Annotated in this window: 57 protein-coding genes and 1 tRNA gene (1 of these 58 cut by a window edge); 40 read left to right on the top strand and 18 right to left on the bottom strand. The window is 71.6% G+C overall.

The genetic code is table 11. The features are described 5' to 3' along the window. The 9 genes from thrC to ACGWYJ_RS26420 form a co-directional block, all read left to right on the top strand. Nucleotides 1-678 carry the 3' portion of a threonine synthase gene (thrC, locus tag ACGWYJ_RS26460; protein WP_395109026.1) on the top strand. Its footprint begins 390 nt before the window's first position, so 678 of the gene's 1068 nt are visible here — the last part of the coding sequence; the start codon falls outside the window, past its left edge; the stop codon is at nt 676-678. Beyond that, nucleotides 675-1625 (top strand): homoserine kinase, encoded by a 951-nt coding sequence (gene thrB / locus ACGWYJ_RS26455; protein ID WP_395109025.1) that lies wholly within the window; start codon nt 675-677, stop codon nt 1623-1625. Before thrC ends, thrB begins: the two co-directional genes overlap by 4 nt. A gap of 455 nt (nt 1626-2080) precedes the next feature. Further along, nucleotides 2081-4006: a transcription termination factor Rho gene (gene rho / locus ACGWYJ_RS26450; protein ID WP_395109024.1), complete on the top strand. Its 1926-nt coding sequence runs from the start codon at nt 2081-2083 to the stop codon at nt 4004-4006. A gap of 610 nt (nt 4007-4616) precedes the next feature. After that, a complete protein-coding gene (locus ACGWYJ_RS26445) occupies nt 4617-5948 on the top strand; it encodes a sensor histidine kinase (RefSeq protein ID WP_395109023.1) in 1332 nt (443 codons plus the stop codon). Between the two features lie 60 nt (nt 5949-6008). After that, nucleotides 6009-6662: a response regulator gene (locus tag ACGWYJ_RS26440; protein ID WP_395109022.1), complete on the top strand. Its 654-nt coding sequence runs from the start codon at nt 6009-6011 to the stop codon at nt 6660-6662. A gap of 164 nt (nt 6663-6826) precedes the next feature. Then, nucleotides 6827-7051 carry a 50S ribosomal protein L31 gene (rpmE, locus tag ACGWYJ_RS26435; protein WP_285695434.1) on the top strand — a complete coding sequence of 75 codons (225 nt, stop codon included), beginning with the start codon at nt 6827-6829 and terminating at the stop codon, nt 7049-7051. A 131-nt stretch (nt 7052-7182) separates the two neighbouring features. Next, entirely contained in the window at nt 7183-8280 is a 1098-nt protein-coding gene (prfA, locus tag ACGWYJ_RS26430; RefSeq protein WP_395109021.1) for a peptide chain release factor 1, read from the top strand. Next, entirely contained in the window at nt 8277-9137 is an 861-nt protein-coding gene (gene prmC, locus ACGWYJ_RS26425) for a peptide chain release factor N(5)-glutamine methyltransferase (RefSeq protein WP_395109020.1), read from the top strand. The genes prfA and prmC overlap by 4 nt, the downstream gene beginning before the upstream one ends. A 96-nt stretch (nt 9138-9233) precedes the next feature. Further along, nucleotides 9234-10061: an L-threonylcarbamoyladenylate synthase gene (locus tag ACGWYJ_RS26420; protein WP_395109019.1), complete on the top strand. Its 828-nt coding sequence runs from the start codon at nt 9234-9236 to the stop codon at nt 10059-10061. Between the two features lie 36 nt (nt 10062-10097). Here ACGWYJ_RS26420 and ACGWYJ_RS26415 read toward each other — a convergent pair whose 3' ends face one another. Beyond that, complete coding sequence (locus ACGWYJ_RS26415) at nt 10098-12068, bottom strand: histidine kinase (protein ID WP_395109018.1); 1971 nt, start codon at nt 12066-12068, stop codon at nt 10098-10100. 129 nt (nt 12069-12197) lie between these two features. On the opposite strand from ACGWYJ_RS26415, the gene ACGWYJ_RS26410 reads away from it, so the two are divergent. The 13 genes from ACGWYJ_RS26410 (at nt 12198) to ACGWYJ_RS26350 (ending at nt 23303) form a co-directional block, all read left to right on the top strand. Beyond that, nucleotides 12198-13235: a DUF2207 domain-containing protein gene (locus tag ACGWYJ_RS26410; RefSeq protein ID WP_395109017.1), complete on the top strand. Its 1038-nt coding sequence runs from the start codon at nt 12198-12200 to the stop codon at nt 13233-13235. A gap of 176 nt (nt 13236-13411) precedes the next feature. After that, nucleotides 13412-14575: an MraY family glycosyltransferase gene (locus ACGWYJ_RS26405; RefSeq protein WP_395109016.1), complete on the top strand. Its 1164-nt coding sequence runs from the start codon at nt 13412-13414 to the stop codon at nt 14573-14575. A gap of 211 nt (nt 14576-14786) precedes the next feature. Next, on the top strand, nt 14787-15203 hold the full coding sequence (locus tag ACGWYJ_RS26400) for a hypothetical protein (protein WP_395109015.1): 417 nt from the start codon (nt 14787-14789) through the stop codon (nt 15201-15203). A gap of 78 nt (nt 15204-15281) precedes the next feature. Then, nucleotides 15282-15515, top strand: coding sequence for an AtpZ/AtpI family protein (locus tag ACGWYJ_RS26395; protein ID WP_395109014.1), 234 nt, complete (start codon nt 15282-15284; stop codon nt 15513-15515). Nucleotides 15516-15640: 125 nt separating this feature from the next. Continuing rightward, on the top strand, nt 15641-16438 hold the full coding sequence (gene atpB, locus ACGWYJ_RS26390) for a F0F1 ATP synthase subunit A (RefSeq protein ID WP_395109013.1): 798 nt from the start codon (nt 15641-15643) through the stop codon (nt 16436-16438). A 72-nt stretch (nt 16439-16510) separates the two neighbouring features. Beyond that, nucleotides 16511-16735 carry an ATP synthase F0 subunit C gene (gene atpE / locus ACGWYJ_RS26385; RefSeq protein ID WP_285695447.1) on the top strand — a complete coding sequence of 75 codons (225 nt, stop codon included), beginning with the start codon at nt 16511-16513 and terminating at the stop codon, nt 16733-16735. Nucleotides 16736-16772: 37 nt separating this feature from the next. Further along, nucleotides 16773-17351 carry a F0F1 ATP synthase subunit B gene (locus ACGWYJ_RS26380; RefSeq protein WP_285695448.1) on the top strand — a complete coding sequence of 193 codons (579 nt, stop codon included), beginning with the start codon at nt 16773-16775 and terminating at the stop codon, nt 17349-17351. Further along, nucleotides 17348-18181, top strand: coding sequence for a F0F1 ATP synthase subunit delta (locus ACGWYJ_RS26375; protein WP_395109012.1), 834 nt, complete (start codon nt 17348-17350; stop codon nt 18179-18181). Before ACGWYJ_RS26380 ends, ACGWYJ_RS26375 begins: the two co-directional genes overlap by 4 nt. A 63-nt stretch (nt 18182-18244) precedes the next feature. Next, nucleotides 18245-19891 carry a F0F1 ATP synthase subunit alpha gene (gene atpA / locus ACGWYJ_RS26370; protein WP_395109011.1) on the top strand — a complete coding sequence of 549 codons (1647 nt, stop codon included), beginning with the start codon at nt 18245-18247 and terminating at the stop codon, nt 19889-19891. 5 nt (nt 19892-19896) lie between these two features. Beyond that, nucleotides 19897-20790 carry a F0F1 ATP synthase subunit gamma gene (locus ACGWYJ_RS26365; RefSeq protein ID WP_395109010.1) on the top strand — a complete coding sequence of 298 codons (894 nt, stop codon included), beginning with the start codon at nt 19897-19899 and terminating at the stop codon, nt 20788-20790. Between the two features lie 2 nt (nt 20791-20792). Continuing rightward, nucleotides 20793-22223 (top strand): F0F1 ATP synthase subunit beta, encoded by a 1431-nt coding sequence (atpD, locus tag ACGWYJ_RS26360; RefSeq protein ID WP_395109009.1) that lies wholly within the window; start codon nt 20793-20795, stop codon nt 22221-22223. Between the two features lie 2 nt (nt 22224-22225). Continuing rightward, nucleotides 22226-22609 carry a F0F1 ATP synthase subunit epsilon gene (locus tag ACGWYJ_RS26355; RefSeq protein WP_395109008.1) on the top strand — a complete coding sequence of 128 codons (384 nt, stop codon included), beginning with the start codon at nt 22226-22228 and terminating at the stop codon, nt 22607-22609. A gap of 250 nt (nt 22610-22859) precedes the next feature. Then, on the top strand, nt 22860-23303 hold the full coding sequence (locus tag ACGWYJ_RS26350) for a DUF2550 domain-containing protein (protein WP_395109007.1): 444 nt from the start codon (nt 22860-22862) through the stop codon (nt 23301-23303). A gap of 6 nt (nt 23304-23309) precedes the next feature. Here the strand turns inward: ACGWYJ_RS26350 and ACGWYJ_RS26345 are convergent, their stop codons facing one another. From ACGWYJ_RS26345 to ACGWYJ_RS26330, 4 genes are all read right to left on the bottom strand, one after another. Then, nucleotides 23310-24158 (bottom strand): DUF4097 family beta strand repeat-containing protein, encoded by an 849-nt coding sequence (locus ACGWYJ_RS26345; protein ID WP_395109006.1) that lies wholly within the window; start codon nt 24156-24158, stop codon nt 23310-23312. A 180-nt stretch (nt 24159-24338) separates the two neighbouring features. Beyond that, entirely contained in the window at nt 24339-24965 is a 627-nt protein-coding gene (locus tag ACGWYJ_RS26340) for a cob(I)yrinic acid a,c-diamide adenosyltransferase (protein WP_395109005.1), read from the bottom strand. A gap of 54 nt (nt 24966-25019) precedes the next feature. Continuing rightward, on the bottom strand, nt 25020-26519 hold the full coding sequence (locus ACGWYJ_RS26335; RefSeq protein ID WP_395109004.1) for an aldehyde dehydrogenase family protein: 1500 nt from the start codon (nt 26517-26519) through the stop codon (nt 25020-25022). Nucleotides 26520-26614: 95 nt separating this feature from the next. Continuing rightward, entirely contained in the window at nt 26615-27988 is a 1374-nt protein-coding gene (locus ACGWYJ_RS26330; protein WP_395109003.1) for a carotenoid oxygenase family protein, read from the bottom strand. A 103-nt stretch (nt 27989-28091) separates the two neighbouring features. Here ACGWYJ_RS26330 and ACGWYJ_RS26325 point away from each other — a divergent pair, with 103 nt between their 5' ends. Then, entirely contained in the window at nt 28092-28628 is a 537-nt protein-coding gene (locus tag ACGWYJ_RS26325; protein WP_395109002.1) for a PadR family transcriptional regulator, read from the top strand. A 7-nt stretch (nt 28629-28635) separates the two neighbouring features. Here ACGWYJ_RS26325 and ACGWYJ_RS26320 read toward each other — a convergent pair whose 3' ends face one another. The 4 genes from ACGWYJ_RS26320 to nucS are packed head-to-tail and all read right to left on the bottom strand — an operon-like array spanning nt 28636 to nt 31251. Continuing rightward, complete coding sequence (locus ACGWYJ_RS26320; RefSeq protein WP_395109001.1) at nt 28636-29451, bottom strand: site-2 protease family protein; 816 nt, start codon at nt 29449-29451, stop codon at nt 28636-28638. Nucleotides 29452-29506: 55 nt separating this feature from the next. Beyond that, a complete protein-coding gene (locus tag ACGWYJ_RS26315; RefSeq protein WP_395109000.1) occupies nt 29507-30091 on the bottom strand; it encodes a TetR/AcrR family transcriptional regulator in 585 nt (194 codons plus the stop codon). 42 nt (nt 30092-30133) lie between these two features. Continuing rightward, a complete protein-coding gene (locus tag ACGWYJ_RS26310) occupies nt 30134-30544 on the bottom strand; it encodes a DUF3224 domain-containing protein (protein WP_395108999.1) in 411 nt (136 codons plus the stop codon). Between the two features lie 26 nt (nt 30545-30570). After that, nucleotides 30571-31251 carry an endonuclease NucS gene (gene nucS, locus ACGWYJ_RS26305; protein WP_285695467.1) on the bottom strand — a complete coding sequence of 227 codons (681 nt, stop codon included), beginning with the start codon at nt 31249-31251 and terminating at the stop codon, nt 30571-30573. Between the two features lie 209 nt (nt 31252-31460). On the opposite strand from nucS, the gene ACGWYJ_RS26300 reads away from it, so the two are divergent. Continuing rightward, nucleotides 31461-31661 carry a hypothetical protein gene (locus ACGWYJ_RS26300; RefSeq protein ID WP_395108998.1) on the top strand — a complete coding sequence of 67 codons (201 nt, stop codon included), beginning with the start codon at nt 31461-31463 and terminating at the stop codon, nt 31659-31661. A gap of 171 nt (nt 31662-31832) precedes the next feature. Beyond that, nucleotides 31833-32219, top strand: a complete 387-nt coding sequence (locus tag ACGWYJ_RS26295) for an SCO5389 family protein (RefSeq protein ID WP_285695469.1) — start codon at nt 31833-31835, stop codon at nt 32217-32219. A 44-nt stretch (nt 32220-32263) separates the two neighbouring features. Here ACGWYJ_RS26295 and ACGWYJ_RS26290 read toward each other — a convergent pair whose 3' ends face one another. After that, nucleotides 32264-33346, bottom strand: coding sequence for an LLM class flavin-dependent oxidoreductase (locus ACGWYJ_RS26290; protein WP_395108997.1), 1083 nt, complete (start codon nt 33344-33346; stop codon nt 32264-32266). A gap of 8 nt (nt 33347-33354) precedes the next feature. Between ACGWYJ_RS26290 and ACGWYJ_RS26285 the strand changes: the two genes are divergently transcribed. The 4 genes from ACGWYJ_RS26285 to ACGWYJ_RS26270 all read left to right on the top strand — a co-directional run bounded on the left by ACGWYJ_RS26285 (nt 33355) and on the right by ACGWYJ_RS26270 (nt 37002). After that, nucleotides 33355-34929: a 3-hydroxybutyryl-CoA dehydrogenase gene (locus ACGWYJ_RS26285; RefSeq protein ID WP_395108996.1), complete on the top strand. Its 1575-nt coding sequence runs from the start codon at nt 33355-33357 to the stop codon at nt 34927-34929. A 47-nt stretch (nt 34930-34976) separates the two neighbouring features. After that, a complete protein-coding gene (locus tag ACGWYJ_RS26280; protein WP_395108995.1) occupies nt 34977-35303 on the top strand; it encodes an ATP/GTP-binding protein in 327 nt (108 codons plus the stop codon). A gap of 29 nt (nt 35304-35332) precedes the next feature. Next, nucleotides 35333-36064, top strand: coding sequence for an alpha/beta hydrolase (locus ACGWYJ_RS26275; protein WP_395108994.1), 732 nt, complete (start codon nt 35333-35335; stop codon nt 36062-36064). Between the two features lie 146 nt (nt 36065-36210). Beyond that, nucleotides 36211-37002, top strand: a complete 792-nt coding sequence (locus ACGWYJ_RS26270; protein ID WP_395108993.1) for an alpha/beta fold hydrolase — start codon at nt 36211-36213, stop codon at nt 37000-37002. Nucleotides 37003-37033: 31 nt separating this feature from the next. On the opposite strand, the gene ACGWYJ_RS26265 is transcribed toward ACGWYJ_RS26270, so the two are convergent. From ACGWYJ_RS26265 to mce, 3 genes are all read right to left on the bottom strand, one after another. Continuing rightward, a complete protein-coding gene (locus ACGWYJ_RS26265; RefSeq protein WP_395108992.1) occupies nt 37034-38428 on the bottom strand; it encodes an AI-2E family transporter in 1395 nt (464 codons plus the stop codon). 182 nt (nt 38429-38610) lie between these two features. Beyond that, on the bottom strand, nt 38611-39966 hold the full coding sequence (locus ACGWYJ_RS26260) for a DivIVA domain-containing protein (protein ID WP_395108991.1): 1356 nt from the start codon (nt 39964-39966) through the stop codon (nt 38611-38613). Nucleotides 39967-40370: 404 nt separating this feature from the next. Continuing rightward, nucleotides 40371-40811, bottom strand: a complete 441-nt coding sequence (gene mce / locus ACGWYJ_RS26255; RefSeq protein WP_395108990.1) for a methylmalonyl-CoA epimerase — start codon at nt 40809-40811, stop codon at nt 40371-40373. Between the two features lie 178 nt (nt 40812-40989). On the opposite strand from mce, the gene ACGWYJ_RS26250 reads away from it, so the two are divergent. After that, nucleotides 40990-42180: an acetyl-CoA C-acetyltransferase gene (locus ACGWYJ_RS26250; protein WP_395108989.1), complete on the top strand. Its 1191-nt coding sequence runs from the start codon at nt 40990-40992 to the stop codon at nt 42178-42180. A gap of 35 nt (nt 42181-42215) precedes the next feature. Here ACGWYJ_RS26250 and ACGWYJ_RS26245 read toward each other — a convergent pair whose 3' ends face one another. After that, nucleotides 42216-42878 (bottom strand): DUF4230 domain-containing protein, encoded by a 663-nt coding sequence (locus ACGWYJ_RS26245; RefSeq protein ID WP_395108988.1) that lies wholly within the window; start codon nt 42876-42878, stop codon nt 42216-42218. A gap of 148 nt (nt 42879-43026) precedes the next feature. Here ACGWYJ_RS26245 and ACGWYJ_RS26240 point away from each other — a divergent pair, with 148 nt between their 5' ends. Continuing rightward, nucleotides 43027-43347: a DUF3817 domain-containing protein gene (locus ACGWYJ_RS26240; RefSeq protein ID WP_395108987.1), complete on the top strand. Its 321-nt coding sequence runs from the start codon at nt 43027-43029 to the stop codon at nt 43345-43347. Between the two features lie 85 nt (nt 43348-43432). Here the strand turns inward: ACGWYJ_RS26240 and ACGWYJ_RS26235 are convergent, their stop codons facing one another. Then, nucleotides 43433-44758 (bottom strand): hypothetical protein, encoded by a 1326-nt coding sequence (locus ACGWYJ_RS26235; RefSeq protein WP_395108986.1) that lies wholly within the window; start codon nt 44756-44758, stop codon nt 43433-43435. Further along, nucleotides 44751-45776, bottom strand: a complete 1026-nt coding sequence (locus tag ACGWYJ_RS26230) for an ATP-binding cassette domain-containing protein (RefSeq protein WP_395108985.1) — start codon at nt 45774-45776, stop codon at nt 44751-44753. The genes ACGWYJ_RS26235 and ACGWYJ_RS26230 overlap by 8 nt, the downstream gene beginning before the upstream one ends. Before the next feature lie 517 nt (nt 45777-46293). On the opposite strand from ACGWYJ_RS26230, the gene ACGWYJ_RS26225 reads away from it, so the two are divergent. From ACGWYJ_RS26225 to ACGWYJ_RS26215, 3 genes are all read left to right on the top strand, one after another. Then, a complete protein-coding gene (locus ACGWYJ_RS26225) occupies nt 46294-47241 on the top strand; it encodes a tetratricopeptide repeat protein (RefSeq protein ID WP_395108984.1) in 948 nt (315 codons plus the stop codon). Nucleotides 47242-47251: 10 nt separating this feature from the next. Next, nucleotides 47252-47911 carry an AAA family ATPase gene (locus tag ACGWYJ_RS26220; RefSeq protein ID WP_395108983.1) on the top strand — a complete coding sequence of 220 codons (660 nt, stop codon included), beginning with the start codon at nt 47252-47254 and terminating at the stop codon, nt 47909-47911. A gap of 149 nt (nt 47912-48060) precedes the next feature. After that, nucleotides 48061-49506, top strand: coding sequence for an NAD-dependent malic enzyme (locus tag ACGWYJ_RS26215; RefSeq protein WP_395108982.1), 1446 nt, complete (start codon nt 48061-48063; stop codon nt 49504-49506). 535 nt (nt 49507-50041) lie between these two features. On the opposite strand, the gene ACGWYJ_RS26210 is transcribed toward ACGWYJ_RS26215, so the two are convergent. Beyond that, nucleotides 50042-50776 (bottom strand): hypothetical protein, encoded by a 735-nt coding sequence (locus tag ACGWYJ_RS26210; protein WP_395108981.1) that lies wholly within the window; start codon nt 50774-50776, stop codon nt 50042-50044. Nucleotides 50777-50955: 179 nt separating this feature from the next. On the opposite strand from ACGWYJ_RS26210, the gene ACGWYJ_RS26205 reads away from it, so the two are divergent. The 6 genes from ACGWYJ_RS26205 to ACGWYJ_RS26180 all read left to right on the top strand — a co-directional run bounded on the left by ACGWYJ_RS26205 (nt 50956) and on the right by ACGWYJ_RS26180 (nt 55407). Then, complete coding sequence (locus ACGWYJ_RS26205; protein ID WP_285695491.1) at nt 50956-51531, top strand: YqgE/AlgH family protein; 576 nt, start codon at nt 50956-50958, stop codon at nt 51529-51531. Between the two features lie 133 nt (nt 51532-51664). Next, complete coding sequence (locus tag ACGWYJ_RS26200) at nt 51665-51913, top strand: DUF3039 domain-containing protein (protein ID WP_285695492.1); 249 nt, start codon at nt 51665-51667, stop codon at nt 51911-51913. 184 nt (nt 51914-52097) lie between these two features. Beyond that, nucleotides 52098-53843 carry a DEAD/DEAH box helicase gene (locus tag ACGWYJ_RS26195; RefSeq protein ID WP_395108980.1) on the top strand — a complete coding sequence of 582 codons (1746 nt, stop codon included), beginning with the start codon at nt 52098-52100 and terminating at the stop codon, nt 53841-53843. A gap of 92 nt (nt 53844-53935) precedes the next feature. After that, on the top strand, nt 53936-54568 hold the full coding sequence (locus ACGWYJ_RS26190) for a GNAT family N-acetyltransferase (RefSeq protein ID WP_285695493.1): 633 nt from the start codon (nt 53936-53938) through the stop codon (nt 54566-54568). Nucleotides 54569-54780: 212 nt separating this feature from the next. After that, nucleotides 54781-55284 (top strand): hypothetical protein, encoded by a 504-nt coding sequence (locus ACGWYJ_RS26185; RefSeq protein ID WP_395108979.1) that lies wholly within the window; start codon nt 54781-54783, stop codon nt 55282-55284. 49 nt (nt 55285-55333) lie between these two features. Then, a tRNA-Ala gene (locus ACGWYJ_RS26180) sits at nt 55334-55407 on the top strand. Nucleotides 55408-55733: 326 nt separating this feature from the next. On the opposite strand, the gene ACGWYJ_RS26175 is transcribed toward ACGWYJ_RS26180, so the two are convergent. Continuing rightward, on the bottom strand, nt 55734-56080 hold a 347-nt coding region (locus ACGWYJ_RS26175), incomplete at its 5' end, for a winged helix-turn-helix transcriptional regulator (RefSeq protein ID WP_395108978.1).

Raw genomic sequence — 56080 nt, 5'->3', positions numbered from 1 at the left:
CTGCTCCAGGTGGACGGCAACTTCGACGACTGCCTCGAACTGGCCCGGAAGCTGTCGGTGGACTATCCGGTGGCGCTGGTCAACTCGGTGAACAAGTACCGGCTGCAGGGCCAGAAGACCGCCGCGTTCGAGATCGTGGACGCGCTCGGCGACGCCCCGGACGTGCACTGCCTCCCGGTCGGCAACGCCGGCAACATCTCCGCGTACTGGATGGGGTACGGGGAGTACGCCGCGGACGGGATCGCGTCCCGGCGCCCCCGGATGCTCGGCTTCCAGGCCAGCGGCGCGGCGCCGTTCGTGAAGGGCGAGCCCGTCCTGAAGCCGCAGACGATCGCCACCGCGATCCGCATCGGCAACCCCGCGTCCTGGGACCTGGCGATCGCGGCGCGGGACGAGTCGGGCGGCGCGATCGACTCGGTCACCGACCGGCAGATCCTGGCCGCGTACCGGCTGCTGGCCTCCGAGGAGGGCGTGTTCGTCGAGCCCGCGTCCGCCGCCGCCGTCGCGGGGATCCTCCAGGCCGCCGAACGCGGGGTCGTACAGCCCGGTTCCAGGGTCGTGTGCACCGTGACGGGCAACGGCCTCAAGGACCCGGACTGGGCCATCTCCGGCGCGCCCGCCCCCACTACCGTCAAGGTGGACGCGCACGCCGCCGCCTCCGCTCTCGGGCTGGCATGACCCACCAGTGGCCCATCGGCGCCCGCGTCGTCGTCGAGGCGCCGGCGACCAGCGCGAACCTGGGGCCGGGGTTCGACTCGCTCGGGCTGGCGCTCACGCTGTACGACGAGGTCGAGGTGGCGGTCACCGGCGGCGGCCTGACCATCGAGGTGGACGGGGAGGGCGCCGAGGTCGCCGACCGGGGCGAGCGGCACCTGATCGTGCGCGTGCTGCGGCGGTCCTTCGAGCTGGCCGACGCGCTGGCGGAGTCCGATCTAGGCCAGCCTCCCGGCCTGGCGCTGCGCTGCGTCAACCGGATCCCGCACAGCCGCGGGCTCGGCTCGTCCTCCGCCGCGATCGTCGCCGGCATCCTCGCGGCGCGGCACCTGCACCCCGCGGGGCGGGTGCTGGACGACCTGGTCGCGCTGCGGCTCGCCGCCGAGATCGAGGGGCATCCCGACAACGCCGCGCCCTGCCTGGCCGGCGGGCTCACCATCGCCTGGACGGGCGGGGACGGCCCGTCCTCGGTCCGGCTGGAACCCAAGCACGACCAGGTCGTCGCGTTCGTCCCGGAGCAGCGGCTGGCCACCGAACGGGCGCGGGGGCTGCTGCCGGAGACCGTCCCGCACGCCGACGCCGCCACCAACGCGGGACGGGCCGCGCTGCTGGTCGCCGCGCTCACCGAGGGGCTCGGGGACGAGATTCTCATGGCCGCGACGGAGGACCGGCTGCATCAGGACCACCGCGCCCCGGCCATGCCGGAGTCGGCGGAACTGCTCGCCCGGCTGCGCGCCGCCGGTGTCCCCGCGGTCATTTCCGGGGCAGGACCTACTGTCCTGGGCTTCACAAGCGCCGCGAGAGTTGATTCGATGGCGCCGAAAGTGGGTAATGGCTGGCACATACACCCGCTGAACGTCGCCCCCCGCGGCGCACGCGTTCGGCGTGACGGTTCCAGCGTCCGGCCTTGACCTTCGCAGACGATGCATGGGCGAGGACGGCCGCGGCGGCCCGCCCTGGTGGAATGATCCGGCTAGGTAAAATGCGAAGACATCGACCTCTGGGGAATAGCAGTGTGCCCTGGTGATGTTAGGCTGATTGCCGCACCAGATGCCCCGTTCGGGGCCCTGTGCTCGTCAGCCGCGCGTCGCCTGTCCGGCCCTTCGGTCGTGTCGGTCCCGCGTACTAGGCTTCCCGACACCGTGACATCCCGATGTCAGGCGTTCCTGCGAACCAACTTCGGAGGTAGCGGTACCGGGAACTCGCACGAGCGAAACGTCCCGACCACCATCTGGCTGTGCCCAGAAATCGCGGAGCGCGGTGACGCCGCGCGCCGCGGAGCCCGACTCGGCGCCCCCGCCGGGCCGCACTACCGGGTTGCCTGGCCGCTCGCCGGCCTACACCCGCTCCCTGGGAAGGACCCTTAGTGAGCGAATCCAGCGAACTGCTTACGGACGCATCCAGCACGGCACCAGCCGCACCGGAAGGCACGCAAGGCGCCGAGGGCGCGCAGCGCGCCACCCCCCGGCGCCGCCGGTCCGGCACCGGGCTGTCGGCCATGGTGCTGCCCGAGCTCAAGGCGCTCGCGTCCAGCCTCGGCATCACCGGCACCACTGGGATGCGCAAGAGCCAGCTCATCGCCGCCATCCAGGAGAAGCAGGGCGGCGACCAGGGCTCGGGCGGGGGCGAGCAGGGAGCCGCTGGCACCGTGGCGGCCGAGGCGCCGGCCACCCGCACCCGCCGTGGCCGCAACACCGCGGCCAAGCGGGCCGAGAACGAGGGGCAGGCGGCCCTCGCCGAGGCCCCGGCGCCGGCCCCCGCGGCCGAGCAGCCGGCGGACGAGGACAAGGGTGAGACCAAGGACGAGCCCAAGGCCGACGGCCGCGCCGCCGAGCGCCAGGAACGGCAGGACAAGCAGGCCGAGCGCCGTGGCGAGGGCCGGCAGGGCGGGGGCCGGGCCGAGGACGACGGCGGCGAGGGCCAGGGCGGACGCGAGGGCCGCGACGGTGGCCGCGAGGGCCGGCAGCGTTCCCGCCGCGAGCGGGGCGAGGGCCGCGACCAGGGCGGACGCCAGCGCGGCGGCCAGGGCTCCGGGGGCGGCGGCCAGTCCGACGACGAGGACGGCGGCGGCCGGGGGCGGCGCGGGCGCCGGTTCCGCGAGCGCAACCGCGGCCGTGGCGGGCGCGACCGCTACGAGGAGCCGGTGATCACCGAGGATGACGTCCTGATCCCCGTCGCGGGCATCCTCGACATCCTCGACAACTACGCGTTCGTGCGCACCACCGGCTACCTGCCGGGTCCCAACGACGTGTACGTCTCGCTGGCGCAGGTCCGCAAGAACGGGCTGCGCAAGGGCGACGTCATCACCGGCGCCGTCCGGCAGGCCCGCGAGGGCGAGCGGCGGGAGAAGTTCAACGCGCTGGTCCGGCTCGACACCGTGAACGGGATGGAGCCCGACCAGGCCAAGAGCCGCGTCGACTTCACCAAGCTGACCCCGCTGTACCCGCAGGAGCGGCTGCGCCTGGAGTCGGACCCGGGGATCCTCACCACGCGGATCATCGACCTGGTGTCGCCGATCGGCAAGGGCCAGCGCGGCCTGATCGTCTCGCCGCCCAAGGCCGGCAAGACGATGGTGCTGCAGGCGATCGCCAACGCGATCACCAAGAACAACCCCGAGTGCCACCTCATGGTCGTCCTCGTCGACGAGCGTCCCGAGGAGGTCACCGACATGCAGCGGACGGTGAAGGGCGAGGTGATCCACTCGACCTTCGACCGTCCCGCCGAGGACCACACCACGGTGGCGGAGCTGGCGATCGAACGTGCCAAGCGCCTGGTGGAGCTGGGCCACGACGTCGTCGTCCTGCTGGACTCGATCACCCGTCTGGGCCGCGCCTACAACCTGGCCGCGCCCGCCTCGGGCCGCATCCTGTCCGGTGGTGTGGACTCGACCGCCCTCTACCCGCCCAAGCGGTTCTTCGGCGCGGCCCGCAACATCGAGAACGGCGGCTCGCTGACGATCCTGGCCACCGCCCTGGTGGAGACCGGGTCCCGCATGGACGAGGTCATCTTCGAGGAGTTCAAGGGCACCGGCAACATGGAGCTCAAGCTCAACCGGAGCCTGGCCGACAAGCGCATCTTCCCGGCGGTGGACGTGGACCAGTCCAGCACCCGCAAGGAGGAGATCCTGATGGCCCCCGAGGAGCTCCGCGTCGTCTGGCAGCTCCGCCGCGTCCTGCACGCCCTGGAGACCCAGCAGGCCCTGGAACTCCTCATCGAGAAGATGAAGGAGACCAAGTCCAACGCCGAGTTCCTGCTCCAGGTCCAGAAGACCACCGTCTCCGACGACCGCTGAGCAAGCGAACCACCCCGGCCCGCGCCACCCCGGCGCGGGCCGTTTCGCGCTCTCACCCCCATCACCCGCCGCAGGCACCGCCAATAACAGCGGCTAAACCACCTCAGCCCCCTCACCCCAGCCCCGAACGGCGCCCAGGCGTTGCGATCGCGTCCGAAGGCAGATTCGAGCGGAGCGAGAATCTGATCGCGTAGCGAGCCCCCTAGGGCGAGTCGGAGCGATGCAGCGATCGCACGCAAGCACGACAAGCGACGAGCCGCCAAGGCGAGGAGCGCAGCTCGCGCCTGCCAATAGGCACAGCCGCACCCATCTCAGCCCCTCACCCCAGCCCCGAACGGTCGCCCAGGCGTTGCGATCGCGTCCGAAGGCAGGTCCGAGCGTGCGAGGACCTGATCGCGTAGCGAGCCCCCTAGGGCGAGTCGGAGCGATGCAGCGATCGCACGCAAGCACGACAAGCGACGAGCCGTCAAGGCGAGGAGCGCAGCTCGTGCTTGCCAATAAGCAAGACACTCTGGTTTTCCCTACCCCAGGGAGGCGGTGGGCACCATGGCCGTTGGGGGGCGGTGTCGGCGAGGCTGGTTGCGTACGGTGGACCTGGCACGGAGGAGCGATGAGCGAGATGAGCGGCAGCGCCACGGCGGCCATGCGCACGCGGACGGTGGTGAAGGGGACCTGGAATCCGGTGGCGTTGGCGCGTTCGTCGGTGACGTGGCGTTCGGCGCTTTACCTGGGTGCGAGCATGTTCGTCGGGCTGGCCTGGTTCGTGTCCTTGGTCGTGGGCTTGTCGGTGTCGGCGGCCACGGTGGTGATCTGGGTGGGGATCCCGGGCCTGGCGCTGATGATGGTCTACTGGCGGTTCGCGGCGGTGCTGGAGCGGGCCATGGCGTGGGCGGCGTTCGGTGTGCGGATTCCCAGTCCGTACCGGCCGTTGCCGCCGGGGCGTAATCCGCTGACGAAGCTGAAGACGATGGCGGGTGACCCGGCCACGTGGAAGGACCTGCTGTATCTCGCCCTGCGGTTCCCGTTGGGCGTGGTGGAGTTCGTCGTGATGGTGGCGGTCTGGAGCGCGGCGGGGATGTTCCTGGCGCTGCCGCTGATCGCCGCGACCGAGGGCGGCGTCGAGGTGAGCCTCGGCGTGGTGTCGTTCTGGGCGGACAACGCGCTCGGGGCGCTGCCGGGCACGCTGGTCGGGGTGCTGCTGGGGATCCTGGGGATGTACGTGACGCGGGGCATGGCCGCGGGGCACATGCTGCTCACCCAGTTCCTGCTCGGCCCGTCCCGTACGCAGGCGGAGAACCTGCGGTTGCGGGAGCGGACCGCGCGTCTGCGGGCCAGCCGGGCGCGCGGGGTGGACGCGGCGGAGTTCGAGCGCCGCAGGATCGAGCGTGACCTGCATGACGGGGCCCAGCAGCGGCTGCTGGCGGTGGCGATGGACATCGGGCGTGCCCGCGCCAAGCTGGACGAGGATCCGGAGGGCGCCCGCGCGCTGATCGAGCAGGCGCATTCGGGCACCAAGGAGGCGATCTCCGAGCTGCGTGATCTGGCCCGGGGCATCTACCCGGCGATCCTGACCGACCGCGGCCTGGACCCGGCGTTGTCGGGGCTGGCGGGGCGGGCGCCGGTGCCGGTGGAGGTGCAGGTGGATCTGCCGGAGCGTCCGCCCGCCGCGGTGGAGAGCATCGCGTACTTCATCGTGGCGGAGGCGCTGGCGAACATCGCGAAGTACGCCCGCGCGACCCGGGCCGGCGTGCGCGTCCACCGCGAGGGCTCCTGGGTGATCGTCGAGGTGACCGACGACGGGGTCGGCGGTGCCGTCGCGCGCCCCGGGGGCGGGCTGGCGGGCCTGGCGGACCGTGCGGCGACCATCGACGGTCTGCTCACCGTGGACAGCCCGGCCGGCGGGCCGACGGTGATCCGGGCGGACCTGCCCTGCACCTGGTAGCGGCCGGGGCTCGGTCGTCCGGTGGACAGGCGGTCCCGGGACACCGGGATAATGGGGCGCATGCGGGTCGTGATCGCCGAGGATTCGGTGTTGCTGCGGGAAGGGCTGGTGCGGCTGCTGGCCGACGCCGGGATCGAGACCGTGGCGACGGTGGGTGACGGCCCCGGCCTGCGGGCCATCGTGGAGGAGCACCGTCCCGACCTGGCGATCGTGGACGTGCGGATGCCGCCGTCCTTCACCGACGAGGGCCTGCGGGCGGCCCTGGCGGTGCGGGAGCGGCTGCCGGAGATGCCGATCCTGGTGCTGTCCCAGTACGTGGAGGAGCGGTACGCCACCGACCTGATCCTCGGCGGCGCCAAGGGCGTCGGGTACCTGCTGAAGGAGCGGGTGGCCGAGGTGGGGGAGTTCATCGACGCGGTGCGGCGGATCGCCGCCGGCGGCACGGTGATCGACCCGGAGGTGATCAGCCAGTTGCTGGGCCGGCGGCGTACCGGAGACCCGCTGGAGTCGCTCACGCCGCGCGAGCACGAGGTGCTGGGGCTGATGGCCCAGGGCCGGTCCAACAGCGCGATCGCGAAGGATCTGGTGGTCACCGAGGGCGCCGTGGAGAAGCACATCTCCAACATCTTCATGAAGCTGGATCTGCAGCCCGCGCAGGGCGGCCACCGCCGCGTCATGGCCGTCCTCGCCTACCTGGGCCGTGCGGGTACATGAGGGCCGGTGCGTGCCGGGAATGACCGGTGACCTCGGCACGTTGGGTTATCTGGCACACTAAGAGGGCTGACCGCTGCGGTACCGGTTCACGCGTCCCCCGTTCTCCCGCGCATCCCGCGCGAGGCCGGGACGCGCCCGGCGACCGCCACAAGCGAGGAGAACCCGTGAAGCCTGAGATCCACCCGAACTACGTCGTCACCACTGTGACGTGCACGTGCGGCAACACCTTCGAGACCCGTAGCACCGCCGAGAACGGCGTCATCCACGCCGACGTGTGCTCGAACTGCCACCCGTTCTACACGGGCAAGCAGAAGATCCTGGACACCGGCGGCCGCGTGGCGCGCTTCGAGCAGCGCTTCGGCAAGAAGGCCCGCGGCAGGGGCAAGTAGGCTTTCGGGCGCCCGGCCCGGGGAGGCACCGCGTGTGCGGCCCCGGGCCGTTGGAACGCTGTCATCCCGTGGGTTCGCGTCCGCGGGCCGCGCGGCCGGTGCGGGCAATCCGGCCAGAGACAAGGCACACCGTGAATCTCGACGATCTGATCAGCGAATACGCCGACATCGAGGGCCGGCTCGCGGATCCGTCCGTGCACGCCGACCAGGCGCTGGCGCGCCGTCTCGGCAAGCGCTACGCCGAGCTGCGCCCGATCGTCGAGGCGGGGCGGGAGCTGGCCGCCGTCGACGACGACCTGGCGGCGGCGCGCGAGCTGGCCGGTGAGGACGAGGCGTTCGCCGCCGAGGCCACCGAGCTGGAGAAGCGCCGCGAGGAGCTGGCCGAGCGGGTGCGGCGGCTGCTGGTGCCGCGCGACCCCAACGACTCCAAGGACGTCATCCTGGAGATCAAGGCGGGGGAGGGCGGCGAGGAGTCGGCGCTGTTCGCCGGTGATCTGCTGCGCATGTACCTGCGGTACGCGGAGCGGGTCGGTTGGAAGACCGAGATCCTCGACTCGCACCCGTCCGACCTGGGCGGCTACAAGGACGTGACGGTCGCGGTGAAGTCCAGGGGCTCGGCCGAGGAGGGCGTGTGGACCCGCCTGAAGTACGAGGGCGGCGTGCACCGCGTCCAGCGTGTGCCGGTGACCGAGTCGCAGGGGCGGATCCACACCAGCGCGGCGGGGGTCCTGGTGACCCCTGAGGCGGAGGAGGTCGACGTCCAGATCGACCCGAACGACCTGCGCATCGACGTGTACCGGTCGTCCGGCCCCGGCGGGCAGAGCGTCAACACCACCGACTCGGCGGTGCGGATCACGCATGTGCCGACGGGGGTCGTGGTCTCCTGCCAGAACGAGAAGAGCCAGCTCCAGAACAAGGAGCAGGCGCTGCGCATCCTGCGGTCCCGGCTGCTGGCGATGGCGCAGGAGGAGGCCGACGCGGCGGCGGCGGCCGAGCGCAAGAGCCAGGTCCGGACGGTCGACCGGTCGGAGCGGGTGCGCACCTACAACTACCCGGAGAACCGGATCTCCGACCACCGGGTCGGCTACAAGGCGTACAACCTCGACCAGGTGCTGGACGGGGATCTGCACAACGTCACGCAGGCGCTGGTGGACGCGGACATGGAGGCCCGGCTGGCGGCCGCGCAGAAGTCCGAAGGGGACGGATCGGGGACGCGCCGGTCGTCATGAACCTGCTGCTCGACGAGGTCGCCAGGGCCACGGCGCGGCTCGCCGACGCGGGCGTGGCGTCGCCGCGCGCGGACGCCGAGGAGCTGGCGGCGGTGGTGCACAAGGTGAACCGGTCGGAGCTGCACAAGGTGCCGGACGCCGCGTTCGACGCCCTGTTCTGGGAGTACGTGGCCCGCCGCGAGGCGGGGGAGCCGTTGCAGCACATCACGGGACGCGCGTACTTCCGCTACCTGGAGCTGAAGGTCGGCCCCGGGGTGTTCGTCCCCCGCCCGGAGACCGAGGTGATGGTCGGCTGGGCGCTGGACACCCTGCGCGAGATGGACGTGCAGGACCCGCTGGTGGTGGATCTCGGCACGGGCTCGGCGGCGATCGCGCTGTCGATCGCCCTTGAGGCCCCGCGCGCCCGGGTCCACGCGGTCGAGAAGGACCCGACCGCCTTCGTCCACGCGACCCGCAACGTCGAGGAGCTGGACGAACGGGGCCGGGTGCGGCTGCATCTCGGGGATTTCGCCACCGCGCTGGCCGAGCTGGACGGCACCGTCGACCTGGTGATCAGCAACCCGCCGTACATCCCGATGAGCGAGTGGGAGTACGTGCCGCGCGACGTCCGCGACCACGATCCCGCGGACGCCCTGTGGGGCGGCGGTGACGACGGCCTGGACGCGATCCGTACCGTGGAACGGACAGCCCGCCGCCTGCTGCGGCCCGGCGGGTCCGTGGCGGTCGAGCACAGCGACCTTCAGGGCAACGCGGTCTACTGGGTCTTCGCCGAGGAGAACGGCTGGCGCGACGTCCGCAACCGCCGGGATCTGACCAACCGGGACCGGTTCGTCACCGCCCGTCTGGGGACGCCGTGACGTGCCGGGGCCCTGGCGGGCGTGGCTATCCTGGGCCGTGCCCCCGCCGTCACGGCCGGTGGCATCCGCATCCAGTCCTTGAGGGAACGGGCGAACGTGAGCCGAGTTTATGACTGCTCCGAGCCGTTGGAGCGCACCCGCGGGATCGCCGAGGCGGTCTCGGCCGCGCGCCGCGGCGAGCTGATCGTGCTGCCGACCGACACGGTGTACGGGGTCGGCGCCGACGCGTTCACGCCGCCCGCCGTGTCGGCCCTGCTGGACGCCAAGGGACGGGGCAGGGAGATGCCCCCGCCGGTGCTGGTGGGGTCCGTGCGGGCCGCCACGGCGCTCGTGGAGGACCTGGGGACGTACGGTCAGGACCTGATCGACGAGTTCTGGCCCGGGGCGCTGACGCTGGTGTGCCGCGCCAACCAGAACCTGCTGTGGGATCTGGGCGAGACCAAGGGCACGGTCGCGGTGCGGATGCCGATGCACGAGCTGGCGGTCGAGCTGCTCAAGGAGACCGGTCCGCTGGCCGTGAGCAGCGCGAACCTGACCGGCCGTCCCCCGGCCCGCACGGTGGGGGACGCGGAGAAGATGCTCGGCGACGCGGTGTCGGTGTACCTGGACGGTGGCCCGTCGGGGCATGCCGAGCCGTCCACGATCGTGGATCTGACCGGTTCGGTGCCGCGGCTGCTGCGGGCCGGCGCGGTGTCCGAGGACAAGATCCGTTCCGTGGTGGGCGTGCTGCTGACCGACGAGGACGAGCGGGACGACCAGGACGACGGCCAGGACGGCGCCAAGGCCGCCGAGGACGCGGTTCCTGCCCCCAGGGCCGCCACCGAGAAGGACGGCGGAAAAGACGACGAGAAGGGTGCGGAGGACGAAGCGAAGCCGTCCCTGGTAAAGGACGAGCCGGGCCCGTCGCTTACCAAGGAAGACTGATTTCCCTCCGGTTTTCCGCGCCTTTTCCGTACGGAATCAGTTCGCCGTCTCAGCGCTTTTCTCCTCCTGGAGGGCGTCCAGCAGGGCGCGCATGTCCGTGAGAGCGGCCCGTGCGTGCTCGGCCACGTCCGCGAGGGCTTTCTGGGCGTCGGTCTCGGCGGAGGCCATGCCGTCCTCGGCGGCGCGGACGAGCCGGGCGGTGTGCTTGAGGACGGTGGCGCGCAGCCCCATCGCGATGCGGTGCCGTTCGGCGACGACGGCCTCGCCGGTCCTGGCCGCCATGGTTTCCAGCGCGTCGGTCTCCCATTGCACGCGGCGTGCCGCGATGGCGCGTCCCCAGGCCCAGAAGGGCAGTAGCACCAGCACCGCGAACACCCACGCGATCACGCCCAGAATGATCATTTCGAGTGGGCCCGTGGGATGGTCGAGGGCGGCCGCCGCGGCGAACGCGACGCCGCCGGGCACTCCGGCGGCGAACGGGGCGGGCCAGGTCGGCACGTCCCGCCGCGCGTGGCAGCCGACCGAGGAGACCGCGACCATCGTGGCGGCGCAGCCGAAGAAGAGCAGCGTCAGCATCGTCTCCGACCCCGCCAGGCCGGCGAGCACGGCCCACACGCAGTCGATCACGGCCAGGGACGCGAGGACGGTGTAGGGGGCGCGCCTGCGCCACCACAGCGGCAGCGCCCGCCCGATGACCGCGGCCATGGCGAGGGCCGCCGCGGAGGCCGGCCAGCCGCGCAGGAACGGGTCGGGCGGCGCGAACGCGACCACGGCCGGAAGCGCGACGCAGAACCCGATCGTGGCGCCGTCGAGGACCTCCGGCCATCCCGGTCCGCGCCGCGCGGACGGCGAGTGGGGCAGGACGGCCCGGACCACCCATCCGCCGGTGTCCTCGTCGGGCCCGGCGGTGAGGGTGCCGCCGAGGGAGCCGGCGCGTTCCCGCATGCCCGCGATGCCGCGTCCGCCGCCCATGGCCGGGACGGGGATCTCCTCGGGCGGCTCGCCGTTGCGGACCACCACCTCCACGTTCTCCGATCCGTGCCGGACATCGATGGAGACGGCCGCGCCCTGGGCGTAGCGCATCGCGTTCGTCAGCGCCTCCTGGACGATCCGGTACGCGGCGTTGGCCACCTGGGGTCGCAGCCGCCGCGTTCCCTCGACAGAGAGCGATACGGGGACGCCCAGGCGTGTCAGGCCCTGGCAGAGGGGAGGCAGCAGGGTGTCCAGCCGCCCGTCCGCGGGTTCGGGGCCGCCGACGACGTCCACGAGGCGGCTGAGCGCCTTGAGGACGTCCCGTCCGGTGTCGGCGGCGGAGGTGAGCGCGCGGCCGGTCAGGTCGGGGTCGTCGATGCGGGACGCGGCGGTGGTGTGGACGACGACGGCGCTGAGGTGGTGCCCCGCCACGTCGTGCAGGTCGCGGGCGAGCCGCTCGCGTTCGGCGCCGGCGGCGTCCCGCCGTTCGCGCTCCTCGGCGGCCAGGCGCGCGGCCAGGTCGCGGCGCCGGGCCTTGTGCTGCCGCCGGAGCTGGCCCAGCGCGGTGATCGCGACGTAGGCGGCGGCGTCCAGGATCCCGTTGGTCAGCAGCGCCGCCGTGCCCTCGCGCACCGGCGCGAACGCGACCGACATCACGGCGTAGGCGGCGATACAGCCGATCATGGCCTGGCGGCGGCCGCGGTGCACCGCCAGGGAGAACAGCGCGACGCCGTCGGCGACGCCGCCCGCGACGGCCTCGGTGGTGTCGACCGCGATGATCCCGGCCGCGCCCAGGACGAGGGTCGTGGCGAGCACGGGCGCCGGTGCGACGCGGCGCCAGATCAGCGCGGCGTTGCAGCCGAGGATGGCGGCCACGGCGATCATCCACCGGCCGCGTTCCAGGGGCTGGTTCATTCCGGCGGTCAGCAGCCAGGTGCCGATGATCTGGGCGAACGCGAGCAGCGCCGGCACGGCGAAGTCGCCGATGCCGAGGCGGTGATCGTCCGTCACCGCGCAGAGCCCCCGCAGTCGCATGATCCAAGACTCTAGGCCGGGCAGGCGAACCCGTCATACCGGCAATGTGAGGGTTTCCCCGTGACGTCGGGGAGGTCTCGGGGCGCTTTCCTGCGCGGCGCTTGTCCGAAGGGTGGAACCATGCCTGACGTGGGTGCAAGTCTCCGGGGGGCGGCGGCCGCAGTGGGCGCCACGGCGGTGCTGGCCGCCGTTGCCGCCGCGCCCGCGCGGGCGGCGCCCGTGGGGGAAGAGAGGGGGCCGGAGCCCGTCGAGAGCATCCCCGCCTACGACGTCGTCCTGGCGATCGACGAGGACGCGGCGCTGCACGTACGGGAGACGATCACCTACGACTTCGACCAGGGCGGCGAGCACGGCATCGCCCGGCGGGTGCCGTACCGGCGCGGGAACCGGCTCTTCGAGATCCGCGACGTGCGGGCCAGCTCGTCCACCGGGGCGCCGGCGCGGGCCCGCACCCTGCGGCTGTTCAACCACGTCAGGATCACCGTCGGCGAGCGCGGACGCCGCGTCACCGGGCGCCAGGCGTACGTGATCGAGTACGCCGTCGACGGGGCGCTGACCCCGCGCCGCGACGGCGATGAGCTGGTCTGGGACGCGGTCGGGACCGGCTGGGGCGTGCCGATCGGCGAGGCGGCCGTGCGCTTGGAGGCGCCGGTCCCGCGGCCCAGCGCGTCCTGCACCGCGGGGGCTCCGGGGGTGCGCGTCGCCGGGACCGCCTGCCTGCACTACCGGGATGGCCCGTACGCGATCGAGTTCACCCAGCGCGGGCTGCGTCCCGGCGAGGGCATGGTGATCAGGGTCCGGCTGCCCAAGGGGGCGGTGCGGGTGCCGCCGCCCCGGTACGCGCCGCCCCGCTGGCGGTCCACCTGGGCGGGCACCGTCGCCCTGGCCGTCGTGTTCGGCTCTGTGGGGCTGGTGGCGTGGCGGTGCGGGCGTGGCCGCCCGCTGCCGCGATCCCGGACGGGGAACGCGCTCGTCACCTGCGGGGCGCTGGTGGCGCTGGCCGACTTCGCCGAGGACGTGGTGCCCGGCGGCCCGTGGGCGTTCTCGCTGGGCGACCCGGCCCTCGCCGGCCTCGCCACCATGGTCGCCGGGGCGGGGTTCGGGTATGCCCGGAGAGCGCGGCGGGGGGAAGACGGGGCATATGTTCCGGTGGGCGACTACAGTTGATCGGCACGGCCCCAGGTGTGTGAACACCATGCGCGCGGTGTTCGTCCAACCGGGTGTTCGGCCCGCTCGACGTTCCGGCGCGTACCGGCGCATACCGGCTCGTTACGGCGAGTTCCGGCCTGAAGCCCGTGACCGGCGTGAGGCCGACGTGAGAGCGATGTGAGGAGGCGTGCGGCGTGCGGGAGTACCTGCTGGCCATCCTGATCGCCGCCCTCGTCACCTACCTGCTGACCCCGGCAGTCCGCCGGTTCGCGGTGTGGTTCGGCGCCCAGGCCCCGGTCCGCGACCGCGACGTGCACGTGATCCCGACGCCCAGGCTCGGCGGCCTGGCGATGTTCGGCGGGATGGTGGCCGCGCTGGTGGTCGCCACGGGTCTGCCGGAGATGCGCAAGGTCCTGTCGGACGGCGACTCCAGTGTGGGCCGGGCCCTGCTGCTGTCGGGCGGGCTGATCGTGCTGGTCGGTATCTTCGACGACCGGTGGGGCGTGGACGCCCTGACCAAGTTCGCCGGGCAGGTCGCCGCCGCCGGGATCTTCATCATGCAGGGGATCCAGCTGTACTACATCCCGCTGCCCACCGGGGAGCCGCTGGTGCTGCCCCCGGAGTACGGGGTGCCGCTGACCGTCTTCGTCGTGGTCGCCACCATCAACGCGGTGAACTTCATCGACGGCCTGGACGGGCTGGCCGCGGGCGTCGTCGGGATCGCGGCGATGGCCCTGTTCTCCTACGCCTACCTGCTGTCGTACACCAACAAGTTCACGACGCTCACCGGCGCCACCCTGACCGCCGCCGTGCTGGCGGGGATCTGCGTGGGCTTCCTGCCGCACAACTTCAACCCGGCCAGGGTCTTCATGGGCGACACCGGCTCGATGCTGATCGGGCTGATGCTCAGCGCCTCGACCATCACGCTGACCGGGCAGTTCGACCCGGCCATCCTGGGCACCTACAAGCTGTTCCCCTTCTACGTGCCGCTGCTGCTCGTCCCGGCCGTGGCGGCGGTGCCGTTCATGGACATGCTGCTGGCGGTGTGGCGCCGCACCAACCAGGGCCGCTCCCCGTTCGCGCCGGACAAGCAGCACCTGCACCACCGGCTGCTGGAGCTGGGCCACTCGGTCCGCCGGGCCGTGCTGATCATGTACTTCTGGGTGGGGCTGCTCGCCTCCAGCCTGGTCGGCCTGTCGTTCACCAACTCGGTGGCGCTGGTGGCCTCCGTGACCGGGACGGTGGCGGTGGCGGGGGCGGCCGCGATGATCGCGGTGCCGCGGTTGGCGGCGCGCCGCGAGCAGGCCAGGGCCGCCGCGGGGGCCGCCGAGCCGGCCCGCTCCGGGCAGCCGGTCTGAGCAGGGACGCGTCCTGCTTTCGGCGGTGCCGCGCGGGCCGATGCCACCGGCTCTTTCTCCGTCCCGATAGCGTGGGCTACAGTCCGTGGTGTTCATGCACCTCGCGCATGCGCGAACCCCTACTTTGGGGGTAATTGCGGACGTTCTGGACGCTTGTGATACCTTTCACGAGCAAGGGACGAACACGAAACGTGACCAGCCGGAGCCTTTCATGCACTCTTCCGACGCCCGGATCCTCCGCGGCGCCGCGATCCCGTCCGGTGTGGCCGGACTCGCCGCCGTGGCGGCGGGCCTGGCGCTGGCGGGATCCGAGGGAGCGCTGGGCGCGGCGATCGGCGCGGTCATCGTGATGGCCTTCTTCTCGATCAGCGTGCTCGCGGTCAGCTACGCGTCCAAGATCTCCGCGCAGCTGATGTTCGTGGCCGCGGTCGTCAGCTATATCACCAAGATCTTCGGAATGTTCGCGCTGGTGATCGCCTTCGAGGGGGTCACCGCCTGGGATCCGAAAGCCTTCGCCTGGTCGGTGATCGCGCTGACCCTGGTCTGGATCGGCGCGGAGATCCGCGCCACCGCCAAGGCCAAGACGCTCTACGTCGATCCGGAGCCGAGCGCCGGGCAGGGCCCATGACGGTCTTCCCAGCCGAGGCGCGGACTGACTACTCCAATATGACCATCTGGGGGGTGGCCTGCTATGGTCCGTCCTGCGATGAGCGAGGAGGGGCACCCGCCCGATCCGGAGTCCGACAGCGACTTCGAGCAGCGGAGCTTCGCCAACGCCGCCTGGTCCATCCCCAGTTACATCCTGAGCGGGATGGCCGTCTACGGCGGTCTCGGCTGGCTGCTGGACAAGTGGTGGGGCACCTCGGCGATGCTCCCCATCGGGATCCTGGTGGGCCTCGGTCTCGCGCTCTACCTGATCTACCTCCGCTACGGCCGCTGACCGCGTCCCGGCAGCGGCCCCGGCGGCGGTAGGACGGGCCACCGCCGTCCAGGACTGCAGCCGCGGCCTCCGGGCACGCACCTGACGACCGACGTACGCACGTTCATTGACGAAGGGACTGCCGCGTGAGTGCGCGACACCTCCTCGCCGCCCAGGGCGAAGAGTTCCACGCCCCTGGCACCGAGATCTTCGAATGGGGCCCCCTCTGGGACGGCGCCCCCTCCTGGGTCACCAAGCCGACCCTCATCGTCACGCTGTCGGTCATCATCGTGGTCGGCTTCTTCTGGGCGGCGTCCCGCAGGCCCCAGCTGGTGCCGCGCGGCGTGCAGAACGTCGGCGAGATCGGCTACCTGTTCGTCCGGGACCAGATCGCCCGCCCGATGATCGGCAAGGACGGCGACAAGTGGGTGCCGTTCCTGGTCTCCACGTTCTTCTTCGTGCTCATCATGAACTGGATGGGCGTCGTCCCCGTCCTGCAGCTCCCCGGTCCCTCGCACATCGCCTTCGCCGTCGTGCTGGCGATCTTCGTCTATCTGCTGATGTGGGGGCTGAGCATCAGGAGCCAGGGCCTGGTCGGCTGGTTCAGGAACATGATGTTCCCGCCCGGCCTGCCCAAGGCGCTCTACGTGCTGTACGCGCCGATCGAGCTGCTGTCGGTGCTCGTCCTGCGCCCGTTCACCCACTCGGTCCGGCTCTTCGCCAACATGTTCGCCGGCCACCTGCTGATCGCCTTCTTCGCCTCGGTCGCCTGGTGGTTCCTGGCCGAGAAGGTGACGCTCTTCGGCGCCCCCGTCGGCCTGGTCGGCTTCCTCATGACGATCGTCATGACCGGCTTCGAGATCTTCATCCAGGCACTGCAGGCGTTCATCTTCGCGCTGCTGGCCGCCTCCTACATCGGCGGCGCGCTGCACCCCGACCACTGACCCACAGACCCGATCACCCACAGGAAAGCTCCGGTGGGCAGCCCCCACCGCCGAACACAGAAGGAAAGAGAAATGGGCACTCTCGCTGAAGTCACCGGCGACCTCGGTTCCGTCGCGTACGGTCTGGCCGCCATCGGCCCCGGTATCGGCGTGGGCATCATCTTCGGGCAGGGCGTGCAGGCCATCGCCCGCCAGCCGGAGCTCACCAACGTCATCCGCACCAACATGCTGCTGGGGTTCGCGCTGACCGAGGCGCTGGCCCTCATCGGCTTCGTCGTGCCGTTCGTGCACAGCTGACCCTCCTGCAGACGCCGACAGGAAGGCGGAAACCCTCATGGTGAAGCTGCTGACCGCCGCGGTGGTGGTGGCTCAGGAGGAGGGCGGCCACGGCAGCAACCCCGTCCTCCCGGACGTGGCCGAGCTGGTGTTCGGCACGATCGCGTTCGTGATCGTGCTGGTCGCCGTCGGCTGGAAGTTCGCACCCCAGATCCAGAAGACGCTCGCCGAGCGGACCGAGGCGATCGAGGGCGGGCTCAAGCGCGCCGAGGCGGCCCAGGCGGAGGCCCAGGCCGAGCTCGAGAAGTACAAGGCGATGGTGGCCGACGCGCGGCACGAGGCGTCCCGCCTGCGGGAGGAGGCCCGCGAGCAGGGCGCGCAGATCATCGCCGAGATGCGCGAGCAGGCCCAGGCCGAGGCCCGCAGGATCACCGAGTCCGCGCAGGCGCAGATCGAGGCCGAGCGGCAGGCCGCGCTGGCCTCGCTGCGCAGCGAGATCGGGGCGCTGTCGATCGAGCTGGCCGGCCGCGTCGTGGGCGAGTCCCTTGAGGACAGCGCACGGCAGAGCCGCGTGGTCGACCGGTTCCTCGACGAGCTGGAGGAGCGCGCCCGCACCCAGGAGCAGGTCACGTCATGACCATCACGGGAGCGGTGAGCAGGGCGTCGCTGGCCGAGGCCAGGGAACGGCTGGAGGCGCTGATCGGTGCGGCCTCCGGGAACGGGACCGACCTGGCGGTGCTCGGCGGTGACCTGTTCGCGGTGCTCAACCTGATCGACCGCGAGCACGGGCTGCGGCGGGCGGTGTCGGACCCGTCGCGGGACGGCGCGGACAAGGCGCAGCTCGTCCAGATCCTGCTGGAAGGCAAGATCTCGCCGGCCGCTCTCGAGCTGGTCGCCGACGTGGTGCGGCTGCGCTGGTCCACGCCCTCGGAGCTGTCGGACGGTGTGGAGGCCCTCGCGGTCACCGCCGAGGCCGCCCGCGCCGAGGCCGACGGCGCGCTCGACGACCTGGAGGACGAGCTGTTCCGGTTCTCCCGGGTCCTGGAACGCGAGCCGCGGCTGCGCGCCGCCCTCACCTCGCCCGGCCTGCCCGCGGACCGCAAGCAGGGCCTGCTGGAGGCCCTGCTGACCGGCAAGGCGGGCCCCGCCACCATCACGCTGATCACCGAGCTGGTGCTGCGTCCGCGGGGACGTAGCCTGGAAGGCGGGCTCGCCGAGTACGGCAGGCTCGTCGCCCAGCGCAGGCGGCGCCTGGTGGCGCTGGTGCGGACGCCGACGGAGCTGAGCGAGGACCAGCGCCGCCGGCTGGCGGCGGTGCTGGCGGCTGCCTACGGCCACGACGTACACCTGAACATCGAGCTCGACCCCACGACGATCGGCGGGCTGTCCATCCAGATCGGGGACGAGGTCATCGACGGCACCATCGCCGGGCGGCTGGACGACGTCCGACGGCGGCTCGCAACTTAGCCGCCGGGCAGCAGACCCAGTCGGCACGGCGGAGCTGACCCCAAAGGGAGCAAGAGAGGAATCATGGCGGAGCTGACGATCCGTCCGGATGAGATCCGGGACGCGCTGGAGCGCTTCGTCCAGTCGTACGAGCCCGAGGCAGCCGCGCGCGAAGAGGTCGGCACGGTCGTCGATTCCGGCGACGGTATCGCCCACGTCGAGGGCCTGCCCTCGACGATGGCCAACGAGCTGCTCGAGTTCGAGGACGGGACCCGCGGACTGGCACTGAACCTGGACGTGCGCGAGATCGGCGCGGTCGTCCTGGGTGACTTCAGCAAGATCGAGGAGGGCCAGAAGGTCCGCCGCACGGGCGAGGTGCTCTCGGTCCCGGTCGGCGACGCCTACCTGGGCCGCGTCGTGGACGCGCTGGGCACCCCGATCGACGGGAAGGGCCCGATCGAGGCGTCCGAGCGGCGCGCGCTGGAGCTGCAGGCTCCCTCGGTCGTGCAGCGGCAGTCGGTGAAGGAGCCGCTGCAGACCGGCATCAAGGTGATCGACGCGATCACCCCGATCGGCCGGGGCCAGCGGCAGCTGATCATCGGTGACCGGCAGACCGGCAAGACCACGGTCTGCGTGGACACCATCCTGAACCAGAAGGCCAACTGGGAGTCCGGCGACGAGAGCAAGCAGGTCCGCTGCATCTACGTCGCGATCGGGCAGAAGGGCTCCACGATCGCCAACGTGCGCCGCACCCTGGAGGACGCGGGCGCGATGGAGTACACCACGATCGTGGCCGCCCCCGCGTCCGAGCCGGCCGGGTACAAGTACATCGCCCCTTACACCGGGTCCGCGATCGGCCAGCACTGGATGTACCAGGGCAAGCACGTCCTGATCGTGTTCGACGACCTGTCGAAGCAGGCCGAGGCGTACCGCGCGGTGTCGCTGCTGCTGCGCCGCCCGCCGGGCCGTGAGGCTTACCCGGGCGACGTGTTCTACCTGCACTCGCGGCTGCTGGAGCGGTGCGCGAAGCTGTCGGACGACATGGGCGGCGGCTCGATGACCGGGCTTCCGATCATCGAGACCAAGGGCAACGACGTCTCGGCCTACATCCCGACCAACGTCATCTCCATCACCGACGGCCAGTGCTTCCTGGAGACCGACCTGTTCAACCAGGGCGTGCGGCCGGCCATCAACCCCGGCATCTCGGTCTCCCGGGTCGGCGGCGACGCGCAGATCAAGGCGATGCGCAAGGTCGCCGGCACGCTGCGGCTGGCGCTGTCGCAGTACCGCGACCTGGAGGCGTTCGCCGCGTTCGCCTCCGACCTGGACGCCGCCTCCCGCGCCCAGCTCGACCGCGGCGCGCGGCTGGTGGAGCTGCTCAAGCAGCCGCAGGGCAACCCGTTCCCGGCCGAGAAGCAGGTCGTGTCGGTGTGGGCGGGGACCGCCGGCGAGCTCGACGAGGTCCCGGTGGAGGACATCCGCCGCTTCGAGAGCGAGTTCCTGGACTACATGGAGCGCAACGAGAGCGGCCTGCTCGCCTCCATCCGGGAGACCGGTCAGCTGGACGACGACGGCCTGACCACGCTCAAGAACGCCGTCGCGGAGTTCAAGAAGGGCTTCGAGACCAGCGACGGCCGGCTGCTCGGCCAGGACAAGCAGGTCGAGGCGGAGGGTGGCGAGCAGCAGGCGGAGAGCGGCCAGGAGACCATCACCCGCGTCAAGAAGGACTGACCGCGATGGCTCAGATTCGTCAACTGCGGCAGCGGATCAGGTCGGTCAGCTCGACCGCCAAGATCACCCGTGCCCAGGAGATGATCGCGACCTCGCGGATCGTCAAGGCCCAGCAGGCGGTGACGGCGTCCAAGCCGTACTCCGACCAGATCACCCGGGCGCTGACGGCGCTGGTCAGCCATCATGTGGGCATCGACCACCCGCTGCTGACCGAGCAGCCGCAGGCGCGGCGCTCGGCGGTGCTGATCATCAGCAGCGACGAGGGCTTCGCCGGCGCCTACAACGCCAACCTGATCCGCGAGGCGGAGTCGGTCATCGCCTCGCTGCGCGAGCAGGGCCGCGAGCCGGTGCCGTACGTGGTGGGCACCAAGGGCATCACCTGGTACCGGTTCCGCGACCGGGAGCTGGCCGCCGAGTGGCGCGGGTTCAGCAGCCGCCCCTCCTTCGCCGACGCCGAGGGCATCGGCCGGAGGCTGGTGGACGACTTCGTCAAGACCGACGAGGAGGGCGGGGTCGGCGAGATCCTCGTGGTCTACACCGAGTTCGTCTCGATGCTGACCCAGCAGGTCCAGGTGCGGCGGCTGCTGCCACTGGAGATCGAGGAGGAGGAGCGGGGCCAGGTCCCGCCGTCCTACGAGTTCGAGCCGACTCCGCAGGCGGCGCTCGACCTGCTGCTGCCGAACTACGTCGAGAGCCGCATCTTCCACATGCTGCTCCAGGCGGCCGCCGCCTTCCACGCGGCCAAGCGCCGCGCGATGAAGTCGGCGACCGACAATGCCAACGAGCTGATCGAGGTCTACACGCGCGAGATGAACCAGGCGCGGCAGGCGGCGATCACCCAGGAAATCAGCGAGATCGTCGGTGGCGCTGACGCGCTGGCCGACTCCGGCGGGGAGTGAGAATGACCGCACAGGCAGAGGAGGCGACCGCGACGGGACGCGTCGCCCGGGTCATCGGCCCGGTCGTCGACGTGGAGTTCCCCGCCGACGCCATCCCGGACATCTACAACGCGCTGCACGTCGACGTCACGCTGGGCGGCGAGGCCCGGACGCTGACCCTTGAGGTCGCCCAGCACCTGGGCGACAACATGGTCCGCGCCATCTCCATGCAGCCCACCGACGGCATGGTCCGCGGGGCGCCGGTGACCGACACCGGCACCTCGATCGCGGTCCCCGTCGGCGACGTGACCAAGGGCCACGTGTGGAACGCGCTGGGCGAGTCCCTGGACGTGCCCACCGCGTCCCTGGAGATCACCGAGCGCAACCCGATCCACGCCAAGGCCCCCGCGTTCGACCAGCTGGAGTCCAAGACCGAGATCCTGGAGACCGGGATCAAGGTCATCGACCTGCTCACCCCGTACGTGGCGGGCGGGAAGATCGGCCTGTTCGGCGGCGCGGGCGTGGGCAAGACCGTGCTGATCCAGGAGATGATCACGCGTGTCGCGCGGAACTTCGGCGGCACCTCGGTGTTCGCCGGGGTCGGTGAGCGCACCCGTGAGGGCAACGACCTGTGGGTCGAGATGCGCGAGGCGAACGTCCTCAAGGACACCGCGCTGGTGTTCGGCCAGATGGACGAGCCGCCCGGCACCCGGCTGCGGGTGGCGCTGTCGGCGCTGACGATGGCCGAGTACTTCCGGGACGTCCAGAAGCAGGACGTGCTGCTGTTCATCGACAACATCTTCCGGTTCACCCAGGCGGGCTCGGAGGTGTCCACGCTGCTCGGCCGGATGCCGTCGGCGGTGGGCTACCAGCCGACGCTGGCCGACGAGATGGGCGTGCTCCAGGAGCGGATCACCTCGACGCGCGGTCACTCGATCACCTCGATGCAGGCGATCTACGTGCCCGCCGACGACATCACCGACCCGGCGCCGCACACCACGTTCGCGCACCTGGACGCCACCACGGTGCTCTCCCGGTCGATCACCGAGAAGGGCATCTACCCGGCGGTGGACCCGCTGGACTCCACGTCCCGCATCATGGACCCGGTGGTCCTCGGCCAGGAGCACTACGAGGTGGCGCAGGAGGTGAAGCGGATCCTGCAGAAGTACAAGGAGCTGCAGGACATCATCGCCATCCTCGGCATCGACGAGCTCTCCGAAGAGGACAAGGTCACCGTCCAGCGGGCGCGGCGGATCGAGCGGTTCCTGTCGCACCCGATGTACGTGGCCGAGCAGTTCACCGGCCAGGAGGGTGTCACCGTGCCGCTGGAGGAGACCATCGCCTCCTTCAAGGGCATCGCGGAGGGCAAGTACGACCACCTGCCCGAGCAGGCGTTCTTCATGTGCGGCGGGATCGAGGACGCCGAGCGCAAGGCCAAGGAACTGGAGAGGTAGCCGTGGCGACGCTGAGGGTCGGGCTGGTCTCGCCGGAGCGCGAGATCTGGTCCGGCGAGGCCAGGATGGTGGTCGCGCAGACCATCGAGGGGCAGCTGGGCATCCTGCCGGGCCACGCCCCGGTGCTGGGCGTGCTGCTGGACGGCAGCGTGGTGAAGATCGAGCCGGCCGACGGCGGCCCGGCGGTGTCCGCCATGGTCGGCAGCGGGTTCTTCTCCGTCGCCGACGACGAGGTGTCGGTGCTGGCCGAACAGGCCGAGCTGGGCGCCGAGGTCGACGTGGCCGCGGCCCGGCAGGCGTTGCAGGACGCGCTGGCGGCGGGTGAGGACCCCACGTCCGAGCGCCGGGCCAGGGCGCGGCTGCGCGCCGCGGGCGGCGAGGAGTAACCGGCCCGACGCGCATCGATCGGGCCACGGCCCCGTCCCGCCGCGTGCGGGACGGGGCCGTGGGCGTTTCTCCGGCCTTTACCCCGCGGGCGCCATGCTGGGGGCGAGCCGGCCGCTGAGACCAAGGCCACGGGCCTGAAGGCCGGGGCACTGTGCGTGCCCGGACCGCCCGGGCTGTAGGCTCCAGCCAAGCTCACGGCAGCGCTGTTGGACACGGAGTAGGCGGGGGGACTTGAGCGACCACCTGGCAATGGATGCGGGCTGGGGGCTCGCCGCTGTCATCCTGCTGGCGGGTCTGGCGTTCGTCCTGATGTCGGTGCGTCGCTGGCTTTTCGTACGCGGTGGCGGCGCCGTGGAGTGCAGCCTGCGGGTGCTGACCGACAACGGCGTACCGGGCCCGTGGCGGCTGGGCATCGGCCGTTACCGGGGGGACGTGCTGCACTGGCACCGCGCTTTCGGATTCCGCAGAAGGCCCCGGCAGGTGATTCACCGCCGGGGCCTTGTCGTCTCCAACCGGCGTCGTCCCGAGGGCGAGGAGGCCGAGGGGCTGCTGCCGGAGGCGGGCATCATCGAGGTCAGGGACGGTTCCGTCCGGGTGGAGCTGGCGATGAGCTCCGCCGCGCTGACCGGGTTCCTGGCCTGGCTTGAGGCGGCCCCGCCGGGTTTCCCCGTCGAGGTGCACCCGCCGGAGTGAGCCGGGTCAGGCCGCGCCGGCCGCGTCGATGGAGATCATCCCCGATTCGGTGCGGACCTTGACGTGGTGCGGCGAGCGGTTGTCCCTGCGCAGGGCCGAGTCGATGGACTGGTGGCCGGACTCGCTGGTGAGGTCGAGGTTGTAACCGGGGTCGGCCTGTGGCAGGACGACCTTCACCATGCCCGAGTCCACCCGCACGTCGACGTTGTCGGGCACGGTGGTCAGGGCGAGCGAGACCATGCCGGACTCGCTGCGGGTGGTGACCTTCTTGGCGTCCAGCCCGGACGCCTTGATCCTCCCGCTGTCGGCCCGCAGCGTCACCGTGTCGGCGCGCCCGTCCAGGACGATCTGCCCTGACTCGGCGGTCGCGGTGAGCGTCTTGGTACGAATCCCCTTGGCCTTGATCGAGCCGGAGTCGGTGGTGAGCGCGAGCGAGTCGCCGGTCAGCCCGGTGACCTCGACCGAGCCCGAGTCCGCGGTCAGCCTGACCGCGGTCTCGCGGGGGACCTCGACGCGGAAGTCCGCCCCGCACGCGGTGAAACCGATCCCGCCGGGCTTGCAGTCGCTGTCGAGGTTCAGCGAGCCGTTCCGCACGGTGCGCTGGGTCTTCGGCTTGTTCTTCTTGTTGCTCCAGCTCAGCCGCTCCACCACGCGGATGCCGGACCGGTCGGTGCCGATGACCTCCAGCCGGCCGGAGTGCCCGCGGATCGCGAGCGCGGGGAAGGAGCCGGGAATGTCGTAGGACTTCGTCTCGTGACGGATCCCGGCGTTGAAGTCAACGCTGCACCCCGTCATCGCCGTCGCCGCGAGCGCCACCGCCGCGGCCGTCACTGCCAAGCCCCTCTGGGTCTTCACGTCGTCTCCTGCGATCGGCCGTCCCCGTTACGCTTCCAGCTTCACAGGTGGATGAGACGCCGGACAGGTGGAGGGCCAGCGTCCACAGGGTGGGGTTAACCCCACTTGCCCATTGCGCGGCCCTTGGCGCCGGGCGTTGACCGCCCTCGTAGGCGATCGCGGCGGTTGAGGGGCAACGGGTCAGCGCTCGCCGCCGGGTTTCCAGAGGATGTCGCCGTGCCCGGCGTTGGCGGCCCGGCACAGGATGAACAGCAGGTCGGAGAGCCGGTTGAGGTAGCGGACGGTGAGGGGGTTGATCCCGCCCTCCACGGCGTCCTCGTCGCCGATGGGGGCGGCCCCGTGCGCCTCGATCGCCGCCCAGGCCGACCGTTCCGCGCGCCGCGTCACCGTACGGGCGATGTGCAGGAGCGCCGCTCCGGGCGTCCCACCGGGGAGGATGAAGCTGCGCAGCGGGGGGAGCCCTTCGTTATGGGCGTCGCAGTCGGCCTCCAGGCGCTCGATGTAGGAGGCGTCCACGCGCAGCACCGAGTACTTGGGGTTGGGCACCACGGGCGTGGACAGGTCGGCGCCGACGTCGAAGAGCTCGTTCTGGACGCGGGTCAGCAGCCTGGTCACCGGTTCGGGCAGGGAGCCCATCGCGATCGCGGCGCCGATCGCGGCGTTGGCCTCCTCGGTGTCGGCGTAGGCCGCCAGCCGGGGATCGGTCTTGGCGGTACGGGACATGTCGCCCAGAGCGGTCGTCCCGTCGTCCCCGGTACGGGTGTAGATGCGCGACAGCACGACCGGGGTCTCCCTGTTCTTCGCCATGCCCGTCACCCTAGCCCGGGACCGGCCCGGCCGGTCCCGGGGGTCGGGCGGCGGTCAGCGCTTGGGCCGCCTGGCGTGCAGCAGGTTGACCATCTGGATGACGCGGGCCATGTCCTTGTCGGTACGGCCGAACGAGGTGAGGTTCATCGGCAGGGTGAACCGGGTGCGGGTGATGGCCTTGGGGCGCGTGAACTCGCGCAGGCCGTCGGCGCCGTGGATGCGTCCGAAGCCCGACTCGCCGACGCCGCCGAACGGCAGGGCCGCGACGGTGGCGTAGGCGGCGAAGGCGTTGATGGAGGTCATGCCGGAACGCATCCGGCGGGCCAGGTCCATGGCGCGGGCCTTGTTCTTCGAGAAGATCGTCCCGGCCAGGCCGTAGCCGGTGCGGTTGGCCTTCTCCAGGGCCTCCTCCAGGTCCTTGACCTTGTGGACGGTGATGGTGGGCCCGAAGGTCTCCTCGCACACGGCGGCGGAGTCGTCCGGGACGCCGGTCAGCACCACCGGCTCGACATAGGGCTCGCGGACGGACTCGGGGCCGCCGACCACCGCCGTGCCGCCCTTGTCGAGGGCGTCCTTGATGTGGCGTTCGATGACGTCGAGCTGGCCGGGCATGGTGATCGGGCCGTACGCGCTGTCGTCGTCGAAGCCGGGACGCAGGGCGCGGGCCTTCTCGGTGAGGGCGGACAGGAACGCGTCGTACGCCGTGTCCACCACGTAGATCCGCTCGACGCCGATGCAGGTCTGCCCGGCGTTGGACATCGCGCCCCACAGCGCCGCGTCGGCGGCGGCGTCCAGGTCGGCGTCGGCGTCGACGATGCAGGCGTCCTTGCCGCCGCACTCGGCGACGATCGGGGTCAGGTTCTCCGCGCAGGCCGCCATCACCTTCTTGGCGGTGCGGGCCGAGCCGGTGAAGGCGATCTTGTCGACGTCCGGGGAGGACGCCAGCGCGGCGCCGGTCTCGCCGAGCCCGGTGACGACCTGGAGCACGGGCTGCTCGGGGACGACCTCGGCGACCAGCTCGGCGAGGCGGACCCCGACGCCCGGGGTGTACTCGGACGGCTTGAACACCACGGCGTTCCCGGCCGCCAGCGCGTAGGCGATCGAGCCCATCGGGGTGAAGATCGGGTAGTTCCAGGGGCCGATCACGCCGACCACGCCGAGCGGCTGGTACTCCAGGACGGCCTTCTGGTTGAGCGAGGCCACGCCGGGGAACACGCCGCGGGGGCCGAGCACCTTGCGGGCGTTGCGGGCGGCCCAGTCGAGATGGGTGATCGCCATGACCGTCTCGAGCTGGGCGTCCTGCACCGGCTTGCCGGTCTCCTGGTGGATGAGCTCGGCCATCCCGTTCAGGTCGCGGGCCAGCGCGCTCTTGACGCCGAGCAGCCGCAGCCGCCGTTCCTTCCAGCCGAGGGCGCGCCACCAGCCCGCCGCCGGCCGCGCCTGCCGCAGGGCCTGCGCCACCGCGGCGGGATCGTGGACGGGGTGTTCGGCGACGACCTCTCCGGTGGCCGGGTTGAGGGATGCGAACGTGGGGCTCTCGGTGGCCACGGACATGGGACCCTCCCGGTCGGGCTCGGTAAGCGCCTGCTTGCACGGTAACCGTACCGACAAGTAGAGCACGTTATTGGACCGGGGGCCGAATAATCGGGCTAGGCGCCGGGCGTGTCCGCCGGATCGGGGATCCAGCTTCCGTGGAAGCCCGCCGGGACCCGGCGCGGCAGCCGCACCGAGGCGGTGGGGGACAGGTCCGACGCGTCCAGGACGAGCAGTTCCGACCCGGTTCCCGCCACGTCCGAGACGATCGACAGCAGCCAGCCCTCGTCCTCGTTCCGAGCCCCCGAGGCCGGAACGAAGGCGGCCTCGCCGGGGACGAGGCCGGGGCCGGGCGTGTGCGCCGTCGTGGAACCGGTGCGCACGTCGTACTTCACGATCGAGTCACGGGACGCCGCGTACAGGTAGCGGTGCTCCAGCCCGGTGCGGGCCTCGTCATGGGTGGGGAACTCCACGCCCCTGTCGTCCAGCGGCTCCTCGACGCACTTGCCGGTCGCGGGGTCGAGCGTCCAGCGGTGCATGCGGGCGTCGCCGGTCACCGCGGCGGCCGTCACCGCCTCGGCCATGGGCAGCCCGCCGATGGCCGACCAGAGCCTGGCGAAGTCGCGGGGGCTGTAGCGGGCGGCGTCGAGCACCACGCGGCCCTCCGCGTCCTCGTGCGCGTTGCCCACATGGAAGATGAAGCACGGGTCGATGTCGAACCAGGTGACGGTCGTGCCGGCGGACGGGTCGCGCGGCATCACGCCCAGCCGGTAGCCGTAGCCGTCGTCCCAGCTGTAGGGCATCCGGCCCTGGAGGGCCAGCCCGACGTCGAACACCATCGGCAGGTCCAGCCACACCACGTGGTTCTCGGTGATCGCGAAGTCGTGCATCATCGTCGAGCGCGGCACCTCCACCTCGCGGCTCTCCACCAGCTCGCCGTCCGCCGACAGCCGGTGGTAGGTGAGGTAGGGCGGGAGGAAGCCGTAGCCGAAGAACAGCAGGTCGCCGGTGCGCGGGTCCTCCTTGGGGTGGGCGGTCATCGCGGTGGTCAGCCGCCCGCCGAAGTCGCAGGGGCCCACGGTGTCCAGCTCGGGCGTCAGCTCGTAGGGGAACCCGACCTCCACCAGCGCGTAGATCCGGTCGTTGTGCGGGACGACGTGCGTGTTGGCCGAGACCGCGGTGCGGTCGAAGGTCAGGTCGGGCCGGACGAACACGGCGTCGTCGGTCAGCTTGGCGGTGCGGACCCAGCGGTTGCGGTACCACTCGGCGCGGCCGTTCCTGAGCCGGATGCCGTGGACCATGCCGTGTCCCGAGAACCAGTGGTCGGTCACCTCGCCCGGGGCCGGATTCGGCCCGTTGCGGAAGTAGCGTCCCGTCAGCTCGTCCGGAAGGGTGCCGGTGACCGGTAGGTCCACGGCGTCCATCTCGTCCGGGACGGGGGCCAGCGGACCCTCCAGCCATGCGCGGCGGGCGCCGGTCTGCTCACTCATGATGGGCTCCTCTAAGTGTGGAAGGAGGACATTCCACTATCGACAGGTCGAAAGTAAACCTTCCAAAAGTGATATGTCAAGATCGATAGATAGGATCCTCCGCATGAGCCTTCGACACGCGGTACTGGGCCTGATCGTCCAGGCGCCCGGCTGCAGCGGGTACGACCTGCTCAAGATCTTCGAGATCTCGCTCGCGCACGTCTGGCAGGCCACCCAGAGCCAGATCTACGGAGAACTGGGCAAGCTCGCCGCCGACGGGCTCATCGAGGTCGCCTCGGAAGGCCCGCGGGGCCGCAAGGAGTACGCCCCCACCGAGGCCGGCCGCGACGAGCTGCGCCGCTGGCTCACCGGCACACCGCCCCGCCGCGTCACCCGGGACGAGGCCCTGCTCCGCGTCTTCTTCCTGGGCTCGATCCCGCACGACCAGGCGCGCGACTACCTGCGCAGGGAGGCCGACGACGCCGCCGCGGGGTACGACGAGCTGATCGACCTGGAGCACAGCCTGGACTGGACGCAGGACACCATGGCCGAATTCGGCCGTATCGCCCTGGAGTTCGGCCAGCGCTACATGGCCATGCGCCGCGACTGGGCCCAATGGGCCCTCACGCAACTGGAGGCCCGCTTCCGCGAGACCACCTGACGGGGGGTCAGTCGATCCAGAAGCGGAACCAGCTCAGGCCAAGCTCGATGGGGTTGAGCGGCCAGCCCTCCGCGAAGGGGAACTCGTTCAAGCCGAGCGCCCCGGAGATGCCCAGCGTGACATCGAAGAAGGCCCGGTTCACCGGCTCGATCAGCCAGAGCATGGCGAGCAGCAGCAGGAAGACGTAACCGCCGTACTGGTTGGCCTTGTGCACCCAGGCGCGCGGCAGGTACGGCTCCCAGATCCCGAAGCCGTCCAGTCCCGGGATCGGCAGCAGGTTGAGGACCGTTGCCGTCACCTGGAGGAAGGCCAGGAACGCCACGCCCGCCCAGAACACCGCGTGCTCGGCGTCGGCGAAGTTGGCGAACAGCACACCGAGCACGACCGCGAACAGCGCGTTGGCCAGGGGACCCGCCGCCGACACCAGGCTGTGCCTGATCCGCCCGGGGATCGAGCCGCGGTCGATCCACACCGCGCCGCCCGGCAGGCCGATGCCGCCGAGCAGGATGAACAGCACCGGAAGCCCGAAGCTCATGATCGGGTCGGCGTACTTCGCCGGGTTCAGCGTGAGGTAGCCGCGGGTCGCGACGCTGTGGTCGCCCGAACGGAACGCGAAGTAGGCGTGACCGAACTCATGCAGGCACAGCGACACCACCCAGGCGCCCAGCACGAACGCGAACAACGCGACGCGCGCCGGCCGGTCCGGGATGTCGCCGTACCGCCAGGCGATCAACCCGGCGAGCACCGTGAGGACCGCGATCCCCATGAACACCGGACTCGGCTGGATCGAGGAGCGCCCCCGCATGTGATGTACCGTGCCCATCCGCGTTCCTCTTCCCATCCGTGTCATCGCTCATGGTGCCGGTCCTGTCCGCGCCTCAGGGCGCCGCTATGACCGGCACCACATAGGTGTGCAGGAAATGCCGGAGTTCGGCGGGGTCCCGGTCGCGGTCCATGACGATCAGTGATGTGATCATCCGGAACAGGAACTCCACCGTCCCCTCCACGTCGATCTCCGCTCGCAGGACGCCGCGGCGCTGCGCGGCGTCGAAGTGCGGGCGGACGTAGTCGCGGCAGGTCGCCAGGACGCGCTCGGCGGACTGCGCCACCGCCGCCTGCATGTGCCCGGCCGCCTCCGGCACCAGGAACGCCGCGATCGCGGGACGCTCCCGGACGTAGGCGACCGCGTCCAGCGTGCCCTCCACGACCGCGTCCCGGACGGAGCGTTGCGCGCGCAGCCGCTCGGCGAGCCGGTCGAGGAAGCGGCGCAGGTCGCGCAGCACCACCGCGAGGATCAGCTCGTCCCGGCCGCCGGTGACGCTCCGGTACACCGTCGCCCGCGACAGCCGCGCCTCCGCCGCGATGTCCTCCACCGTGGTCTTGGCCACGCCGAAACGGGCGAAGCACACCTCGGCCGCGTCGATGATCCGCTCGCGGGTGGTGTCGGTCGTCGCCGGGGGCATACCCCGCAGATTATCGATTCGCGCCGGTCGTTCGGCACGCCGTCAGCCGAGGGTGTAGTCGAGACTCCAGGAGTGCGTGCCGTCCGCGCCGACGACGATCCGCCCCTCGCCGCGGATGCCGGTCAGCTCGCCGGTGCCCGAGCCCGTGACGATCAGCCAGCGCAGCCACTGGGTCGCGGGGGTTCCGTCGTCGCTGCCCGCGCTGTGCTGGAGCACGAACGTGCCCTCGCGCCCGTGCAGGATGCCGTGGACGGTCTCGATGCCCACGTACGCGAGCGGCCCGCCCTCCGCGCTCTCGACCGTGATCAGCTCGGTGACGCTGGTGCCCACCAGGTCGCCGTGGAAGGTCTTGCCCACCCGGACCCGGGTCTGCTTGGTGCCGGCGCCTTCGTGGAACGGCTTCTCGGCGTCCCACGAGTCGAGGTCGAAGGTCCCGGTGGCATGGCTCGTCATGCCGCCATCATGCCGCACTCGCCGGCTCAGAAGAGGGTGCCCTCGTGTTCGATGCCCCGCAGGGCGTCGTAGTCGAGGGTGACGCAGCCGATGCCTCGGTCGGTGGCCAGGACGCGGGCCTGGGGGCGGATCTCCTGCGCGGCGAAGATGCCGCGTACGGGGGCCAGGCGGGGGTCGCGGTTGAGCAGTTCCAGGTAGCGGGTGAGCTGCTCGACGCCGTCGATCTCGCCACGGCGCTTGATCTCGACGGCGACCGTGGTCTGGTCGGCGTCCCGGCACAGGATGTCCACCGGGCCGATGGCGGTGGGGTACTCGCGGCGGATCAGCGTGTAGCCCTCGCCCAGCGTGGTGATGTGCTCGGCCAGCAGCTCCTGGAGGTGCGCCTCCACGCCGTCCTTGACCAGGCCCGGGTCCACGCCCAGGTCGTGGCTGGAGTCGTGGACGATCTCGTTGATGGTGAGGATCAGCCGCTCGCCCGACTTGGCGTGGGTGACCGTCCAGCGGGCGATGGCCCCGTCCTCGTCCAGGGGCTCCTCGCGCAGCTTGCAGGGCGGGTTCATCCAGTTGAGCGGCTTGTAGGCGCGGTCGTCCGCATGGATGCTGACGCTGCCGTCCGCCTTGATCAGGACGAGCCTCAGCGCCATGGGGAGGTGGGCGGTCAGCTTGCCGGCGTAGTCCACGCTGCAACGGGCGATTACGAGACGCACGAGGCTCCACCTTAGTGACGGCCGCGCGCGCTTGCGTCGCGCTCGGGGGATGAGGCGTAGGACGCGGCCTAAGGCGTCCTAGGCGGAGGGGGCTCGTCTAAGGCGTTCCGGGCGCACCAGATAAGGCTTAGTCCCGATGTGGGGGTGGCCGCCTTAGGACGAACCTTGAAGATGTCGGGCCAGAGGGGCCCGGGATCCGAGGAGGGGCCATGTTCCACAACGACATCCTGGCGTCGATGATGCGGGAGCGCTCCCGCGACCTGCGAGCCAGCGCGCAGAGCGAGCGGGACGGCCGCGTCTCCCGGAGGGCCCGGAGGTTCTGGGCCGAGGAGGCCGCGCGGCAGGTCCCGGTACGCCGCCCGTACCGGCGTTCCCACGCGCACGGCGCGGCCGGCGCCACGGGCCGGTGAGGCCGCGGCACAGGCCGTCGAGGCCGGCGAGAGGGCCGGACGCGGACCCCCAGGGGACCGCGTCCGGCCTTTCCGTCTGACAGGGCTCTGGAATTCTCTGGGACGGCTGGTTAGCGTCACCGGTGGTGGATGGTCAACGCCCCTCGGATCCGGTGAAAGGAACCCCGGCCCATGTCCCTCGACGTGACCCCCGAACTCCTCGAGACGGCGCACCGGGGAGAGGTCGACGACGACGCGTTCGTCGAGTGCATCCGCACCTCCCTCCCCTATGCCTGGGAAATGATCAGCGGGCTGGTGGCCCGGCTGCAGGTGGACGGCGGCGACTTCGCCGACAACCTGACGCCGCCGCCCGACGAGCAGTCCCGCGGCCAGTTGCTGCGGGTGCTGGCGAGCGACGCGATGCGCGGCTCGCTGGAGCGGTACTTCGGTGTGAAGCTCGCGTTCCAGAACTGTCACCGGGTCGCGGTGTTCCCGGACGGGTACTCGGCGGCGTACCGCAATTTCGTGACCGCCCGCGAGCAGATCCTCAACCAGTCTCCCGAACTGCGCGACTGCTGAACGCGCCCTGAGGAGGTGGCCGGGCCGGTCGCGGCCCGGCCACCTCACCGTTCCCCGTCCGCGGCGGCCGCCCGGACGGCGGGCAGCACCTCGCGGCCCAGGCGGTCGATGTTGCGCAGCGTGGCCGCGTCCGACCCCGACGCCTCCACCAGCAGGATCAGGTGCCGGATGCCCGTGCGCCGCACCGTTTCGACCATCGTGCCGGCGCAGTCGGCGGGCGATCCGACCGGGTGCAGGCGGCACAGGTGCCGCGTGTAGGCGGCCGGGTCGCGTTGCGGCCGGGGACGGTCGTCCACGGGGACGTAGCCGTCCAGTCCTGGGCCCAGCCAGCGCGGCATCTCGCGTCGCAGAAGGTCCACGGCTTCGTCGCGGCCGCCGGCCACCTGGGCCAGGTGCGCCGAGACGTGCGGAGCGCCGGGTGGGCCGCCCGCCGCCTCGTAACGTGCGATGGCGGCGGCCTTCTCCTCGTCCCCGACGTGCATGCCCAGCAGCATCGGCAGCCCGCGCGCGGCGGCCAGCCGCTCGGTGGACGGCGAGGTGCACGCCACGACGGCCGGCGGCGGGGCTTCGAGGCGCGGCACGACCGGCACGTCGCGGAAGCGGAAGAACTCGCCGTGCCAGCCGAGGCGGTCCCTCCCGTCCAGCCAGGACAGCAGCAGGTCGAGCGACTCGGCGAGACCCCGCTCGTAGCGGGCCGTCCCGGTGCCGAAGACCTCCAGTTCGCGCCAGGGCCCGCCGCGTCCGACACCGAGCCGGAACCGGCCGCCGGACACCAGCCGGAGCAGCGCCGCCTCCTCGGCGAGCGCCACCGGATGGCGGCTCGACAGCACGCTGACCGCCGTGCCGACCTCGACGCGCCGGGTCAGCCCGAGCAGGTGACCCGCGAGCGTGATGGCGGACGGGACGACCCCGTACGACATGAAGTGATGCTCGGCCACCCACACGTCGTCGAACCCGGCGCGTTCGGCGGCGAGCGCCGCCGCGACGGTACGGGCGAGGGCGGCCCGGTCGTCCTGGCCGGGAAACGGGCCGCGAGCAGGAAGATTCCTACACGCACCATCCCGTACTACCAGGATCGGGACGCCGCCCACACCCGGTCTCGGGGCCGCGACGGCGCTCTGCGACACTGCCGTTCATGAGCACTGGGTCGTTCAGCAAGGTCGGGGTCGTGGGACTGGGCACGATGGGCGCGGGGATCGCCGAGGTGCTGGCCCGCGGTGGCCTGGACGTGGTCGGGATCGAGGTCGACGCGGGCGCGCTGGAACGCGGCCGCGGGCATCTGGAGAGCTCGACGGGACGGGCCGTCCGGCGCGGCAGGCTGACCGAGGAGGCCCAGAGGGAGCTCCTCGGGCGGGTGGCGCTCTCCACCGACTTCGCCGATCTGGGCTCCTGCGACCTGGTGATCGAGGCGGTGCCCGAGGTGCTGGACCTCAAGCGCGGCGTGTTCGCCAGGCTCGACGAGGTGTGCCGGGCCGACACGGTGCTGGCCACCAACACCTCCTCGCTGCCGGTGACCGAGATCGCCGCCTCCACCCGGCGTCCCGCCCAGGTCGTGGGCGTGCACTTCTTCAACCCCGCGCCGGTGATGCGGCTGGTCGAGGTCATCCGGACCGTGCTGACCGGCCCTGACGCGGTCCGGCGGGTCGAGGAGCTGGTGCGGGCGCTCGGCAAGACCCCCGTGACCATCGGCGACCGGGCCGGGTTCGTCGCCAACCGGCTGCTGTTCGGCTACCTCAACCAGGCGGCCGGGATGCTGGAGTCCGGGCACGCCACCCGTGACGACATCGACACCGCGATGACGGCCGGGGCCGGGCTGCCGATGGGGCCGTTCACCCTCATGGACCTGATCGGGCTCGACACCTGCCTCGGCGTCCTGGAGGCGATCCACGCCGAGACACGGGACCGGCGCCACGCGCCGTCCCCCGTCCTGTCCGAGCTGGTCAGGGCGGGCCTGCTGGGACGCAAGACCGGCCGCGGCTTCTACACCCACGGCGGGGACGGGCAGGACAAGGAGAAGGCGGAGCCGTCGCCGGAGAAGCCGGGCAAGCCGTCGGTCGGCGTCGTCGGGGAAGGCTTCGAGGCCGTCATCGGCAAGGCCGACAAGGCGTGCCGCTTCCTGGCGGACGGCGCGGAGGTGGGCGACCTCACCGCCTGCGACCTGATCATCTTCGCCCCCGGCGCCACCGTCGAGGACCAGCTGGCCGCGGCCGAGGCGGCGCGGACCGGCGCGATCCTGGCCGTGACCGATCCCGCGGTGCCGATCCTGCGGCAGGCGATGGCCACCGGCCGTCCCGAGGACGTGGTGGGCCTGCACCTGCCGGAGCCGGACCGCGCGCTCGTCGAGATCGCGACCACGGACGCCTGCGGCGCCGGCGTCGCGGATCGCGCCGCCGCCCTGATCTCCTCGCTCGGCCTCACGCCGGTGCGCTGCGGCGGCCGGGCCGGGTTCATCGTGGACGCGCTGCGCTTCCCGTACCTCAACGACGCCGCCGCCATGCTCGGCTCGGGCTATGCCGGAGCGGACGACATCGACGCCGCGATGACACTGGGCTGCGGCTACCCGACGGGCCCGATCGCCGACCTGGACCGGCTCGGCGCCGGCCTCGCGGTCGCCGTCCTGCGCGGCATGCACGCCGAGACCGGCGACCCGGCGCTCGTTCCCGTCCCGGTGCTCCAGGAGTGCGCCACGATGGGACGCCCGCTGCGCTGAGGCGGCCGGAGGACGGTCGCCCGCACAACCCTCCTATCCTGGACGTCATGAGCCCGCGCAAGAACCGCCGTGCCGTCTCCGGCCCGTCCCGTACGGGTGGCGGCGCCGGCGGTGCCCTGTGGGCGCAGCGGACGGAGGAGGGCCCGGACGGACAGTGGAACGTCCGGACGATCGCCGGGGCCAACGCCACCAAACCGTACCGCTGCCCGGGATGCGACCAGGAGATCCCGCCGGGCGTGGGCCATGTGGTCGCCTGGCCCGCCGACGGGCTCGGCGGAGCCGACGACCGCCGGCACTGGCACCGTCCCTGCTGGCAGGCACGCGACCGGAGGGCACCGCGCCCGTTCCGGTCACGGGGCGCGCCGCGCTATTGAGCGTTTCCGACTTCTGAGGCAGGAGAGTGATGGGGGAGATCCGCGCGAGCACGGTGCTGCCCGCCCGCCGCGAGGCGATCACGCTGCACACCGCGGACGGGCTCGACCTGGTCGGCGAGCTGGCGCTGCCCGCCGACCGGCCGCCGGTGGCCACGCTGGTCTGCCTGCATCCGCTGCCGACCGCCGAGGGCATGATGGACAGCCATGTGCTGCGCAAGGCGTCCTTCCGGCTGCCCGCGCTGGCCGGGCTCGCGGTGCTGCGGTTCAACACGCGCGGGACGACCTCGGCGCACGGCACCAGCCAGGGGGAGTTCGGCGAGGGCGAGACCGAGCGGTTCGACGTCGCGGCGGCGCTGGAGTACGCCGAGTTCCACGACCTGCCCCACCCGTGGCTGCTCGGCTGGTCGTTCGGCACCGAGCTGGCCCTGAAGTGGGGCCGCGACCCGCTGGTCGAGGGCGCGGTGCTGCTCTCGCCGCCGCTGCGCCGCGCCGGTGACGCCGACCTGGACGCCTGGGCGGAGTTCGGACGTCCGCTGGTGGCGCTGGTGCCCGAGTTCGACGACTACCTGCGTCCGGCGGAGGCCAGGGAACGGCTCAAGCGTGTCCCGCAGGCCGAGGTGGTCGCGGTCGACGGGGCCAAGCACCTGTGGGTGGGCGAGCCCTACGTCCGGATCGTGCTGAACGAGATCGTCAAGCGGGTCGCCCCGGACGCCGCGCCGCTGCCCACCGAATGGGACGGCCCCTCCCAGAAAGCGGACTAACCGGTCGAAAAACCGCGACGGCCGATCGCGGCCACACCTTCCCGTCCGGCCCCGCTCCGGGGCGACGATGGCCTCACGGGCCCAGGACGGAGGCCGGTGGAGGCGTTGCACCGGAGCGGCATCGACGCGGGGAGGAACGGCGCCACATGACCGTGCGGCTCTACGCGAGGGACCTCGGCACGGGCACCCCACTCGTCCTTCTGCACGCCTTCCCGCTGTCCTCGGCCATGTGGCTGGCGCAGCGCGAGGGCCTCGCCGGGCGCTTCCGCGTGATCACGCCGGACCTGCGCGGCTTCGGCGGCTCCGTGCTCGGCGCGGACGAGCCGTCCATCGACCTCATGGCCGACGACGTGGCCATGCTGTTCCGGCGGCTGGGCATCGGCAGGGCGGTCGTCGGCGGCCTGTCCATGGGCGGGCACGTCGCGATGGCGCTGTGCCTGCGTCACCCCGACCTCGTCCTCGGCCTGGTGCTGGCCGGCGCCAAGGCCGGCGGCGACCCCGAGCCCGTACGGCGGTCCCGGCTGCGGCAGGCCGAGATCCTCGAACGCGACGGCGACGTCGGCGTCCTCGTCGACGAGCTGCTGCCCGACCTGGTCGGCCCCACCACGTTGCGGCAGCGGGCCATGGTGTACGGGCGGGTGCGCGGCCTCATCCAGGCCACCCCCGCGCGTGCCGCCGCCTGGGCGCAGCGGGCCATGGCCGCCCGCGCCGAGACGGCCGAGACGCTGCGCGAGCTGCGGGTCCCCACACTGGTCATGGTGGGCGCGGAGGACGCCCTCGCCACCGAGGAGGACGCCCGCGCCCTGGCCGAGGCCATGCCCAACGCCGAGCCGATGGTCATCCCGCGCGCGGGGCACCTGTGCGCCGTCGAGCAGCCCGAGCTGTTCAACCAGACCGTCGCCGAGTTCGCCGCCGCCCTCGCCCGCGCCACGAAATAGGCCGTACCCGGGAACGGCCCGCGCGCGGCGGCTAGATCGACTCCTGGCGCGGCAGCAGCACCTCGCGGATCACCAGGGAGATCGCCGCCGCGGTGGGGATGGCCAGCAGCGCCCCGATCACGCCGAACAGCGCCGCGCCGACCAGCGCCGCCACCACGGTCACCGCGGGCTGCACGTCCACCGTCCGCTTCATCACCCGCGGATAGACGAGATAGTTCTCCACCTGCTGGTAGACGATGTAGAAGACGAGGCTCGCGATGCCCTCGGGCACCCCGGTCAGGAACGCCACCAGCGTCACGATCACGGCCCCGATGGTCGCCCCGATCAGCGGGATCAGGTCGAGCACCGCCACGATCAGCGCCAGCGCCAGCGCGTACGGGACCCCGAGGATCTGCAGGAACACGTACGAGGTGACGCCCGCGATGAACGCGATGGTGAACTGGCCGGCCACGTACCCGCCGATCCGGTCCAGGATCTCGTCGCCCAGCAGCGCCACCCTGGCGCGCCGCGAGCGCGGCACCAGTTGGTAGGCGAAGGTCTTGATCTGCGGCAGCGAGCTGAGGAAGTACAGCGTCAGGATCAGGACCGTGATCGTCTGGAAGGTGCCGCTGAGCGCCTGCCGGCCCACCTCGTAGGCCCGCTCGGCCAGCATCGACTGGAACCCGGGCTCGCTGATCTTGTTCTGTACCTGCTCCAGCAGCCGGTACCGCCGGTCCCACTCGGCGATCTTCGGGTTGTTCTGCAACTGCTGCACGTACTCGGGCACGTTCTGGGTCAGCGCCGTGATCTGCTCGGTGAGCGGCGGGACGAGCGAGGCCACGAACCCGGCGAAGAACAGGATCACGAGGAAGAACACCGCGGCCACCGACCAGCCGCGGGACAGCCCGAGCCGCTTCAGCCGCTCCACCGCCGGGTTGAGCCCGACCGCCAGGAACATCGCCACCACGATCATGACGATCACCGACTGGGCGCTCGCCGCCGCCCGGATCAGCAGCCAGGCCGTGATCACCCCGAGCGCGCCGATGAACCCGAACGTGAACGGATGCGAGGTCCCCAGCGGCTGCCCGGGACGTCCGAACGGGAACCGGTGGTCCACGCCCGCTTCGAGCTTGCGCTGCTCGATGTCGTGCGCCGGGTCGGGGGTGCTCGCCTCGACCTTTCCCCGGACCGTCCTCACGGGAAGTCTCCCGCCGTCGTCGTCGCTCGGGGACTCCGGTTCGGTGTCGGTGTCGGTGCCGGCGACCTCTTCTGTCACCTCGCCCGGCGTGTCATCGGGCGTATCGCCGGGTGTGTCGGCAGCCGTGTCGCCGGGCGTGTCGTCTGAGGGCGGGGAGGGGGTGGGGACGGGTGAGCCCGCGGCGGCTCCCTCGTCGCCCGTGTCATCGGGAGGCGTGGGCTTATCCGTCTGGGGAGTCTCCTCGGCCACGCCAGCCTCCTCGCCCTGCCGCCGGGTTCCGTCCCGGCCCGTACCGTTCGGACACTGAAAAGCCTAGAGGCGATCGTCGCCTCTAGGCTTTTCAGGTTCCGCCGTTCTCGCCGGCCGTGCCGTGCTGACGGGACGGATCGGGGACTACCACCCGGTCCCGGTTCACACCGGGCGCCGCGGGCTCACTCCTGCCACCAGTCCTCGTCGTCCTCGTCGTCCTTCTTGGCCTGCGCGTTCTTGGTGGCCGTCGAGGCCTTGGAAGCGGACGCCGAAGCGGACGCCGCGGCCGCCTTGGCCGGGCCGGGGGAGGGCGCCGCCGCGGGGGCGGGCTTGGGCTCGGGGGACGACAGCGCGGGCTTCTCCTGCACGGGCGCCAGCTCGTCCACGCCGCCCATGGCCGGGGCCACGCCGCCGATCAGCTGGCGCAGCTGGTTGAGGTGGCTGGTGATGCTGTCGCGCTGGCGGGTGAGCTCGTCCACCTGACGCTGGGCGGCGGTGCGCACCCGGTCGGCCTCGGCCTTGGTCTCGGCCAGCAGCTGCTCGGCCTGCGCCTTGGCCTCGGCGATGACGTTGTCGGAGTTCTTCCGCGCGTTGGCCATGAGCTGCTTGGCGTGCGAGTCGGCCTCGCGCCGGGTCTGCTCGGCCTGCTGGGTGGCCTTGGCGGCGCGCTGCTCGGCGGACGCGGCGCGCTGCTCGGCCTCGGCGACCAGCTTCTGGGTGGCCTGCTGGGCGGCGGCGTGCCGTTCGGCGTCCTGCCGGTCGGCCTCCTCGCGCCGGGCGGCGAGCTGGATCTCGAACTCGGCCTCGGCCTGGGCGCGCTGGGCCTCGCTCTCCTCCAGGATGCGCTGGGCCTGGGCGCGCATCTCGTCCGCCTGCCGCTTGGCGGTGGTGAGGATCTCGTCGCGCTCGCGCTTGGTGGAGGCGCGGAGCTGGGCGACCTCGCGCTCGGTGGTGGTACGGAGCTTGGCGATCTCGCGCTCGGCGGCGGCGCGCTTCTCGGCCACCTCGTGGTCGGCGGTGGCGCGGAGCTTGGCGACCTCGCGCTCGGTGGTGGAGGTCAGCTCGTCGGCCTCGCGCCGGGCGGACGTGCGCACGTCCTCGGCCTCGCGCTCGGCCGCGCTGCGCATCTCGTCGCACTCGCGCTGCGCGCTGGCGCGCAGCTCGCTGGCCTCGTTCTCGGTGGCCGCGCGCAGCTCGGCGGCGTCGACCTTGGCCGCGGCCTTGATCTCGTTGGCCTCGGACCTGGCGGCCTGGACGAGCTCGGTGGCCTGCTCCTCGGCGAGGCGCAGCAGCTGCTCGATACGGGCGCCGAGACCCGAGTAGGTGGGGCGCTCCTGCTCCTGGAGCTGCCGATGCGCGTCCGACAGCTCACGCTGGAGGGCCTGGGTCGACTCGCGGGCCTGCCGGACCTCGTTGTCGAGTTGTTTGATGTGCTCGTCGACCTGGTGCCGGTCGTAGCCGCGAAGCACCACGTCGAACTCGCGTGGGGGTGTGTCTTCAAAGAAGTTGCTGAGCTGGGCGTCGATGTCGGACTGCATGTGGCTCAATCCTGATGTGACGGGGCTACGGGTGGTTCCGGGGACCGGTTGATCGCCTGGCCGCCGGGCCGGTCACCCGACGGCACGGGGCGCATGTGGCCCCAGACCTCTTCCGGCGAAAGAAGCGTACTCCGCGAGCTGCCGTGTTGGGGGCTCAACGGGATGCACCACGCGATTTGTCGTTCTTGCGAACTTGTCCCGGGTGTGTCGTCGTGCCCGAAGGCGGCTCGCCAAAAACCCTCAATTGCCACGAACTACCCCATCACACCCCGTGATGATCTATTGAACGAACGGTGATCTCAATCACGTCACGATCGCGACCCCGCGGCCGGAATCGGTCCCGCGGGCCGGCGCCGGCGCCCTCCGGCCACGAGGCCACCGGCCCTCACGGCGATCCCGGGCGCTCAGTCCTCCGGGCGCTCGCCCGCCTTCTGGACGAGTTCGGTTAGCACCCCGTGGCAATCCTTCGGATGAAGGAAATTGATCCGCGAGCCCATCGAGCCCCGGCGCGGCTCCTCGTACAGGACGCGCACGCCCTTGCCGGCGATGCCCGCCGCCTCGTCCGCCACGTCGCCGTCGGTGCCGAACGCGATGTGGTGCACCCCCTCGCCGTTCTTGGCCAGCCACTTCGCCACCGGCGAGTCGTCCCGGATCGGCTGAAGGAGCTGGAGGTAGCTGGCGGCGCCGTCCCCCGTCGAGTTGATCTTCAGCATCGCCTCCCGGACGCCCTGCTCCTCGTTCACCTCGACATGGACGTCGGTGAAGCCGTAGGTCCGCCGGTAGAAGTCCACCGTCGCCTCAAGGTCATGGCAGGCGATGCCGATGTGGTCGATCCGGGTCAGCATGGCGCTCCTCGCGAGACGTGCCCCAATGGGACGGGGCGGCCGGAATCGGGCTCGGTCGTCCTGGGTATCGTGGCAAACGTTGCACCGGACCTTTGTGGAGGCCCCCCACGATGACCGAGCTTGCGAGGGAAGCGATGAGCACGGCACCCCAGGCCATGAGGCGGACGAAGGAGGTCTCATGACCACGCGATCGGTGATCGTGGCCGGAGCGCGCACGCCGATCGGCCGCCTGCTCGGCTCGCTGAAGGACTTCACCGCCGTCGACCTCGGCGCGCACGCCATCCGCGCGGCGCTGGAGCGCGCGGGCGTGCCCGGCGACGCGGTGCAGTACGTGATCATGGGTCAGGTGCTTCAGGCGGGGGCGGGCCAGATCCCGTCCCGGCAGGCCGCGGTCAAGGCGGGCGTCCCGATGAGCGTCCCCTCGATCACGATCAACAAGGTGTGCCTGTCGGGCCTGGACGCCATCGCGCTGGCCGACCAGCTCATCCGGGCCGGCGAGGTCGACATCGTGGTGGCCGGCGGCATGGAGTCGATGACCGGCGCCCCGCACCTGATGCCCAGGTCGCGAGGCGGCTACAAGTACGGGTCGATCGAGGTCCTCGACCACATGGCGCACGACGCGCTCACCGACGCGTTCGACGGGCTGTCCATGGGCGAGTCCACCGAGCGGCACAGCGCCCGCGTGGGGATCGGCCGGGCCGAGCAGGACGAGTTCGCCGCCCGCTCGCACCAGCGCGCCGCCGAGGCCATCAAGAACGGGGTCTTCGACGAGGAGATCGCCCCGGTGGAGATCCCCCAGCGGCGCGGCGAGCCCGTGATCTTCTCCGCCGACGAGGGGGTGCGCGGCGACACCACCGCCGAGACGCTGAGCCGGCTGCGCCCCGCGTTCAGCGAGGACGGGACCATCACCGCCGGGTCGTCCTCGCAGATCTCCGACGGCGCCGCGGCGGTCGTGGTGATGTCCAAGGCCAAGGCGCAGGAGCTGGGGCTGGGCTGGATCGCGGAGATCGGCGCGCACGGCAACGTCGCGGGGCCGGACAACTCGCTGCTGTCCCAGCCGTCCAACGCGATCAGGCATGCCCTGGCCAAGGAGGGCCTGGACGTCGCCGGCTTGGACCTCATCGAGATCAACGAGGCGTTCGCGGCCGTGGGCATCCAGTCGATGCGCGACCTGGGCGTCGGCCCCGAGAAGGTCAACGTCAACGGCGGCGCCATCGCCCTCGGCCACCCGGTCGGGATGTCGGGCGCCCGCATCGCCCTGCACCTGGCCTACGAGCTGAAGCGCCGTGGCGGCGGCACCGGCGCCGCCGCCCTGTGCGGTGGAGGCGGGCAAGGGGACGCCCTCATCCTCCGGGTGCCTGCGGCCTAGGGCCGGCTCGGGGCGCTCGCCCGCCGCGACCGCGCCTATTGGGACGCGGTGTTCTGGACGGTCACGGTGGTGAAGCCCAGCGCCTTGAGCATGTTCTGGAGCATCAGCCTGGTGTTCTGGTCGGCGCGTTCGCGCAGCCCGCTCTGCGCGGCGGCCGCCTGGATCTTCTGGGCCGCCAGCACGTAGAGCTGCTGCTGATCGGCGGGGTTGCCGCTGAAGAAGTCACCGGCGCGGTTGATCAGGCCGCGCTCGGTGGCGAAGACGTAGCTGCGCTTGGGGTCGAGGGTGGTCGGTTCCAGTTGTGCGCGCGGCAGCCGTACCGTCGCGGCCGTCCGGTCCTCGTTCACGGTCACCGCTCCCGAGCCGAGCCTGGCGAAGTCGACATAGGCGTCCACCGAGCCGTGGCCGACGAAGAGGGTGCGCGAGCCGCGTATCGCGTCCGGGAGGAACTTGGCGTCCTTCTCCAGGTCCACGACCACCTGGAAGTTGCCGGAGGCCGCCTCGAACCGGGCCAGGTCGCGGATCGACTGGAGCACCACGGGCCCGCTGCGGTCCCTGGTCTCCTCCTCGAAGGGGTTGATCCAGTCGGGGAGCATCCGCATCGCCTGTTGCCCGGCCAGGACCACGGCGGCGGTCAGGACGACGACGGCCGCCAGGACGCCCCAGCCCCGCCGTCCGCTTCGCTCAGAAGGTGCCATGCGGAGGGGCATTCCCGGCGGAGGGGGCCGGTCACCTTACCTCGCGGTTCCGGATGTGAGCGAATGCGGGCGAATGTGGGCGCAGACGTGTGATCAGGGCCATACGCATGTCCGAAACACTCCGGGAGTGCATGTACGTTGACGTGCTGTGGACACCGTTCGAGCACTCAGGTACGCCTCCCTCGGGGAGGCGACCTCGTTCCTCGTACTGCTGCTGATCGCGATGCCGCTCAAGTACGGAGCGGACATCCCGCAGGGCGTGTCGCTGGTAGGACCCGTCCACGGGGTTCTGTTCCTGGCGTACGTCGTGCTGGTGGTCGCGGCGCGCGAGGCCCTGGGATGGGATCTGAGGCGCACGGTGTCGGCATTGATCGCAGGCGTGCTTCCGGTGGCGCCGTTCCTGGTGGAGCGCTACTGGGTCAAGCCGGCCGGGTCCGTCGACCGAGCGGTCGACGAGGCCACGGCCTGAAGCTCTGCATGGCCGCGGCGGGTCTGGGGGGTCCTGCTGCGGCCATGCAGGGATCATCTCCCGCGCCCTCTTCGGGGGGCCGCCCCTACTTGGGAAGCCCGTCCGCCCTTCGTGGTTTCAGCGGGCGCGGTGACGGGCGCGGGGCGTCCGCCGGGCGCGGTGTGACCGACAGCCGGAAGTCGCGGGCCGCGAGCGCGCAGCTCCGATAGTCCGCGTAGTGGGTACGCAGCCAGCCGCGCCGCTGCTCCTCCGTCCACTGCCCGAACCTGCGCGCCGTCCGCATGTCCGTGATGGGGGGTGCCGCCCGTCCGAGCAGCCAGGCGTCGACCAGCGCGCGGTAACCGGGATTGCGGGGCGACGCGCATGCCTGCGTGTCGGCCAGGGACCGCATGATCTGCCGTACGGCGCGTACCTCGTAGCCGGGGGACAGCTCGTCGTCGAGATGGATGGACGCCGTCCCGCCCGCGACCGTCGCGGGCTCCGTGGCGGGACGCTGCACGACGCGGTTGAACTCGCCCGGTGTGCCGCTGAGACGGGTCGCCAGCGGTGTCGTCGCCGCCATGAGCGCGGGCAGCGCCGACCGTAGCGCGGGATGCACGCACACCGTCAGCGGCCATTCGCGGCATGCCAGGCGCACCGGTGCCGGGACGACCGCGCTGCCGCCGGAGCCCTGGAGGCCCGCCATCGCGTTCCCCGTCACCAGCAGCGCGAGCACCATCGGGACCGCCACGGCGCGGCGCCGCGTCACCCACCCCACATAGGCGAGGACCAGCGCCGCCGTGACGCCCATCGCCCACACCGTCTGATCCGCCAGCACGCTCGTGCGCAGCACGGTGAACAGCTCGACACGGTCGAGCGCCGCCGGGGGCAGCAGGCTCCACCACGACGTCCCGGGCGGGCGCAGCGCCGCCCACAGCCAGGTCAGCGCGGCGACCGCCACCACCGTCGCGGGACGCGGCACGGCCCGCCCCGCCAGGTAGCCGATCACCACGTGCAGCACGAGGGACGCCGTGCCCGCCAGCAGCCCGAGCGGGTAGGGGTGCCCGGCCTCCTGTCGCAGCATGGTCTCGACGGTCACGACGACCGTCACCGCCCCGTACGCCAGCGCCGCCGCCCCCGCGAGCAGCAGCAGGTCGAGCAGGGCGCCGGTGGCCGGGGAACGCGGCGAGAGATCCCTCAGGTAGTTCAGGCCGCGCTCGCGTACCGCCGTCCAGGCGGCCAGCCCCGCGGCGACGGGACCCAGCAGCCGCACGGAGTTGATCAGCGCGACCACCGAGTTGTCCCAGTACCCCACGCCCGGGACCAGGGACCGCCAGGCGGTCACGATCCCGATCCCCGCCAGCAGCGGGACGGCGAGCAGCAGTGCCGCACGCCGCGCGTCGAGCCGGAGCACCCGCCCCAGCTCAGACACCGGCGCCGCTCCTCGCGGGCCGCCGTCCGGCGTGGTTCCCGGGACGGACCGCCACGGCCTGCTTCTCCGCGGGCAGCGGAGCCTCGCCGCCCGCGGGATGGGCAGCGGCCCCCGCGCGCACGGCCGGGCGGGCGTCTTGGGACGGACACGTCTGGACGAACTTGCCTGCATGGTCGATGGGATGGGGAGAAGGCTGAGGAAGCGCACCGGGCGGATGGGGCGGGCCGGAGGGTGTTTCTGGGGCTTGGACGACCGTGCACGGGAGGGGCCTGGGGTTCGGCGCCGGGACGGGGAAGGACGGCGCGGGTTCGCCCCCCGCCGATGTCGGGGCGCGCGGCGCCGAGGTCGCGCGTGACGCCGAGGCCGTGCGGCGTGCCGAGGTCACACGGGGCGCGGAGGGGAGCAGGGCGGTGGGGGGCGCGGGACGGGGCGGGTAACGGGTCAGGCGCCCCCGGGCCAGCGTGTGGACCTCCCGGCACCAGGGGGCCAGGTGCTCGGGCTGGGCGCCGGAGACCACCACGGTGGGCGCCAGCGACCGGATCAGCGGGATCAGCTCGGCGAGCGCGGCCTCGTCGGCGGTGGTGCGGCGCGCGTACAACTCGTCGAGCGGATCGTCCAGCACGACGAGCTCGGGATCGTGGACGCACGCGGCGGCGAGCCCGGCGCGCAGCCGCACGTCCGGCGGGAGCAGCCCGAGCTCGGTGCGGCTCGAGTCGGCGACGTCGAGCCTTTTCATGATGTCGCGCGCTGCCGGCGCGCGCACCCGCTTGTAATAGGCCGCGTAGGTCACCAGTTCCTCGGTCGTCATGTTCCGGGCCCACTGGAACCTGCCGGGAAGGAAACCGATCCGCGCCCGGGCGGCGCGCAGGCCCCTGGCCGTCCCGATGTCATGCCCCAGGATTCTCAGCGCGCCGGAATGCGGCCGGCGCAATGTCGCGAACGTGGCCAGCAGAGTGGATTTGCCGGCACCCGGTGGACCGGCCACGCCGATCACGCCCTCGGCCATGCCGAAGGCCACCGGGCGCAGGAGCCACCGCCCCCCGCGGCGGACACCCATCCCTTGGGCCACGATCGCGGAACGCTCCGCGATCACACTTAACCCCCCATTGTTCCGTCATGCGATTCAGTGGCGGCCTGGAGGGGCACCGATGGCCATTCCGTGCCGTGGCGTGTGTTCCGCTAGGGCCGGACTCTCCTGCGAGCCCGGCGGCGAGCCCCATTTGCCGTCGCACCATGCATCGACTCGGTGACTATAACCGTGCTTGGCGATAGCTGTCAGCCTTCTTTCAGGTCCGGCGCCTGGGGTCCTGGATTCTTTGCCTACGGTAAGAACGGTCGAATTCCTTTATTCAGCGTTAAATTGGGTGCAGGACGGCCGAGCCGGGCGGAAGGCGGCCGGATCATCCCGTACCGGACGTCCGGGCGGGCGTGCGACGGGTCCGGTGACGGGTCCGCCGGCGGGTCCCGCGCAAAGCGTGCTCAGCTAGCGGCGTACGGACGTACGGACCGCGGCGTTCATGCGGCAGGATGGACCCATGCCTTCTCGGGACTTTTCGTTGCACGGGGCCATCGACCTGGGGGCGCGCCAGGCCGCCGCCAAGAGGCAACAGGAACGCCAGGCGAACGCGGGCGCGTCGGGCGGCGACGGCGGTGGCGGCGCCTACGTCGTGGACGTGACCGACCAGACCTTCAACACCGAGGTGGTGGAGCGGTCGCGCACCGTTCCGGTGCTCGTCGACTTCTGGGCCGAATGGTGCGGGCCGTGCAAGCAGCTCGGCCCGATCCTGGAGAAGCTGGCGGGCGAGGCCGCGGGCAAATGGATCCTCGCCAAGGTCGACATCGACGCCAACCCGGCGCTCGCCCAGTACATGCAGCAGATGGGCGTGCGGGGCATCCCGTTCGTCGCCGCCGTCGTGGGCGGGCAGTTGCTGCCGTTCCTGAACGGCGCCGCCCCCGAGCCGCAGGTGCGGCAGGCCATCGACCAGCTCTTCGAGGCGCTGCGCAAGGAGGGCCTCATCCCCGACGGCGCCGGCGCCCCGGACGGGCAGGGCGCGCAGGCGCAGCCGCAGGCCGACCCGGTGTACGCCGAGGCCGAGGAAGCCCTGCAGAAGGGCGACCTGGACGGCGCCAAGGCCGCCTTCCAGCGCATCCTCGACAAGTCCCCGCAGGACGCCGACGCCAAGCGCGGCCTGGCACTGGTGGAGCTCAGCCTGCGCGTCAGGTCCCTGGACGCGCGCCAGGTCATCAAGGAGGCCGAGGAACGCCCCACCGACGTGCGGGCACAGACCCAGGCCGCCGACGTCGAACTGGTCTCCGGCCGCATCGAGGACGCCTTCGACCGGCTGGTGGCCACCGTCCGGCGCACCTCCGGGGACGACCGCGACACCGCGCGCAAGCACCTGCTCACCCTCTTCGAGGTCATGCCCTCGGACGACCCGCGCGTGGGCAAGGCCCGCCGCGGCCTCCAGTCGGCGCTGTTCTGACGGAAACCCCTTGAGCGCGCGCGTCGTCACGGTCTCCGCCACGTTCGGCGCGGGCGGCAGCTCGATCGGCCCCGCCGTCGCCGACGCGCTGGGCCTGCCCTTCGTCGACCGCGCGATCCCCGTCTCCGTCGCCGCCGAGATCGGCTGCACCCTCGAAGAGGTCCTCGCGCACGACGACCGTGCCGAAAGGGGCCTCGGGCGGCTGCTCGCGAACGCCGCCAGGCTGCCCAGCGCCACCCTCGGCGGCATGGACGTCTACCTGCCCGGCACCGCGTTCGTCCCGGAAGAGGAGTTCGTCTCCCACACCGAACGGTTCATCCGCCAGGTCGCGCGCGAGGACGGCGGCGTGATCCTCGGCCGCGCCGGAGCCCTGGTGCTCGCCGACCACCCCGAGGCGCTGCACGTCAGGCTGGACGGCGACCGCGAACGGCGGCTCGGCCACGCCCTCCGGGCGGCGGACAGGGCGGACGAGGTGCCCCGGACCGGGACGTCTCAGCGCGCCATGGAGCGTATGCTCGATGACAATGACCGCGCACGGGCGGCCTACGTGAAGCACTTCTACGGGGCCGATCCCGCCGATCCGCGGCTCTACCACCTCGTGGTCGACACCACGAGGCTCCCCGAGCCCGCCGTCGTCGACCTCATCGTCACCGCGGCGCGGGCGCTCTGAGGTGGCCCCGGGACACCCTTCCCGGGACGGTCCGAGCCGGCAGGACGGCGAACCCGGGCGGCGGCCCCCCACGGACGCGCCGCGGGACGCGCCCGAGCGGAACAACGACGTACCCGGTAGAGATACCCGGTAGTAGAGGGGAACAAGTCGTGGCGAGCGTGCCCAGCGTGTCGTACTCCATCACCGTCCGCCTGGAGGTCCCGGCGGGCGGCAAGGCCGTCAGCCAGATCACCCACGTGGTGGAGAACGCCGGCGGCATCGTCACCGCCCTCGACGTCAACACCGCCGGGCACGAGACGCTCCGGATCGACGTCACCATCGCCACCCGCGACACCGAGCACGCCGAGTCCATCGCCGCGGCCCTGGAACAGATCGACGCCGTCCACATCCACAAGGTCAGCGACCGCACCTTCCTCATGCACCTCGGCGGCAAGATCGAGATGCAGTCCAAGGTGCCGCTGCGCAACCGCGACGAACTGTCCATGGCCTACACGCCCGGTGTCGCACGGGTCTCGCTGGCCATCGCCCGCAACCCCGAGGACGTCCGGCGCCTCACCATCAAACGCAACAGCGTCGCCGTCGTCACCGACGGCTCCGCCGTCCTCGGCCTCGGCAACATCGGCCCGCAGGCCGCCCTGCCCGTCATGGAGGGCAAGGCCGCCCTCTTCAAACGGTTCGCCGGGATCGACGCCTGGCCGATCTGCCTGGACACCCAGGACACCGACGAGATCGTCCGTACCGTCCAGATCCTGGCGCCCGCCTTCGGCGGCATCAACCTGGAGGACATCTCCGCGCCCCGCTGCTTCGAGGTCGAGGCCAGGCTCCGCGACCTCCTGGACATCCCCGTCTTCCACGACGACCAGCACGGCACCGCCATCTGCGTCCTGGCCGCCCTGACCAACGCGCTGCGCGTCGTCGGCAAGGACATCGGCGCCGTGCGGATCACCATGGCCGGCGCTGGCGCCGCCGGCACCGCCATCCTCAAACTGCTCATGCACGCCGGCGCCACCGACATGATCGTCTGCGACTACAAGGGAGCGGTCCACAAGGGCCGCGACGACCTCGACGACTCCCTCCGCTGGATCGCCGAGCACACCAACGCCGACGGCTACACCGGTGACCTGCGCGGCGCCGTCAAGGGCGCCGACGTGTTCATCGGCGTCTCCGCCCCCGGCATCCTCACCGGCGGCGACATCGCCGCCATGAACGACGACGCCATCGTGTTCGCCCTCGCCAACCCCGAACCCGAGATCGCCCCCGACCAGGCCCGCGAACACGCCGCCGTCGTCGCCACCGGCCGCAGCGACTACCCCAACCAGATCAACAACGTGCTCGCCTTCCCCGGCGTCTTCCGGGGCCTCCTCGACGCCCAGGCCGACGGCGTCACCCAGGACATGCTCCTCGCCGCCGCCACCGCCCTCGCCGCCGTCGTCACCGACGACGAACTCGGCCCGAACTACATCATCCCCAGCGTCTTCCACGCCGACGTAGCCTCCAGCGTGGCCGCCGCCGTTAGGGAAGCTGTGACATATGTGGGGGGACGACCCCCCACAACCCCCGGTGCGGGGCGGAATGCCGCGTCCCTGCGCTCGTAGAACTCGCTCCGGGCCGCGGCTGTGACATATGTGGGGGGACGACCCCCCACAACCCCCGGTGTAGGGGCTCCGCCCCTACGACCCCGGCAGGAGGCTCCGCCCCCTGCACCCCCGTGGGGCTTCGCCCCTTCGGTCTCACCTGGGTATGCGTTCCGCTGCGGCGTCTCCACCCCGGCGGGCGGGCGGGCTACGCCTCCTTGGTCTCACTAGCGGGTGGGCGCGCGTTCGTTACCGGCTGCGCCGTCTTCACCCGGCGGGGCCTCGGCCTGCTGGCCCTCGGTCGAAGCTTTGACCGGGGCTCGCTGAGTGAAGGGTGTGGATGGCTTTGGCGTCCGTCGGGCTCGGAACGGGCTTGGGCGTGTTCGACTGGCCCGCGCAGGGGCGGCGGCCCCGTGGGTGTTCTTGCGGGAGTGGGCTTGTCGTGTCCCTTGGGAGCCAGGACGTGGGTCCCGGCTCCCCGTTATGCGCCGAGCCGCGCGACGCCGCCGGCAGAGGGCGTTCGGCCGCGGTGAGCCGGCCGCGGTCGGCGCGGGGGTCAGCTCTTCTTGGTTCCGCCGAAGAGGTGTTCGCGGCGGCGGGGCCAGATGCCGCCGTACCAGAAGATGATCGCGCCGGTGACCATCGCGGCGCCGCCGGTGGCGGCGCGGGCCCACAGCACGGTGTCGTCCGGGCCGGTGCGTGGTAGCTGGTCGTCCGGGGACTTGGAGGGCGTCGGCTCCTCGGTCTCGGACGGGGTGGGGGACGCGGTGCGGCAGTTGGCGGTGACCGACCTCGTCCGTATCGGCTCGTTCCGCAGGGTGATCTGGATGGTGGTGCGGCGATCCTCGCGGAGGGTGAGGGAGACGGTGCGGGTCTGGCCCGCGCCGATGCGGCCGGGGGTGGCGGCGGTGCCGTCGTTGCGTTCGATCGCGAAGTCCTCGGCGCGGGGGCCGGTGTTGCGGATGGTGACCTCGATCGTGCGTGCGGGGCAACGTACGGAGCCGATCGAGATCTGCAGCGGCTGTACGGGCACCGCCGGGGTCGTGGTGCGGGTGGGCGTCGGTGACGGGGAGGCCGTCCGGGTCGGGGACGCGGTGGTGGGCGTCGGCGACGGGCTGGTGGGGGTGCCGGTCGCGGTGGGGCTGTCCGAGGTGGGGGAGGGGGACGGGGAGGTCGTGCTGCCGGCCGGGCTGCCGTCCGCGCGCGAGACCTGGTCCCAGATGGCGGGGATCGCGATCAGCGCCCCGATGGCGAAGAAGACGGCGGCGATGACGACCCTGGGCAACTGCATCGCGATCCTCCCAGCCCGCGGGCGCGCACGTCCTCTCCGACCCGCGTACGGACGTGTTCCTAGATCATTATTGACCCAGGCCCGTATTGTGCTTGTATCCCCGGACAAGTGGAATGCTTAACAGGCTAACGAGTGGGGGGACGTGCCGCCGGAGGTCTCGGCAACGCATCATGGAATCCATGGAAGACGGCATCAGGGTGGGGCTCCTGCTGGTCGCCACGCCTCAACTGGAGGACCCGAACTTCAAGCGGAGCGTCGTCCTGGTGGTGGAGCACGACGTGGAGGGCGGAACGCTCGGCGTTGTCCTGAACCGGCCGACCGAGGTGCCGGTCGACCGCGTGCTGCCGCCGTGGGCCGAGCTGGTGACGGGTCCGTCCGTCGTCTTCCAGGGCGGTCCCGTCGCGCTGGACAACGCGCTGGCGCTGGCCCGGCTCCCCGGCGAGGACGAGCCGCTGGGCTGGCGTGCCCTGGACGGCGGCTCCGAGGTCGCGAGGGTCGGTCTGGTCGATCTGGACGCGCCGCCCGCCCTGCTGGCGCCCGAGCTGTTGCAACTGCGGGTGTTCGCCGGGTACGCGGGCTGGTCGGCGGGCCAGCTGCGCTCGGAGATCGAGGAGGGCGCCTGGTACCTGGTGCCCGCCGAGGCCGGGGACGTCTTCGCGGGCGACCCCGATCGGCTCTGGCAGGAGGTCCTGCGTCGCCAGGGCGGTGACCTGGCGTTCGTGTCCACCTTCCCCGAGGATCCCACCCTGAACTGAGCCGCCCCGGGACGGGGAAGAGGCGCCGGGTTCGCGGTCGTTGGATTCAGGGACGACGGGCCGTACGGCATCCGGCGAAGGTGTCGGAGTCCTGAACTAAGGTGTGGGGCCAGGAGGCATGATGAGCACCCAGATGAGCACGAAGATCCTTCCCGAGAGCGATACCAGGCCGGATCTCTCGCATGGCGATGGCGATCATGAGCGGTTCGCCCACTATGTGAAGAAGGCCAAGATCACCGAGAGCGCCGTCACCGGCACCCCCGTGATCGCGCTGTGCGGCAAGGTCTGGGTCCCCAACCGCGACCCGAAGAAGTACCCCGTATGCCCGGAGTGCAAGGAGATCTACGACTCCATGCAGCCTGGGGGTGGGGACGAAGAGTGACCCCGGCCGCGTACCAGGGCCTGACCACCGCCCCGCACCGCGGCGAAGCCCCCCATGGGGCGAGGGACGAAGCCCGGTGGACGGGCCATAACGAGGAACGAGCGAAGGTGCGTCCACCCCGCGCCGGGGGGTGCGGGGGGTCGCGCCCCCACGATGAACCGTGAGTACGTTCGCTGCATCCGACATGCCCCCCGCGTTCCCCGAGCGGGCCGCCTGGGGCACGGCGTCGTCACTGCGTGCTTGGCAGCAGCAGGCGCTGGAGGCGTACTTCGGCCGCGACGGGACCTCCCCGGGGCCGCGCGACTTCCTGGCCGTCGCCACGCCGGGTGCCGGTAAGACCACGTTCGCGCTGCGCCTCGCCCGGGAGCTGCTCGATCGCCGGATCGTCGCCGCCATCACCGTGGTCTGCCCCACCGAGCACCTGAAGCGGCAGTGGGCGGAGTCGGCGTCCAGGGTCGGCATCAAGATCGACCCCGAGTACCAGAACGGGCAGGGCGCGGTCGGCAAGGAGTACCTGGGCATCGCCGTCACGTACGCGACGGTCGCGGCGCGTCCCGCGCTGCACCGCAACCGCACGGAGGCGCGCAAGACCCTGGTGATCTTCGACGAGGTGCACCACGCGGGCGACGGCCTGTCCTGGGGCGACGCGGTGCGCGAGGCGTTCGAGCCCGCGACGCGGCGGCTGTCGCTGTCGGGGACGCCGTTCCGCACCGACATCAACCCGATCCCGTTCGTCCGGTACGAGGAGGGCCCGGACGGCGTCCGGCGCAGCAGGGCCGACTACACCTACGGGTACGGGCCGGCGCTCGCCGACGGCGTCGTCCGTCCGGTGATCTTCCTGGCGTACGCGGGGGAGATGCGCTGGCGGACCCGGGCCGGCGACGAGATCACCGCGACCCTCGGCGAGCCGCTGACCCAGGACCAGACGGCGCAGGCGTGGCGGGCCGCGCTCGACCCCAAGGGCGACTGGATCAAGCAGGTGCTGGTGGCCGCGGACCGCCGGCTCACCGAGCTGCGCCGCGCCATCCCCGACGCCGCCGGGCTGGTGATCGCCACCGACCACGAGGCGGCCCGCGCGTACGCCAGGATGCTGCGCTCGGTGACCGGCCAGGGCGCGACCGTGGTGCTGTCGGACGACCCCACCGCGTCCAAGAAGATCAAGACGTTCGCGGAGACCGACGACCGCTGGATGGTGGCGGTGCGGATGGTGTCGGAGGGCGTCGACATCCCGCGCCTCGCCGTCGGCGTGTACGCCACGTCCACCAGCACGGCGCTGTTCTTCGCGCAGGCCGTGGGGCGTTTCGTCCGGGCGCGCAGGCGCGGTGAGACGGCCTCGGTGTTCCTGCCGTCCGTGCCGACGCTGATGGGGCACGCCGCCGAGATGGAGACCGAGCGCGACCACGTCCTCGACCGTCCCCTGCGGGAGGACGGCCTGGACGACGAGCTGCTCGCCGAGGCGAACCGGCGGCGCGACACGTCCGATGTCGGTGAGGAGCTCCCGTTCGAGACGGTGGAGGCGTCCGCCACGTTCGACCGCGTCCTGTACGACGGCGGCGAGTTCGGGATGCAGGCCGCCGCCGGATCCGCCGAGGAGGAGGAGTACCTCGGCATTCCCGGCCTGCTCGAACCCGAACAGGTCGCCGCCCTGCTCCGCAAGCGCCAGGCGGAACAGGTCAAGGCCGAGCGCAAGCGCAGGACGGCCGGTCAGAAGGCCGATGACCGCACCGCCGCGGAGACCCTGCACGAGCTGCGCAAGGAGCTGAACGGCCTGGTCGGCGCCTGGAACCATCGCACCGGCCAGCCGCACGGGGTGATCCACAACGAGCTGCGCCGTACGTGCGGCGGCCCGGCCATCGCCCAGGCGTCCGCCGACGACATCCGCAAGCGGATCGCGAAGATCCGCGAATGGGCGGCGCGGCGCCGGTCCTGATCGCGGCCCGGCAGGCCCCCGACCTGCGTCATCCCGCAATTGTCGGCGGCAATGGATAGCCTCTTTACCCTAGTCCAGGGAATCATGGAGTCGTGGAACGATTGCGGGGTTGGCCGGTCACCTTGACCGAGGGGCCGGTCGGGCTGCGCCCGCTCCGGCACCGTGACGCTGCTACCTGGCGTGACCTGCGGGTGCGCAACGCCGACTGGCTACGTCCTTGGGAACCCACCAACCCTGAGACACCGCTCTTCCGAAGCGGCCTCGGCCCGTACATCAGCATGGTGCACACCATGCGGCGCGAGGCCCGCCAAGGACTCGCCCTGCCGTGGGTCGTCACGCACGAGGGCGATTTCGTCGGGCAGCTCACCATCGGGGCGATCGTGTGGGGTTCGGCCAGGTCCGCGCAGGTCGGGTACTGGGTGGATCGTCAGGTCGCCGGCCGCGGCGTCATCCCCACCGCGGTGGCGCTCGCCGTGGACCACTGTTTCTTCACCGTGGGCCTGCACCGGGTGGAGGCCAATATTCGCCCGGAGAACACCGCGAGCCGCCGCGTGGTGGAAAAACTCGGTTTCCGGGAAGAGGGAATTCGCCGCCGCCATCTGCACATCGACGGGGCCTGGCGGGACCACATCTGCTACGCCCTCACCGTTGAAGACGTCCCCGGTGGCCTGCGCGCACGCTGGCTCGGCGGCCAGCGGCGGGCATTTCCCCGCTCCCCTTCGTGACCCGACTTCCATCGGTCACTTTCTGCGGTAAGAATCCTCCGAACGCGAAGAGCGTGCAAACGGAGAGTAACCCCGGGCTCGATCTCGCGACACACCGCCTCTTATGCTCGTCAAGCTCTGACACCGGCTCGTACCGTGCGGGACGTGACCCTGCTCCCAATGCACATCCGCGCGCCGAAAGTCGGCCCGCCGTTGTCCCCGGCGGTGTGCCGGTGAGCAGTGCCGTCCTTTATCTGGCCATCGTCGCGGTCTGGGCCATCGTCCTGGTCCCCATGTGGCTCCGCCGCGACAGATCCCGCCTCCTCACCAAACGCACGCCCGAGGAGGAAGAGGAGCCCACGGCGGACCCGTCCACGTCTCCTTCGCCGTCCCCCGCGCCGGTGCCGCGCCGCCGCCAGAGCCGCGCCGCGATCATCGCCCGGCGCCGCCGACGCACGGCCGGCCTCACCCTCCTCCTCGCCACCACCATCGGCGTCGTCGTCCCCGGCCTCGCCCCCTGGTGGATCACCCTTCCCCCGGTCGCCCTCCTCGCCGGCCACCTCGCCCTCCTCCGCGTGGCCGTCCGCATGGACGCCGCCGTCCGCCACCAGCGCATGGCCCGCGCCCGCGAAGCCCGCCGCGAGGAACCCCAGGCCGAGGTCATCGAGCTGGCCGCCCCCACCGAGGTCGAGGTCTTCGACCAGTACGCCGACGACCGCCACGCCGTCGGCGAATAAACCCCTGCGCGAGCACCCTCCCGAGTTTGCTAACCTTACGGAGGTTCCTGGGGCTGTAGCGCAGTCCGGTAGCGCACCTCGTTCGCATCGAGGGGGTCAGGGGTTCAAATCCCCTCAGCTCCACCTAGGATTCGCAGGTCAAGGGCCTGATCGTCACCCTTGACCGTTGGTCATCGGGTCCATGGCGGCAGGGTCCTGGGCGCCGATGGCGAGGCCCTCTCCCACGCCCGTGTGGTGACCGGCGCCCCACGCCGCGTCGCCCATGAATCGCGAAGAAGCCTGACCGCGGGCTGCCGGCTTTTCAGCAGGCGACCTGTTCGGGGTTCGTTGGCCGGCCCGGACACTCAGTCGCGACCACGTACCGGATTCATGATCGATCGGTTCGTACCGCTGTTCTCGCCCCCCCACTCATCTGCCGCAGGCCGCGCAAATCCGCCGAAGACCGGATGTCATCTGTCGGGTGTGGCGCTGGGGTGCTCCAGCGCCCAGGCGCAGATGGCGGACAGCGGCTCCTGCAGGGTCTTTCCGAGTGCGGTCAGGGCGTACTCGACATGCTGTGGGGCGGTGTCTTTGAGCACCCGTCGTTCGACCAGCCCGTCCCTTTCCATGTTCCGCAGGGTCTCGGTCAGGACCTTCTGCGTGATGCCGGGCAACCTGCGGCGCAGTTCGGCGTGCCGCTGCGGTCCGGCGAGCAGCGCGTAGATCAGCAGGATCCGCCACTTGGCGGCCAGTCGCTCCAGCGCCTGTCGGGTCGCGCAGCTTTCTTCCAGGACGTCGGGTATCACAAATGCCAAGG

The organism is Actinomadura sp. SCN-SB (genome assembly GCF_043906805.1).
Classification (GTDB): domain Bacteria; phylum Actinomycetota; class Actinomycetes; order Streptosporangiales; family Streptosporangiaceae; genus Spirillospora.
The sequence above is the reverse complement of the archived record's forward strand: the minus strand, read 5'-3'. Positions and strand labels throughout refer to the sequence as shown.

Coding starts and splice junctions, on each gene's coding strand:
- atpE (WP_285695447.1), top strand. CDS start 16,511: ATGGGCACTCTCGCTGAAGTCACCGGCGACCTCGGTTCCGTCGCGTAC.
- ACGWYJ_RS26260 (WP_395108991.1), bottom strand. CDS start 39,966: ATGCAGTCCGACATCGACGCCCAGCTCAGCAACTTCTTTGAAGACACA.
- ACGWYJ_RS26270 (WP_395108993.1), top strand. CDS start 36,211: ATGACCGTGCGGCTCTACGCGAGGGACCTCGGCACGGGCACCCCACTC.
- ACGWYJ_RS26380 (WP_285695448.1), top strand. CDS start 16,773: ATGGTGAAGCTGCTGACCGCCGCGGTGGTGGTGGCTCAGGAGGAGGGC.
- ACGWYJ_RS26325 (WP_395109002.1), top strand. CDS start 28,092: ATGAGCCTTCGACACGCGGTACTGGGCCTGATCGTCCAGGCGCCCGGC.
- ACGWYJ_RS26375 (WP_395109012.1), top strand. CDS start 17,348: ATGACCATCACGGGAGCGGTGAGCAGGGCGTCGCTGGCCGAGGCCAGG.
- ACGWYJ_RS26395 (WP_395109014.1), top strand. CDS start 15,282: ATGAGCGAGGAGGGGCACCCGCCCGATCCGGAGTCCGACAGCGACTTC.
- ACGWYJ_RS26340 (WP_395109005.1), bottom strand. CDS start 24,965: ATGGCGAAGAACAGGGAGACCCCGGTCGTGCTGTCGCGCATCTACACC.
- ACGWYJ_RS26400 (WP_395109015.1), top strand. CDS start 14,787: ATGCACTCTTCCGACGCCCGGATCCTCCGCGGCGCCGCGATCCCGTCC.
- ACGWYJ_RS26200 (WP_285695492.1), top strand. CDS start 51,665: ATGAGCACGAAGATCCTTCCCGAGAGCGATACCAGGCCGGATCTCTCG.
- ACGWYJ_RS26445 (WP_395109023.1), top strand. CDS start 4,617: ATGAGCGAGATGAGCGGCAGCGCCACGGCGGCCATGCGCACGCGGACG.
- ACGWYJ_RS26280 (WP_395108995.1), top strand. CDS start 34,977: ATGAGCCCGCGCAAGAACCGCCGTGCCGTCTCCGGCCCGTCCCGTACG.
- ACGWYJ_RS26335 (WP_395109004.1), bottom strand. CDS start 26,519: ATGTCCGTGGCCACCGAGAGCCCCACGTTCGCATCCCTCAACCCGGCC.
- atpD (WP_395109009.1), top strand. CDS start 20,793: ATGACCGCACAGGCAGAGGAGGCGACCGCGACGGGACGCGTCGCCCGG.
- prmC (WP_395109020.1), top strand. CDS start 8,277: ATGAACCTGCTGCTCGACGAGGTCGCCAGGGCCACGGCGCGGCTCGCC.
- ACGWYJ_RS26205 (WP_285695491.1), top strand. CDS start 50,956: ATGGAAGACGGCATCAGGGTGGGGCTCCTGCTGGTCGCCACGCCTCAA.
- mce (WP_395108990.1), bottom strand. CDS start 40,811: ATGCTGACCCGGATCGACCACATCGGCATCGCCTGCCATGACCTTGAG.
- thrB (WP_395109025.1), top strand. CDS start 675: ATGACCCACCAGTGGCCCATCGGCGCCCGCGTCGTCGTCGAGGCGCCG.
- ACGWYJ_RS26300 (WP_395108998.1), top strand. CDS start 31,461: ATGTTCCACAACGACATCCTGGCGTCGATGATGCGGGAGCGCTCCCGC.
- ACGWYJ_RS26315 (WP_395109000.1), bottom strand. CDS start 30,091: ATGCCCCCGGCGACGACCGACACCACCCGCGAGCGGATCATCGACGCG.
- ACGWYJ_RS26310 (WP_395108999.1), bottom strand. CDS start 30,544: ATGACGAGCCATGCCACCGGGACCTTCGACCTCGACTCGTGGGACGCC.
- ACGWYJ_RS26320 (WP_395109001.1), bottom strand. CDS start 29,451: ATGGGCACGGTACATCACATGCGGGGGCGCTCCTCGATCCAGCCGAGT.
- ACGWYJ_RS26330 (WP_395109003.1), bottom strand. CDS start 27,988: ATGAGTGAGCAGACCGGCGCCCGCCGCGCATGGCTGGAGGGTCCGCTG.
- ACGWYJ_RS26250 (WP_395108989.1), top strand. CDS start 40,990: ATGACCACGCGATCGGTGATCGTGGCCGGAGCGCGCACGCCGATCGGC.
- ACGWYJ_RS26295 (WP_285695469.1), top strand. CDS start 31,833: ATGTCCCTCGACGTGACCCCCGAACTCCTCGAGACGGCGCACCGGGGA.
- ACGWYJ_RS26195 (WP_395108980.1), top strand. CDS start 52,098: ATGCCCCCCGCGTTCCCCGAGCGGGCCGCCTGGGGCACGGCGTCGTCA.
- ACGWYJ_RS26275 (WP_395108994.1), top strand. CDS start 35,333: ATGGGGGAGATCCGCGCGAGCACGGTGCTGCCCGCCCGCCGCGAGGCG.
- ACGWYJ_RS26285 (WP_395108996.1), top strand. CDS start 33,355: ATGAGCACTGGGTCGTTCAGCAAGGTCGGGGTCGTGGGACTGGGCACG.
- ACGWYJ_RS26440 (WP_395109022.1), top strand. CDS start 6,009: ATGCGGGTCGTGATCGCCGAGGATTCGGTGTTGCTGCGGGAAGGGCTG.
- atpA (WP_395109011.1), top strand. CDS start 18,245: ATGGCGGAGCTGACGATCCGTCCGGATGAGATCCGGGACGCGCTGGAG.
- ACGWYJ_RS26365 (WP_395109010.1), top strand. CDS start 19,897: ATGGCTCAGATTCGTCAACTGCGGCAGCGGATCAGGTCGGTCAGCTCG.
- ACGWYJ_RS26245 (WP_395108988.1), bottom strand. CDS start 42,878: ATGGCACCTTCTGAGCGAAGCGGACGGCGGGGCTGGGGCGTCCTGGCG.
- ACGWYJ_RS26415 (WP_395109018.1), bottom strand. CDS start 12,068: ATGCGACTGCGGGGGCTCTGCGCGGTGACGGACGATCACCGCCTCGGC.
- ACGWYJ_RS26350 (WP_395109007.1), top strand. CDS start 22,860: ATGGATGCGGGCTGGGGGCTCGCCGCTGTCATCCTGCTGGCGGGTCTG.
- ACGWYJ_RS26225 (WP_395108984.1), top strand. CDS start 46,294: ATGCCTTCTCGGGACTTTTCGTTGCACGGGGCCATCGACCTGGGGGCG.
- ACGWYJ_RS26210 (WP_395108981.1), bottom strand. CDS start 50,776: ATGCAGTTGCCCAGGGTCGTCATCGCCGCCGTCTTCTTCGCCATCGGG.